This is a genomic window from Enterococcus salsurae, from assembly GCF_054784955.1.
Genome location: NZ_BAAHWY010000002.1, coordinates 748,947 through 806,617 on the forward strand (window position 1 = coordinate 748,947; position 57,671 = coordinate 806,617).

Genomic DNA, 57,671 nt, shown 5'->3' on the forward strand with positions numbered 1-57,671 from the left:
ATGGTCCTTCATTAATTCTCGCCATATCTAATTCCCAGGGCTGGGAAGGCACTAAGATTTCGGTAAGCGACTGCTCATCGATTGTGATCATATCATCATTTAATTTCGCGCCCCAAATCACATTTCCCTCATCAAAACGAACCATATACAGATAATATTGATCGTCCTCATCTTTGAAAACATGGGCATCGATTTCATTGATGTCTTCATGTATAGGGCCAAATTCTATTTGTTCGAAGGGGCCCAATGGAGAATCAGCTACTGCAACACATAGATGCTCATTTGCTGTGTAATACATATAGTATTTGCCGTCTCGTTCAATTAAATCTGGCGCCCAAAATCCATTAGTGCCCCAATTTTCTTCTCCCATAAGCAAAGCCAATCCTTTATCTGTCCAATTGACCATATCAGTGGAAGTGTATACTTTTATCCCCCCAACATTCCTTCCAGCAGTCGTTGGGTATAAATAATATGTTCCATCTACAAATAAAATATCCGGATCAGCTGCTTCGGGCAGAAGCGCATTTGTATATGTCACGTTATTTGTTGCTTGCTCTTTATAAGAAGAAATGTTGAACTGATCAAAAGCCGCATGAGCGTGACGATTACGAACACCGATTTGACCATTGCTGAATTCATCGTCAATAATATCTACTACTGGATAACTATTCTCTGTTTCATTAATAAACCCTTGTATATGATCACCATACACTTTTAACGATAATTTATACGGTGTGTCATAAGCTAAATATCTTTTTTTTGTAGCAATCTCCGTCCAGCCTTCGCCATCACCATTCGCTTTACCAATGATTATTTGTTGTTGTTCAACATCAATCCCAAAGTAATAGCCGTCGTATCCATCAAGGCCATCCTCTGGATTTTGAACGCGAAACAGGATACCCGCTTCTGAATTAAGATTTTCGTTCTCATTTTCCTCTTTACTGATCTGCACTTGCGCCTCCATGCTAAAATCGTCATATTCTTTTTTTCTTAAAATTGCTTTATACCCATCTCCACCTGCCAATATCACCCCTCCTCCTTTCACATCCGACACATTGTCACCTTCGCCACGATAAAATTCCCATGATTTCTCATTACTGAAATCAATCTCTTTTTCCGATATTGTCCATAAAGCTATCCCCACAACCGAACAAAGAATAAGTCCAACCACACTACCTTTAACTATTGTTTTTTTCATTACAAGCGCCTTTCATAAAAAAATTTTGAATAATTTATAGAATAAATGTTCAATGTTTTTTATATTAAAGTTAATTTGTTGCTTTGTTCGCTTAAAAAAGAATCAGCTACAAATATCCTTAAATCTAATGATTTAAAAATAAGGCCAATCATTATTCAAATTCATTTTAACTCTTTAGTTCATTCATAAAAAACGATTCCTGAAACCAGATATGTAAATTCATTTTTCCAAAACTTACATACACTAAATTACCATTAGATGTAAACGATATCAACGCTATGTTATAAACATTTGTCAAAAACAACTTTAAAGTTAACAGCTATGATTTGATTCCTCGAATCACACTTAAGGATGAACTGAATAGTTAAGATATGCTATTTATTGTAAACAAAAAACACTCCTTGAAGAAAGGAGTGTGACCGATTCTTTAATCCCATTTCAAATCCAAATGTGTCAACATCTCTTGATAAGCTGTCGAAATACGTTGCTGTGTGTCTTCGTTTACTTTATCGACGTTTTTTCCACCTACAATATAATCTTCTGCTAAAACAACCTGAAAATCATAGGCTTGCACGGTACCAAATTCCCAATCGTGATAGGTACGACCTTCAATTGGTACCTTTGATACCCACGTTGGATGAAGTGTGATATTGCTTAAAAATGTACGTCCTGCTTCTTTGGTGACTTCAACTTCAGGAATCACGCCCCGTTCGGTCCAATAATTGCCATTGATCGTTTCATACCGTTGATTGGACAATAGATTGCCCATTGAATAAATAATAAATTTCTTTTCCCCATCTTTATCGATCACCTCAGTTGGTTGCGCTACATGAGGGTGACCGCCGAAAATAATATCGGCACCAAAATCCACCATTTTTCGATAGATCGTTTGCTGTTCTTCCGATGGTTGCATGGCATACTCCACACCAGCTTGGGGCATAATGATGGTTATATCCGCAATCTGTTCTGCCTCCTTGATATCTGCCTCAAGTTGCTCTAAGGAAAGATCATTCAAATACTGTGCGCGCGCTTCTTGACTCAAGCTGTTTTCTAATCCATTAAATCCATAGGCATAAGCCAGCATTGCGACTTTTATGCCCTTGACGTCCTTCACTAAAATCCCGGAATCGTCTACATTGACCCCTATCGTATCTAAGCCAATATCTCGAAAAGCAGCAGCTGTTGATTTCAGCCCATCGAGTCCTGTGTCTAGAATATGATTGTGTGCCAAATCAATGACATCAAATCCGGCCTCTTTCACACTATCCACAACATTTGGCGGTGCATTGAACAAAGGAAATCCTCCAAGCTCTGCCTCTGGATTGATCGTGCCTTCAAAATCGCCGAGTGCAAGATCGGCACCTGAGATGAGCGGTTTGATTTCCGTATAATCGTTGTCAAAATCATACCTTTCGCCATCAAAGGCACTCAAATACAACGGGCGATGATAGAGCATATCCCCACTAGCTGTGATCGTGATGGTTTGGCTTTCTGATTCTTGTGTTTGACTGGTTTCAGCTGTCGTTGCTTGGCTATTTGATGTTGTGATCGATGATGCTTGTGTATCTCCTTCAGAATAGAAGGTCTCCCATGGAATCAAAACGTACATTGACAGTAAGAGCAACAATGTGATGGATGTCCCAAAAATCAATCGATATATTTTTCTTTTTCGTATGGCTTGTTCCTTTCGCATCAACTCTGCCTCCTTTTTAAACCCCATCATTAAAAAACGTTTCCGATATACTGTATTATACCAAATGATTATTTTTATACCTAGTAAAAACAAAAAAATCTTAATTAACTGATTCTACAAATATTTCTGGTTCCACATCTTTTCCTATTCTTTGTACTTTTTTAGCATGTCAATATGTATTTTTAAAACTTTATTTTCATGTTTAAGCTGCTATTTCATCTTTATAACCACTTCGTTGATTTGAATCGGAGATGTATATGCTTTGACAGTCATCCGGATTCTGAATTTATTTTTGTTCTTTTCTTGATATGAAATAATAAACAACTAAAAAACCTGCAAAAAGGCCTATAGTTATCCACCATTTAAAAGGTCTATTTAATAAACTAGATAGTCCCCAATTCAAAAATAATACAACTAAAAAAGTGACAAAAATAACTTTAAGATCTTTCATACTTCACACACCTTTTCTGAGTCTAGAAATTAATATGTCCATTATTGAAAACTTTGACATGTTTATCCCAAACCCTAGCTAATTGATTCTCAAGAGAAGCTAATTTTACCACATAATCGATAACATTTTCCGCAATTCATTCACCGACGATATCTTCAAGAGCTATAGCAATTGCAGTATCAATTAATTCTCCATTGAATCAACTGTAATTCCTTGCCAGGCAAATCTCATTGTTATGGATAGTTCTTTATAAGCTCTTTAACCAATTGTTCTACTTGTTCCTCACTAATCCTTAAAGATTTTCAATTAAAATTTTCCCGTTAAAGAAAGCGACCTCCTCAAGATGGTGATAGACTAACTTGAGGAAGCCGCTTGATGTTTCTATTTAATTTTAACTCTTTCAATTAAATTCGTTGATTCTTCAAATTGGGGAGTGCGCCTGCAGCGATCTTGTCCTCTCTTGACGCATGCACGATCATAAATTTATTTTTTGCTAACAATAAAGGATTTTGGCTTGCTTGTGTCAACAAATCATTGGTTCCTTTTAATAAAGAAGGTGCTTTAAACAGGGAAATTATGTTCCCTGTAACATTGGTCTTACGAGAATCGACACGATAAAACAACGCAGGAAGGGCTCACACTTTGTGTCCTTCCTGCGTTGTTTTGTTTTTATCTTCTGAAACTGGACAGGCACAATGACAGTCCGAACAGCTATCTTTTCTGAGCATTTTGACAATAACCTTTGCGGTATACCCAAATATCAACAATGCGATGATAATCGTTGCGATCATTTGCTCCCTCCTATGACTTGAATCGTTGGGGTCGTTTGATCGATTGGTTTCTTCACCAGCGCAAAAATCAGCCCGCAGATAAAGAGAACTGCGATACCTGTCCCTAGCGTTAAAGATCCGCCTTCAAATAGGACATGCCCTAACTGATAGACCACGAAGCTGGCACAATAGGCCAATCCAGATTGATAGCTGATAGCCAACCAAGTCCATTTGCTGTCGCCCATTTCACGATGGATCGCACCGATGGCAGCAAAACAAGGCGCGCATAACAAGTTAAAAATCAAAAATGAATAGGCCGCAACTGCTGTATAGTCATTTCTCAACAACTGCCAGATTTCGTTGCCACTTTCTGAGATTTCTCCTGTTTGTCCATAGAGGATCCCAAATGTGCCAATCACATTTTCTTTGGCAATCAGCCCAGTGATCGTTGCCACCGTTCCCCGCCAAGTCCCCCAGCCTAAAGGTGCAAAAATAGGGGCCATCAAGCGACCGGCTGCTGCCAAAATACTTTGATCCTCCGTCACCCTCGCCAGCGAAAAATCATAACTTGAGGCAAACCAGATCAATACACAGGCGGCAAAGATGATCGTTTCTGCTTTCTTGACAAAGGCAATACCGCGATCCCAAGCACTCTTGAAGACGGATGAAACCTGCGGCAAATGGTAAGCGGGCAATTCCATGATGAACGGCGCAGGATCACCAGCAAATAACGCTGTTTTCTTTAAAACGATGCCAGATACGACAATTGCAGCCATGCCAATAAAATAGGCCGATGGCGCAACCCACGTACGATCTGGGAAAAAGGCACCGGAAATCAACGCGATGATCGGTAATTTCGCAGAACAAGGCATAAAGGTCGTCACCATGACTGTCAAGCGCCGGTCTTTTTGGTTCTCGATCGTGCGACTAGCCATAACACCAGGTACGCCACAACCAGTGGCGATCAACATGGGGATAAAGGATTTCCCAGACAAGCCGAATTTACGGAACAGCCGATCCATCACAAATGCGATTCGCGCCATATAGCCGCAATCCTCCAAAATTGCCAAACAGAAGAACAACACGAAAATCTGCGGCAAAAAACCTAATACTGCCCCAACACCAGCAACGATCCCATCTTGGATCAATTCCTGCATCCACTGTGCAACATGCCATTGATTCATCCATTGATCAAGAATGTCCGGGATCCAAGATCCGAATAAAACATCATTGACCCAATCGGTACCAATCGTCCCCACTGTCTGGATCGACAAGTAATAGATCAACCACATAAAAAAAGCGAAAATTGGCAGCGCCAGCACACGATGGGTCAATAGGCGATCAATGTTGTCACTGATCGATAGACGCTGGTCTTCCTGACGGACAACAGCCAATGAAAGCAAGTCTTCAATAAAGCCATAACGTTCATTCACCAGTATCGCATCACTGCTTTCTTTGAATATCATCTCTGCGATGGCGATCGTTTCAGCGATTTCTTTTTGCTGTGGAGGCGTTAAATCGATTTCTTGCGTGACCAACGGGTCTTTCTCAAATAGTTTGATCGCTGTCCATCGCCGTTTTGCTTCAGATAAATCAGCTGGCAATTGATGACCAATTTCAGCTAAAGCCGACTCCAGTCGTGGATCATACCTGAGAATGGCGGCTTGTTTTTTTGCAGACTGTTTGGCCGTGGACATCATTTTTTCCATTCCCTGCTGCTTTAAGGCGCTGATTTTCACGACGGATACGCCTAAGCCATAGGCCAGTTTGTCAATATTCAGCTGAATGCCTTTTTTCTTCAACAAATCACTCATGTTAATGGCGACAACGATGGGCAATCCCATTTCTAGCAATTGCAGCGTAAGATACAAATTTCGTTCTAAGTTTGTCCCATCTACGATATTTAACACCGCATCGATCGATGCTTCTTGCAAGTAATTGCGGGAGATGACTTCTTCTGGTGTATATGGAGACAATGAATAGATGCCTGGCAGATCCTGGATCGTGATCAGCTTATCTTTTTTGTATTTGCCTGACTTGCGTTCAACTGTTACACCAGGCCAATTGCCAACGGTCTGTTTTGCACCAGTCAACTGATTAAAGGTACTTGTTTTGCCGCTATTGGGATTACCGACCAATGCACATTGCAAATGCATCTTACACCTCCTCCTTTTCGACAAGAATGTGCACCGCTTCATCTTTACGCATTGACAACTCGTATCCCCTGATCCGAATCTCAATCGGATCTCCGAGTGGGGCCAACTTGACAACTTTTAGGGGAACTTTTTTCGTCAAGCCCATATCCATGAGTCGGCGTCGCAGTGCGCCCACGGCTGCAATACTGGTTATACGCGCTTCTTCTCCGACGACCAATTGATCTAAAGAAGTGATTGTTTTCTCTTGCAGGATTGGCGTGACATCGATTCTTTCCATCACGGAGGTGTCTAATGCAATCCGGTTGTCTTGATATAAGAGGATTCCCCCTTGATGATTCTTTTGTAAAATGATGACTTCTGATCCCTTACGCAACCCCAAATCATGAAGATGAGCTGTTACGGATGGTTCTGTCCGGATCGATTCAATCAGGTAGGTAGAAGAACCCTGAGTTTGCGCCATTTTCATCTATTTACACACCTCCTGGCAAATTATTGTGTGTTACAGCACAATTAAATGAGAATGATTATCATTATAATAGAGCCGATTCTGCTGAAAGTCAATGGTCTATTCGATTTGGTTTGTCATTCACTTCACAATCAAATTTTTTTTTAATCATTCCGTTTGCATATCACCTTTCTACCATGATGATAAAGCCCGATTCCATCCTATTTTAGCGTAAATGTCCCTTGTATAAAAAACGTGTTAACACTATAAATAGTGTATGCGATTTTCACAAGCACAATATATAGTGTTTTTCCGTTGACTTTCTCCGAGAGTTATTTATACTAATGTCTATAGAGAAATTACGTGGAGGAATGACACATGAATATTAAATTATTTTCTAAAAACAACTGCATGCAATGTAAAATGGCCAAACGCTTTTTAAGCGAAAATCAAATCGCTTTTGAAGAAGTAAATATTGACAATGAACCAGAAGCCTTAGAATTTTTGAAAGAACAAGGGTTCCAAAGTGTACCTGTCATTACATCTGACGCACAAACAATCATTGGTTTCCGTCCAGATCAATTACGTCAATTGGCGAGCTAAGATTTTTTTCAATTCGCTGCTTTTTGAGGGATTTGTCAGTCGCAAGACCGCAAATCCTTTTTTATACGTACAAAATAAGAAAAGAGGTTAGCCCGATATGAGCTTGAAAGAAATCAAAGATGTCAGCTATTTCAAATTAAACAATGAAATCAATCGTCCAGTCGACGGTCAAATTCCATTGAACAAAGACAAAGATGCTTTGGCGGCATTTTTCAAAGAAAATGTTGAACCCAATACACTGACCTTTGCGACTGCAATGGATAAAATCAATTATCTTATTGAACATGACTACTTAGAAGAAGCATTTATCCGAAAATATGACCCAGCTTTTATTGAAAAATTATATCAATTCTTAGACGACCAACACTTCACCTTCAAATCATTTATGGCTGCCTACAAATTTTATTCGCAATATGCCTTAAAGACCAATGATGGGACTGCTTATTTAGAACGTTATGAAGACCGGGTTGCTTTCAATGCACTGTACTTTGCGGATGGCAATGAAGAATTGGCCTTAAGTTTAGCTGATGAAATGATTTATCAACGATACCAGCCAGCAACGCCTTCTTTCTTGAACGCTGGCCGTAAACGCCGGGGCGAATTGGTGTCTTGTTTCTTGATCCAGATCACCGATGACATGAATGCGATTGGGCGCGGGATCAACTCTGCACTGCAATTATCACGGATCGGCGGCGGTGTCGGTATCACCCTTTCTAATTTACGTGAAGCTGGCGCACCAATCAAAGGATACGAGGGTGCAGCAAGCGGCGTGATGCCTGTGATGAAATTATTTGAAGATAGCTTCAGCTATTCGAATCAATTGGGACAACGTCAAGGTGCCGGTGTGGTGTACTTAAATGTCTTCCACCCAGATATCATCAGCTTCTTATCTGCAAAAAAAGAAAATGCTGACGAAAAAATCCGTGTCAAAACGTTGTCACTAGGTGTGATCGTCCCTGATAAGTTTTACGAATTGACCCGCAAAAATGAAGATATGTATTTATTCAGCCCATATAGTGTAGAAAAAGAATATGGTGTACCCTTCTCCTATGTGGATATCACCAAAGAATACGACAATCTGATCGCGAACCCGCGGATTCGCAAAACGAAAATCCGTGCGCGAGATTTAGAAAATGAAATTTCTAAACTGCAACAAGAATCAGGTTATCCTTATATCATCAATATCGATACAGCCAATCGTGCAAATCCAATTGATGGCAAAATCATCATGAGCAACCTATGTTCTGAGATCTTGCAAGTACAAGCACCTTCTGACATCAATGGCAAACAGGAATATGACGTCCTTGGTACGGACATTAGTTGTAACCTGGGTTCAACCAATATTGTCAATTTGATGGACAGCCCTGATTTTGGGCGCTCTGTGAAAGCGATGACCCGGGCCCTTACATTCGTCACAGATGCTTCAGATATCGATGTTGTGCCTTCGATCCAAAATGGCAATGCCTTGAACCATACCATTGGTTTAGGTGCCATGGGCTTGCATACCTATTTCGCCAAAAATCAAATGCATTATGGTTCTCCAGAATCGATTGAATTCACGGATCTTTACTTTATGCTCTTGAACTATTGGACATTGGTTGAAAGCAATGCGATCGCTAAAGAAAAAGGCGAAGTCTTCCACAACTTCGAAAAATCAGCCTATGCAGATGGCAGCTATTTTACACGCTACATCGAAGGTTCATATCAACCTACCTCTGACAAAGTCAAAGCATTGTTTGATGGGATTTTCTTGCCAACTGGCGAAGACTGGGCAGCGCTCGCGCAAGCTGTCAAAGAAACTGGTTTGTACCATCAAAACCGTTTAGCAGTGGCGCCGAACGGATCTATTTCTTATATCAACGATACGAGTGCAAGTATTCATCCTATTACCCGAATGATCGAAGAGCGCCAAGAAAAGAAAATCGGGAAAATCTATTACCCTGCGCCTTACTTAAGCAATGATACGATTGGGTACTACCAGTCCGCCTATGATATGGATATGCGTAAAGTGATCGATGTCTACGCTACTGCCCAAAAACATGTAGATCAAGGAATGAGTATGACTTTATTCATGCGCTCTGATATCCCAGAAGGGCTGTATGAATGGAAAGAAACCACCAAACAAACAACCCGTGATTTGAATATTCTGCGTCACTATGCGTTCCATAAAGGCATCAAATCGATCTATTACGTACGGACCTTTACCGACGATGCAGAAGAAATCGGCAGCAATCAATGTGAAAGCTGCGTGATTTGATCGTCTCTCACGCATCACATGCAGCAGCCAGCCGTTCATGATCAGAGCAGCTGGCTTCATGCGTACAATCAGTATTGGAGGAAATGAGTATGGGTAAAACCTATTATGAAGCAATCAACTGGAATGAGATCGAAGATATTATCGACAAATCAACTTGGGAAAAATTGACCGAACAATTTTGGTTAGATACCCGTATCCCTTTGTCTAATGATTTAGATGACTGGCGAACCCTTTCTGCTTTAGAAAAAACTACTGTCGGTTACGTATTTGGCGGCTTGACTTTATTGGATACCGTCCAATCTGAAAGTGGAATGGATCAACTGCGCAAAGATGTACGTACGCCCCATGAAGAAGCAGTCTTGAACAACATCCAATTCATGGAATCTGTCCATGCCAAAAGCTATTCATCGATTTTCAGCACATTAAATACCAAAGCTGAAATTGCGGATATTTTTGAATGGACCAATACCAATCCATTTTTGCAAAAGAAAGCAGAACGCATCAATGAGATATACAAAAACGGTACGCCTTTAGAGAAAAAAATTGCCAGTGTTTTCTTAGAAACTTTCTTGTTTTATTCCGGTTTTTATACGCCCTTGTATTACTTGGGCAATAACAAACTAGCCAATGTTGCTGAGATCATTAAACTGATCATTCGCGACGAATCTGTCCACGGCACCTACATTGGGTATAAATTCCAATTAGGCTTCAATGAATTGCCTGCAGACGAACAACAAGCCCTCAAAGACTGGATGTATGACTTGTTGTATGAGCTGTATGAAAACGAAGAACGCTATACCGAGGAATTATATGACGAGATTGGCTGGACTGAAGAAGTAAAAACCTTCTTACGCTATAACGCCAATAAAGCGCTGATGAACTTAGGGCAAGATCCATTGTTCCCAGACACAGCCAATGATGTCAATCCAATCGTCATGAACGGTATTTCTACTGGTACAAGCAACCATGATTTCTTCTCGCAAGTCGGTAACGGCTATTTGCTCGGGTCAGTAGAAGCCATGAAAGATGATGACTACTTGATTGGCTTAGACTGATCGCAACCAAAATAGAAGCGCTTGGGATCATTAGTAGGATTGATCCCGGGCGCTTCTTTGCTTTAAGAGTGAGAAAACTACTGACTGCTGCACGGGCAAGAATGCGATGGCTTGTACTAAACAAATTGGAAGGATACCCTCAGGTACCCTTCCAATTTGTTTATAAAGGCAGCATCATGAATAATCCAGCAGCTAACGCAGCGCCAATGAATGGGCCAACTATTGGTACAAGTGCGTAACCCCAATCAGAAGTTCCTTTGTTTTTGATCGGTAAGATCTGATGGGCAATTCGTGGGCCTAAGTCACGGGCTGGATTGATCGCATACCCTGTTGGTCCACCTAGAGAAAGACCAATTGCGAGAATCAAGATCCCAACTACGATAGGATTCAATCCGTCTGTAAAGGTATTGGCACCGAAAGCCAATAAGCCAAAGACCAAAACAAATGTGCCAATCACTTCTGTCATTGTATTAGACACGAGATTTCTTACCGCTGGACCAGTCGCAAAAGTTCCTAAGATCGCACCTTGATCGTCAGTCTCATCCCATAATGGCAAATAGTTCAACCATACAAGCACAGCACCAACAATGGCACCAGCGACTTGCGCCAACATAAATGGTACAGCTAATGCCCATTCAAAGTTTCCTGTCATCGCCATCCCTAAAGTTACTGCCGGATTCAAATGGGCAGGCCCCATAAATCCTGATGCATAGACAGCAATCGTCACGGCCGTAGCCCAGCCCATGGCAATCACGATCCAACCAGATGCCTCAGCTTTGCTTTTTTTCAAGTTAACTGCCGCACACACCCCATCACCCAACAAAACCAAGATCGCTGTACCTAAAAACTCACTAAATATCTGTGTTGCATCGCTCATTTTATTTTCCTCCTTTTAAGGCAGTCAAATCAGACTCGGCAATGACTTGATCCATTTCTTCCACATATGCTGTTTTCTGCGCTTCATCCCAACCAAAGTAATCAGTCATCGCTGCAACGACACCCGCTTTCACTTCATCCAGCGTATCTCTCATAAATAAGATATGGTTTGTCCGACGCAGCAGATAATCTACTGGGGTCAATACCAGTTCTTCATGCAAGGCATAATTCAATGCGGTACTTTCTTTTTCATCTAGTCCTTCAAACGTTGTTTTGTAAGTCAACACTTTCGGCAAGTTAGACCCATAAAGATTTGCTAAATAGGTAGCATCTGCCTCATCAAATCCAGCAGCTTCTGCTTCTGAAGCTAAACGATCCAACTCTTCCTCTACATTTGCCGCATCGATCTCACCGCCAGAAACTGGATACTTGGTTGAATCGACCAAATCAAACGTTCCCCCTTGTTCTTTCAACAAAGTATGGATGCGTTTGACTGCACCTTCTGCCATCAAGCGATAATCCGTGATTTTCCCACCAGCCAAGGTCAATAACCCATCTTGTGACCGCTCTAAACTACTGCCGCGAGACACCTGTGACGGATCTACTTTATTGGCTTCGATCCGTTTTTCTGCATCCTTGACCGCTTTTTCAACTTGTGGTTTTTGCCGGTCGTCCGCTAAATAAAGTTTGACGCTTTCAACGATTTGATCAAAACTTTCATCCGTCAACTCGCTTTTTGATCCGCCGTTATAGTCAGAACCACCATTGGCGGTGATCAAAGGCCGTAAGCCTGCCCAGCTGGCTTCAATATCATCGATCGTCACAGCAGCTTCTGGGAACCGTTCGTTGACAATCCCTAACAGATAATCAACATCTTCTTGTGTCACTGTTGGATGGGCAAAGTCACCTGTATAATCCGTATCTGTCGTCCCAAAGTAGGTCTTGTTCTCTCTCGGAACCACAAAAACCATCCGGCCATCATTCTTGCCTGTATCGAAATACGTCGGTTGCGGCACTTTAAGTTTTTCGCGATCGACGACCAAATGGACCCCTTTTGTTGGGCGCATTTGCGGGGGCAAATCATCATTGCTGTCTAATTTTCGGACGATATCAGACCATGGGCCTGTTGTGTTGATGACAACTTTGGCATGGACTTCAAAAACTTCTTTGGTGAGCTGGTCCTCTGCCTTGACACCATTGATCGTGCCGTTCTCATCATGGAGAATCCCGATGACCTTCGCTTTACTGATCATTGCTCCGCCATCAGCTTGTGCCCGCTTGATATTTTCGATCACCAGACGTGCATCGTTATTGCGAAAATCAAGATAGACACCGCCGCCTACCAAATTTTCAGCTTCCAGTTGTGGTTCTCTTTCTAAAACTTCTTCTGTTGATAAGGTGTAGTTTTCATATTTTGATCCTGTGACATTCGCTAACCGATCATACAGATCCATCGCAACTTTCACAGAAAACATCGAGAAGGTTGCACCAGGTTCATCATAGATTGGCAGCAGCATCGGATCTGGTTTGGGGATATGCGGGGCAATCTGTTGGACGATGGCGCGTTCTCTAACTGTGTCAGCGACCACTTCAACGTCAAACGTTTTTAAGTAGCGGATGCCGCCATGTACCAATTTTGTTGAACGAGAAGATGTCCCTTCAGCAAAATCCTGCATTTCCAATAAAATAGTCTGCATGCCAGCAGCAGCGGTTTGCACCGCTACCCCAGCACCTGTGATCCCGCCGCCGATCACCAGCACATCATAGGTGGTCTCTTTGGCTTTTTCGATGGCTTGTTGACGCTCTTTGTATGAAAAAGTCATGGCTATTCGCCTTCTTTCTTCGCTTTAAATTTAAAGACTTGAGTTGCAGCGACCGCTTGTTTCCATCCTTCATATAGATTTTCTCGCTCGTCGTTGTCCATTTCCGGTGTGAAGGTTTGTCCTTCTTCGGCCATCGCTTTCAAATCATCTAAATCTTTCCAAAAACCAACAGCTAACCCAGCTAGATATGCCGCACCTAGCGCTGTGGTTTCAAGATTCGCTGCCCGTTGGACATCAATATCTAAAATGTCCGCTTGGAATTGCATCAATAAGTCATTCTTCGCTGCACCGCCATCGACTTTTAACAGTGGAATATCGATGCCAGAGTCTTTTTTCATCGTATCGATAACATCTTTTGATTGATACGCGACTGCCTGCAATGTTGCCCGTACAAAATCTTCTTTGGTTGTGCCTCGGGTCAGTCCAAAGACAGCGCCTCGTGCATCTGAATCCCAGTATGGTGCGCCTAATCCTGTAAAGGCTGGCACGACATACACTTCATTGTCGCCTTTGGCATTGGCAGCCAATTCTTCAGATTGCGGTGAAGTTTCGATCATTTTCAAGCCATCTCGCAACCATTGGATGGCAGATCCTGCAACAAAGATACTTCCTTCTAATGCATAATAGACTTTGCCATTGATCCCATAGCCAATCGTCGTCAAAAGGTCATTGTCTGACAGTTGCGGTTCTTCGCCAGTATTCATGACAATAAAGGCACCGGTACCATACGTGTTTTTGATCATCCCTTTTTCAAACGCCATTTGCCCGAACAAAGCAGCTTGTTGGTCCCCTGCCATCCCAGCAATAGGCACTTCACTGCCATAAAAATGATAGCTTCGGGTGTGTCCGTAAACTTCTGAATTGCTTTTGACTTCTGGCAGCATTGAACTTGGAATATTTAAAATATCTAAAATTTCTTGATCCCACTCTAGTTTGTGGATGTTGTAAAGCATGGTTCGGCTGGCATTGGAATAATCTGTCACATGGACTTGTCCATCGGTTAATTTCCAGACGAGCCAAGAATCGATCGTGCCAAACAGCAAGTCACCCTTGTCCGCTTTTTCTTGTGCACCTTCCACATTGTCTAACAACCAGCGGATTTTTGTTGCAGAGAAATAGGCATCGATCACTAAACCAGTTTTTTCATGGATCATATCTTTATGGCCATCTTCTTTTAATTGATCCGCGATAGGCGAAGATTGGCGTGACTGCCAAACAATCGCATTGGCGATGGGCTGGCCAGTGTTTTTGTCCCAGACAACAGTTGTTTCACGTTGATTGGTGATCCCAATACTTGCGATTGCTTCAGGACGAATCCCTGATTCAATAAAGGCACCTGCAATAACAGATTGAACGGAGTTCCAAATCTCATTGGCGTTATGTTCTACCCAACCCGATTTAGGAAAATATTGTGGAAATTCTTTTTGAGAACTGCCGACATTTTTCCCATTGCGGTCAAAAATAATTGCTCTTGAACTTGTCGTCCCTTGATCGATTGCCATAACATAATTTTTTTCTACCATTTTATTCGCTCCCTTTAATTTAATACGTTATTGATAACGTTTTCTTTCATGTCTTTACTATAACGGAAATTCACACATACAACTCGTCAACTTTTTTTGAATTTTTGAAGAAAGTGACGAAATCTAGGAATCAAAACGTTCTCGAACGATTTTTTTGATTTGCTCGATGTCGTAATTCGTTCCCAGCTCACTGATACGATACGTAGGTGTGTCTGTTTTTAAAGGATGATTCGTCAGAATCAAATCATAGGTTTTGTCGGCCGCATAGGTTTCTACCACTACTCCGTTTACATTTTTTAAATACAGCAGCCACATATAATAAACTGCTTCTTTAAACAACTCATCCATCTTCAAGGCAATCCCTACGCGAAACGCGCGATTGATTTGATAATCGATGATGGCAATGACACTGAGGTACTTGACCTTTGTCATTGCAAGCAAACTATTCTGCGGATTTTCTTTGATCTGCATGTCCGTCGTCGCCGCATGCAATAATTTATCACTGACTTGCTGGATGTTGCGGCTTGATAGTTTGGCTTCGAGCTGCCAAATATTATGCCGATCAAATACTTCAATGTCCCCCTGAAAAAAATAGATGCGACTGTGGATCTGAGACAAATGAAAGTAACAAGCTGCCTCGATTTCCCGCGGCACAGGTTTGGGCCGATATAGATGTAAAATGTGTTCCAAAATCAAGGTGTCCGTCAACGCTGTCGGCGTGAAACGCGAGCGCTGCAGCATGTATGTCCGAAAATCCTGCTCCGAGAAAATGGAGAAAGACAGCAGGAACACGAAGTGAAGCATCGCCTCCTCTTCACGTACTTCAAAAGCAAAGTGACCAAAGCTCCGAAAAACCAATTCCCGCAATTGCTGATACAACGAATCCTTCAAATAAGGGGCCATTTTATGCCGCAATTCCTGATACGATTGACCGCCCGTTTTTAAACGTGCTTTCATAATATACAGCCACAAGGACAAGCGCTGTTGGGCTTCTTCAGAAAAAGTAAACTGAAGTCCTCTGGCAATCAGCCCGATAAATTTATCGTCGATCGCCATTGGCTGATTGCGTAAAGCAGAGACATGCCAAAACAGTTCAAAATAGAAGTAGCGAATCTGCGGCTCCTCTCCCGTGATCTTGCCTTGCCAAATTTCTAGCCCAAATTCTTTCAACAGTCCATTCAGCTCTTTGATTTTTCTAAATAGCGAAGATTCACTGACTGCTAACTTTTGTGCCAAAGGAACCATTGCAGTCTCTTGATGTTCTAACAAGTGGATCAAAATTTGAACTTTGATCGCCTCTTGATAAAAATCTCCCTCGATTTGACTTAAGGAAAAAGAAGGGACCATTTCATAGACCAAGTAGTTGTCTTCGTAGGATAGTTGACATTGACCTTGATACTTTTGCAGCACTTCCATGAGTTCTTCAGCATACTTTTCTAAAGACGGTTTACTGATGTTGAGATACGCGGCCATTTCCGAAAGGGACAATTTGCCGCCAACCAGCAACAGTTTTTTTAGCAATTGTAATTGTTTGGCTTCTTTTTTTTCTAATAATTGATCAAGTTTCATTGGCGTCCCCCCTTGACCAACTGAATTTTTCATCAGTGACAGCCGAAAATTTAGGCTGATAGAAAAAGTCTTTCTGCGCCAACTCAGCAAGGGTTGCCTCCTTTTCGATCGCAAATGCGAGTAGATTGATTTTCTCTAGGATGTTGGCTTTTGATAACAATTGCGCCCCCAATAATCGTTGACTCTTGGCATCAATAATAAATTTCCCGTAAATCACGGTTGATTCAAAGAGAGACACTTGTGATTCAACATGATGACAGGCTATATCTTCTTCATAGAAGAAGCGATCTGATTCTGTCAATCCGGTACTCGCTAAGTACCAGTCAAAAAGTTGTGTGCCTACTGTCCGCAAGCCACCTCTAAAGGGGGTCTTTTTTTCTCTTAAATTGCGGGCGGCTGCTACACCTGATCGGATCGCATTGTTCACCAATGGCATATAGGTTCTATCTTGGGTGACACCATGCGGGATTTGGATCAAGTCTCCCACTGCAAACACACCTTGATGGGAGGTTTCCAAATAGTCGTCTGTCCAGATCGTTTGATCGCTGTGGCGACGAAAGGCTGTAAAGGCTGGTTGCGTACTAGGATGGACATTGACCGTTGTCAGGACTAAATCACTGTCGATGACCTGTTTCGCCGTTTCGACTTGAAAACCAGTATCTGTTTGTCTGATGGCTAATGTTGGCTCAGACCAATAAAAGTTCAACTTAGGTATTGTTGCTAACGTTTCCAAGAATGGCGCCAAAAACGTTTGATCAAAATATTTGAACAAGGGGTAATCCATCGATTCGATCACCGACACTGATTTCCCAATCGACACCATAGTATTGGCTGCCTCCATACCCGCTTGGCCGGCGCCAACGATGCTCACAGAATCAGCGTGAGCCAAGCGATCAACAAATTGCGCAGCACCAGCAAATTCTTTGTATGTTAAATGGGATTCATCTGGTTGCGGCAAAATCTGTGAATCTTGGCTCGATCCCGCAGCTAAAACCAAGCGATCATAGCTGACACTGCGTTGATCCGTTTGTACTACATGTTTTTCCGGTATAATGTCAACAACCGATTCTTTCAGGGCCACGTCAATTCCTTCTGCCCGCAGTTGTGTTGCAGTGCAGAAGTAGGCATCCTGTAAAGAGGGCATCCGTCCTTCGATATACAGCAGCATACCGCTAGGAATAAAGCCTATCTCGTCTTTCTTTTCAATCAATAAAATGTGCGCTTTTGGGTACAAGCGCCGCGCTTCTCGTGCGCAGCTGATTCCACCAAAAGAGCCACCTATAATCACGATATTCATCTTGATCACCTCATACTATAAGCTTAATTGAAACGCTATCATTTGACGAGTAAAAAGCAACCGAATCTACTATTTTTCACGAAGTGCGCGAAATGTGCTGCTTATGCTACACTATAAAAAAAGGGGGAATTCCATTGTTGCTCTTTTATCGACTGGCTTTAAGTGTACTATTTAGCAGTTTGGTGGCTTTCGCTGCTTTATTTTTGCGTTGGCTCACGCCGTCAGGAACAGCGGCCGCTATTCTTTCAGGTACCTTGATCATGGTTTGCAGGCCTTGGTACAGTATCTTCTTGGTTGGCTTCTTTTTTATGAGTTCTGGGATCATCATCCTCGCCAAACGAGCCATACAATCAACGGAAGTTTCTTATGTAAATAAAGGTAGTCAACGCGACCTGTTCCAAGTGCTGGCCAATATTCTGCCCAGTTTGATTGCCTTGTGTTTATATCAGGTTTTCCAAATAGATGCTTTTTTGCTGGCCTACGTTGCGGGAATCGCTAGTTGTACCGCTGATACATGGGGATCGGATATTGGTGTCTTGAGTCGAAAGCCACCGCGTCATTTGCTTTCAGGGAAACGATTGGCACCTGGTCTCTCCGGTGGCGTCAGCCTGCTGGGTACTTTCGCTTCATTTACCGGCAGCGTCCTGATCACTGCTGTTTACGCTGTCAGTCTATGGCTCAGCGGCAAACCTTTCCTACCCAAACAGCTGCTTCTATTGATTGCTCTGGGCTTTTTTGGTAGTTTGATCGACAGTCTTTTGGGGGCAACGATCCAGGTTCGCTATCAGTGCCCTGTATGCGGCCAATTTACAGAGAAAAAAATCCACCATGATCAGGCAACCAAGCCCGTGAGCGGATGGACATTTATAACCAATGAAGGAGTCAATTTACTGAGTAACCTTCTGATCGTGGTCTTCGCCATCCTGCTGTTCAGCTAAAAAAATACGCCATCGGCGCTTGTCATAAGCCGTGGCGTATTTGTTTTTATGCAATATCCACCAGACGGATTTTGGTGATATTTTTGTAGACCGATAGTTCTTCAATGACCTCAGAAAAACGCAATCCTTTGGGCAAATTGATGGTGTAGATATTCGTATAGACCCGATAATCTTCCATAAATTTGACGTCAAAATTAACATCTTCGATATTGATCTTTTTCTCCTGAAAATATTCAGTCAAAAACTCTTTGGTTTCTGCGCGGTGGAAATACTGAATCTCCAATTTTTTGGCTGTAGGTACTTTGACGATGCGCTTCACAATGGCTAAAGCGAAAAAGATCCCCACAAAACTGCTGATAGCGATGGGATAAAAACCCATACCGATGGCAATCCCCAATCCGGCGATTGCCCATAACGACGCTGCAGTGGTCAAGCCTGTGACCGATCGTTTGGTGACAATGATCGTACCTGCGCCTAGGAAACCGACACCACTGACCACTTGCGCGATCAACCGCGCTTCGTCTGACCGGATGACCCCAGCTAAATTAGGATGATTCAAAGCATCCCGCATCGCACCACTCGCAATTTCAACTTGGATCAAGGCGATCACACAGGCACCCATACAGACTAAGATATGGGTCCGTAATCCGGCCGGTCGGCTCTTGTATTGCCGCTCAAACCCAATCGCACCCCCCATAAACATTGCCAAAATGAGACGCAAAGCAATCTCAGGAATCGTTAAATGGATATCCGCCATTTCAATTCACCTCTTTATATTCTTAGTATTCTTAGTATTCTTTGTATTCACTATAGCACGCCTTTAGGCAAAAGAAAAACCAGACTCTTTAACGTCTGGTTTTTCTTTCGCTTATAATTTGCTGGCTGCTGCTTCATCAATGATCACAATCACATCGTTGTGATTTTGCAAGACTGAAGCAGGTAAATGTGTTGTTACTGGCCCATCGATCATTTGTTTGATTGCATCAGCTTTGACTTCGCCAAATGCCATCAAAATGATTTTTTTGCTGCGCATGATTGATCCGATCCCCATCGAGATCGCTGTTGTAGGGACATCTTCTACTTTGTCAAAATAACGTTTATTGGCATTGATCGTTGACTCAGTCAAGTCAACAACAGATGTCGTCCCTTCAAATGACGCACCAGGTTCATTGAAACCGATGTGTCCATTTTGGCCGATGCCTAAAATTTGGATATCGACTGGATGCGCCGCGATCACATCATCATAACGTTGACATTCTGCGACTAAATCACTCGCTTTGCCATTTGGCACAAAAGTTTCTGAGAATGGTTTTTTGTCAAACAAATGAAGATCCATAAAGTGACGATAACTTTGATCATCTTTGCCGCCTAATCCAACATACTCATCTAAATTCACAGACGTCATCTGTGAAAAATCAACGTCACTGGCTGTCATTTCAGCATATAAGGTTTCTGGCGTGCTGCCTGTTGCAAGTCCTAGTACTTTTGCCCCATTGTTCATACCTTCTTGAATCAATTCAAAAGCTTTCTTTCCGCCTTGTGCAGCATCTTTTACGCGAATAATTTCCATAGTCAAGCGCTCCGTTCTTTTTGGTATAGTCCAATAATACCATACCTTGTTTAGTTTAACAAGAATTTGTCTAGACCAGATGGGCTTTCTTCAGGTACAGAAAAAAAGCAAAAAAAAGACAAAACCGCCGAAGCTGGTTTTGTCTTTAGTTGGTGCGCGTGACTCGTGTTTACCAGTTGGTATAAACATCAATACCACTATGACCAACACCCGTATCGTACACTTTATAAGCACCTAAAGAGGATTGACCGGTTGATCCTTTGGCTTGATTGTCACTTGCTACGACGATATAGCCATCTGCATCGCGAATCGTTCCATCTGACGCAACGTGACGTCCTGGGATCGACAAGCCGCCGCCAGGCAATACTTTTTGAGAATAATAAGACTCTCTCACACCATTATAGTAATTGATCCCGTCTACCGGATTCAACACACCTGATCCGGCACCTGGTGTGCTTGATTGTGTTTGACTGCTGGTTGCAGCTGCTGTATTCTCCTCAGCCGTTTGGCTTTGCGTTTCAGTTGGCTCCGTTGTACTACTTGAAGTCGTTTTACGATCAACGGGTTGTCCATCGCTGAAGATCAGCAATGTTTCTCCATCAAAAATCAAGTTAGGGTCTTCGATCGAGTCATTCAATGATAGAATATCGTCAATCGTCGTTTGGTAAGTTGCTGCCAAGCTGGATAATGTATCACCTGGTTCAACAACGTGGGTTTGTTCGTTTGCAAAGGCAACTGATGTCCCTGCGAATAACCCGAATCCTGCAACAAGTGTAAATGCGAATTTTTTCAAATGAAAAAACCTCTCTTTGAATTATTTGTCCCTATGTCGGGCACAATTAACAGAATAACATGACAATGTTGCACGCATGTTGCAATCCGATTGGACAATATCACAATTGTTTAACAGAAAATTACAGCGATTTTATTCAAAAAAACAGAACTTACAATTTTGTTATCCAATTCGATGCATTTTTTTAGCCCCTGCGTGGTATATTGACTACAGTCAAGAAAGGAACGATCCACATGAAAAAAATCTTAGTAACCCTCGGTATGCTGATTCTAGCAGTAGGAGGATACTTTGGTTATAAGTATTATGCAAATACCTACCAAGCGGTCACGGCTTATGCTCTCACCCCCGAAAAAGTACCGACTGCCCATCAAACAGTCGATCAGTCGGGCAATAAAATCGACGGTTGGACTTCTTATGATTATACATTTGAATTCATTAAACAAAATGGTGAAAAAGAAATCATGACCTATGAACTTTCAGGAGAAAACGTCACGCCATTTGCGCCCAATACATTGATCAAAGCAGAGGTCAGTCACACCCGTATCGTATCTGGACCAAATGAGATCAAACAATCTGAGATCCCCGCGACGATCTTAGCGGAACTTGAATAGATAGTATCCAAGACGTAAGCGGCCTATCTTCTTTAAAAAAACTTTACTTTCTTTAAGCTTGATTTAGCGTCTCACAGCTATACTTGATCCATACCAAATATATTTTTCTCCTCTTGCCAGTCACCGCCGACTGGTTTTTTTGTATCCATATGCCCTTGCGCATATACAAAAACAAGTCAGCTCCTGCATCGGAACCGACTTGTTTTTTGTTTTTATTTTGCTGCATCAAATGCGGCATCTAACGCTTCGATCATAGAAACACTGACCAAATAGATTGATTTGTTGTCTTGTACTTGAATATACGTAGTGGTGTCCTCTTCATCCGTATTCCCGGCATAAAAGACAAATGTTGTTTCTTGGTCATCATCATCTGTATAAGTCAGCGTATAGGTCTTGCGGTTGTCACTGGTCAATCCATCACTTTCTAACTCATCTGCAGTTGGTTGTGCAGTTTGAATACTATAAATCATCGATGACGCAATCGCCGTGATGCCATCCTCAAATGGAGATGTCGTTTCATCCTCCGTGCTTGATTCAGTACTTTCCGCTTCCTCGCTGGAATCAGCAGTCGCATCTTCCGCGGATTCGCTTGCCTCAGTGTCAGCGGTTAAACTGATTGTTTCATCGCCAACGGATCGTGTCAGCTCTATGGTATTGTCCGTCGTCAAGCCTGGAAGCGATGGAATCTCAATCAAATCACTTACGTCAAAGACCAAATTCGTCACCACTGAAGCATCGATCACATAAATCGTATCCTCCGTGGCTGTTTTGGCATAATAGTAGGTATCACTTGAAAATGAGTTGCCGATCAAGATCTCTGTTGTTTCCCCCTCACTGGAGGTGATCGATAATGTATAAGACGGATCATCCAATCCATAATCGGACAAGTCATCTATCCCCTCTGTCAGCGCTCTAGAAGCGGTTAGTTGCGCGAAGGAGGCAGCAACAGATTGGAGGGTGGTCTGATTGATTTTCAGTTCATCATCTTCGGTATACGACCAAGTCGTATTGGCAAAGTCAAAAGACATGGTGTCTGTACCATTCGCGTAACTTAACGCAGACAAGGTATCTTCATTCGTCAGATAAATGACAGCTGATTCTTCCGCTGCTGTTTTGGCAGCGGTGGTTTTGTCATTATACACCTTTAAGCCCCAATAAGCTGCAATCAGGAGAAGGAAGAGACTTGCTAGAAATAAATAGTTTTTTTTCATTTCATGACCTCCTTACGCTCTTCGCCGGCGGAACCAAATCACAAATCCTACGACTAAGACTGCCAATGGAATGATCAGGATGAACAACAGACTGTAGCCGCCAGGATTGGTGACTGTATTCGTATTAGATGACAGCGTTTTGGCTTCAATCGAAATATTTTCAACATCATCAAAGTTGGCCGTGACCATATTCATAAAGACCGTATTGTTTTCTAAGGTCGTAAACGCACTCGTGACGTCTTCCGCTACCAAATTCGTCGAGCTGAGGATCGTTAGTTTCCCTTCACTAGCCGCTGTTTCTTCTTCGCTGGAATCAGTCGTACCACTGTCACTTGTCTCAGTGTCACTTGTCGCCGCTTCTTCTGCTGTCGTTTGCGTAACGACTGCACCTAAAGTATATGTCCCCTGCGTTTGATCATCATCCGTCACATTATAGCCATTTTCACTGGTTTGTAAAAGTGGTGTGACCGTCGTGTTGTCGATGGTTGGATCCACTTGGGTAAAGCCTTTGGTATTGATCAATAAGACGGTTTGACTCGATAGATTATCCAAGTACACATCGGTACCAGTGATATTCGGAATCAAATAGTAGCTTTGTCCTTGATATGAGCGTTCTGCATCGGCAATATACCCGGATGTTTCTGCTAAGCCATAAGCTTTCATAAATGCAGTAAGATTTGGTGTATCCGCATCTTCGGCACTTAACACGACCATGACTTTTCCGCCATCCGCAATATAGCTTTCAAGATTGGTGATTTCATCTTCTGTAAAATCAGTCGTTGGTCCATAGATCAACAAGAGATCCATATCTTCAGGCATCTCTGCAGTGGTGACCGTATTTAATTCTGCAGTTGTATAGTTTGCTTTATCAAATAAAGTGGTGATACTGCTGACCAAGGTTTCTTCACCGTGACCTGTTGACAGATATACTGTGTGTTCGTCTTGATTGGTCAAACGGTTGACAGCACTCGTCAATTGGCCATCGCCATCAAACGTCGTGACCGTATTGTAGGAACTATCATACCCTGTCGACACGATACTGCTGAACGAAACCACTTCAAAATCTTCAGTGGTTTCATTTTCGATCACCACACTATTTTCCTCTGCACTATACTTCGTCAATGCAGAAGGATGCAAGACAGGATCGATCCATTCAATAGACACATTCTTGCTTGAGGCAGCATATTTTTCTAAAAATGATTTAATCGCTGTATCTGTGGTTGTTTGATCACCCAAGACTTTTAAAACGATCGTATCATCTAAGTCTTGCAACAAGTCCTTTGAAGTCTGGGAAACTTCTGTGACTTGCTCTTCACTTAAATCAATCGTGTTCAACGTTTCAGGCAATTGACCCACGATCAAATTGACAACGACCACGATGGCCAACACCAACACTGTGACACCACTGCGGGATGCACCTTGTTTTGCATTGGTCGTTTGCAGCGATTGCCGCAAGTTAGACCAAGAAAAGGTTTGACGCAGGTTGAATTTATGCTTGTATGCTTTTAATTTATCTTTCATTTATCGGTCCTCCTAGCTCCAGCGTCGTTTTTGCATCACTTGCAAAGTCAAAAAATTGAATATGACAATCAATGAGATCAGCAGGACTAAGCTAGAGAGTGTCAGGACATAACTATCAGAAATATTGCTTAAGATTGAAGGAATATCAAAATTTGCGAGTTTGGTTGACAATAGACTTTCAAACGAGGCTGATTTCGCGAAATAAGCAATCACTAGCGCGACAGTTCCTACTCCACCGATTGTCAAGGTGACTGCCCAAGTCTGCATGTAGCCCTGGACGATCAAGCAAACGAGCACCAGCAAAACCAGCAGCATCACGACATTTGCCCCAGCGCCTGAAGGCAGAAAGGAAACCAAGTGACGCCAAAAATAGATCAATAATAATGCCGCCATCGTGCCGATCGCCGCAATGATTTGACTTTCTGTCAGTGCAGAAATAAACATGCCCACGGCGATATACACACACCCAATCAAAAAAAAGACCAAAATAGCCGTATAATCGATTTTCAGATGGGCATCGCCCTGCATTTTGATGATCAAAGGACACAAACAAAAGACCAAACAAGCCATTGCCAAGATACTGATCATTGCCAAATATTTCCCCACGACCACCGCATGCAATTTCAAAGGCGAAGTCAGCAACAGTTGATCCGTTTTGCTTTTTCTTTCTTCAGAAAAAGACCGCATCGTTAAGATCGGCACGGCTAAGATCATCATCAATAAGCCCGAACTCAAGGCATAGGCAAAAAAGTTATAGCCATAATTTAAATTGTATGTGACAAAATACACGCCAACAAAGCCAATCAGAAAGGCCAGAAAAAAACTACCAACCATATTTTGAAAATAGGCCCGGTATTCTCGTTTATAGATTGCGATCATTGCACATCCTCCTTCACTTGTGCCGTTTCGACTGCATCTTGCGGCTGGTTCATCAATTCTAAAAAGACATCTTCCAAGCTATTGCTGACAGCATTCATCTGCAAAATAGCTAAGTCTGCTTGGGCAAATGCTTTGAACAAAGCCCGGCGGAAGTCGGCAGTATAGTCACTTTCAATCGTTACGCGGCAAAAACCATCTTCTTCAAGCGCCAGTTGATACCCGTCGATTGCAGGCATTGTTGCTAAGACAGCCGCGGTTTCTGCTTCAGTCCCTTCAATGATCAACTCTACTGTTTGGGCAGACGCCACCCGTGCCATCATTTGTGTCGTTGATTCACTAGCAATCAATTTGCCTTTCTGGATGATCAAAATATGATCACACACTTCCTGGACTTCTGCTAAAATATGTGAGCTTAATATCACAGTATGCTCTTTCGCCAAATCACGAATCAATTGACGGATCTCAATGATTTGCTGCGGATCTAGCCCCACAGTTGGTTCGTCCAAAATAACGATTGCTGGCCACCCGACCAATGCTTGCGCCAACCCGACCCGTTGCCGATAGCCTTTTGACAGATTTCGAATCAAACGGCGACGCACCTCTTGCAGCTTGACGCGATCCAATAGTTCCTCAATATGTTTCTTCTGGATTTCTTTGGCGATCCGTTTGATTTCCATCACAAAAGAAAGGTATTCTTCCACAGTCATTTCTGTGTATAGCGGTGGGATCTCTGGTAAATAGCCAATCCGTTTCTTTGTTTCTTCTGGTTCGAGCAGTACGTCTTTTCCTTCCACTGAAACAGTGCCTGACGTAGCGCCGATATATCCTGTAATGATATTCATCGTCGTACTTTTCCCAGCACCATTCGCCCCTAATAACCCATAGACTTTCCCTTTTTCAATGGTAAAGTTCAGGTGATCTAAGGCGACATGGTTGCCGTATCTCTTGACCAGATCTTTGACTTCGATCAATTTGCTCACTCCGTTTCTATCAAAAAATACTCAGTTTATCGATACAAGAATAATGGCAGGTATGGAGATAAACGTTGTGATCTACAATAACAAGCGAAGCTTAAATGAAGGTTAAAGCGCACTGGTCAGATGCATGCAGACACAAACAAAAAACACCGTTAGATTGGTTATCTCTAACGGTGTTTTCTATCAATGCGTGGTGCTTAGTATAATTCTAGGTATTGCTCTCTTTCCCATTCTGATACAGTTTGTCTGAATGAAGCCCACTCTAAACGTTTTGCTTCAACAAAATTGGCATAGATGTGTTTGCCTAAGGCATCGATCATCACTGGATCTTTGCGCAATTCTTTGATGGCGTTATGAATAGTAGATGGCAGATCATCAATTTGTGCTTCTGCACGTTCTTCTTCGTTCATGATGTAGATATTGCGGTCAACAGCTGGTGGTGGTGTCAATTCGCGTTTGATCCCATCAAGACCAGCTTGCAGCAAGACAGCCATCGCTAGGTATGGATTTGCCGATGGATCAACTGACCGTAATTCCAGACGTGTGGACAATCCCCGTGATTCAGGAACCCGAATCAATGGTGAACGATTGCGTCCTGACCATGCAACGTATACCGGTGCTTCATATCCTGGAACCAAACGTTTGTATGAATTGACCGTTGGGTTGCAGACAGCGGTATATGCCCGGGCATGTTCGATCAATCCTGCCAAGAAATGGTAGGCTGTTTCACTTAATTGCATTGGCCCTTCTTCATCAAAGAAGACATTTTCACTGTCTTTAAATAACGACATGTTGCAGTGCATCCCTGAACCGTTGATCCCAAACAATGGTTTTGGCATAAACGTCGCGTGTAGGCCATGTTTGCGGGCGATGGTTTTGACAACCAATTTAAATGTTTGGATGTTGTCGCAAGCTTCTACAGCATCAGCATATTTAAAGTCGATCTCATGTTGTCCTGGCGCTACTTCATGGTGAGAAGCTTCCACTTCAAAGCCCAAACTTTCTAATTCCAAGACGATATCGCGACGGCAGTTTTCACCTAAGTCCGTTGGGGCAAAATCGAAATAACCACCTTTATCATTTAGCTCAGTGGTGATTTCACCATTGTCATCTAATTTGAATAAGAAAAACTCAGGTTCTGGTCCAAGGTTGAAAGAAGTGAATCCTAAAGATTGCATATCTGATAAAGCACGTTTCAAATTACCACGAGGATCTCCTGCGAATGGTGTACCGTCTGGATTATAAATATCACAAATCAAACGGGCTACTTTTCCGTGTTCGCTTTCCCAAGGGAAAACCATCCAGGTAGATAAATCAGGATATAAGTACATATCACTTTCTTCGATCCGTACAAAGCCTTCAATGGAAGAGCCATCAAACATCATTTTGTTTTCTAGCACTTTATCCAATTGGCTGACTGGTACTTCTACGTTCTTGTTGCTTCCTAGAATATCCGTGAACATCAAACGTAAGAAACGCACGTTTTCGTCTTTCACGATTTGTTTGATATCTTCAGCAGTTCTTTCAATTTTTGGCATAGTATCCCTTCCTTTTTCCCATTCTTGAATTTATTTTTATCAACATTGATCTACATACGTGGACCTTTTTGTTGGTAGGGCTGTTGCTGATGCAAACCACCTTGTGCCAGCAATTCATCATAGAAAATACGACGAACATCTTCATCCGTTAGTGGCGGCTTGTTTTTTGCTTCTTTTTCTTTGGCAACCTTCATTTCATACACACGCTTGATCCCAGCCATGTTCAATCCATCGGAAAGATAGTCTTTGATTTCCAATAAGGTATCAATGTCATTCAATGAATACATGCGGCGATTACCATCGCTGCGTTCTGGATGAATCAATTCTTGTTCTTCATAATAGCGAATCTGACGTGCGGTTAAATCAGTCAACTTCATGACCGTTCCGATTGGAAAGACAGACATCGACCGCCGCAATTCTTTTTCCCGCATAGCTTGGCTCCTCTCAGGTACAAATGGTGTTGCTTTACTTCATGGAAACTATACCAATTCTAAAAACGTCTGTCAACCCCTCATGTTAGAAAAAGTGACATATAAATAAATGTTTTTTTCTGAATATTCAATTAAAGCCTTTTCATCGACGATTTGTCCGTATGAACCTGCTATTTTCCCCATTCTATCATGATACCTTTCTGCCCATAAACGGATTAAGCTGAGGTCGTTTGGCGTCCTCTAGAGGGAAATTTACCGAAGAACAGCAAAAAGCTGTACATGCCATGCACAGCTTCGTCTCACTTGCTATCATTCTTCTTTTTCCATTCGACGGATCGGTGAAGAATCCGCCAACGCAAAACCTTTGATATGGTAAGTTTGTGTTTCTTCGTCAAAGGTATTTGTCAATACCAGCGATTCTCTTTTGAGCCGATTCAATTCTTTGCCTTCATCTGCCGCCAAGACCAAATGATAGGGTTGCAATAGTTGCATCAATTCCCGTTTGATTGCCTGACTCAAGCGTTCTTTGCCTTTGGTGCTTTTGGCAGAAATCAAGACATGGGGAAATAGGGTTGGTACAAATTGATCTTCATCGATTTGATCCGCTTTGTTGTAAACAGTCAAAATCGGCATACTGGCAAGATCCAGCTCCTCCATCAGACGCAGCACAGTTTGTTCTTGCTGGATCCGTTCTGGCGAACTGGCATCAACGACGTGCAGCAACATGTCCATATTGCGGCTTTCTTCTAGCGTTGAATGGAACGCATCGATCAATTGTGTCGGCAAGTCTTGGATAAACCCAACGGTATCCGTCATGGTCACTTCCAAGCCCTCTGGCAGCCGCCAGCGCTTGGTCAATGGATCTAACGTGGCGAATAACTGGTCTTGCTCATAGGTAGCCGCACTGGTCAGCATATTTAAGATCGTCGATTTGCCCGCATTGGTGTAGCCAATCAAACCGATTTGAAAAATCTGGCTGTCTTTCCGCTTTTGTCTCGTACGATCACGATGTGCCGCCACTTCTTTCAAGTCTCGTTTGATATTGGTGATTCGATTACGGATGTGCCGTCGATCTGTTTCCAACTTGGTTTCACCAGGTCCACGGGTCCCGATCCCACCGCCTAAACGTGACATATTCTTCCCTTGACCGATCAATCGAGGCAAAAGATAATTCAATTGCGCCAACTCGACCTGCATTTTCCCTTCACTGGAACGCGCCCGCATCGCAAAAATATCTAAAATCAACTGGACACGATCAATGACCGGGATCTCTAGCACTTCACCTAACATTTGGCTTTGACGAGGGGTCAGCTCATGGTTAAAAATGACCAGGTCTGCTTCGTGGGCTTCTGCCAATTGTTGTAATTCAGTCACTTTGCCTTTACCGATCACCGTTTGACGATCCGGTTGCGGCCGCTTTTGGACCATTGAAAAGACGACTTCCCCATTCGCCGTTTTGGTCAGATTCTTCAATTCTTTCATTGAGGACTCAAATTGTTGATAGTTTTTTTCGGTTTCTACACCGACTAAAATCACGCGTTCACTCATTTCTTCTCCTCCAACCATTGATCGATTTCTAACATGATTTGTTTTTGCCTATCGGGCGCTTGAACGAGATCGACCCACCGCGGTGTCATCCGATTCGAAAACCAAGTCAGCTGGCGTTTGGCATAGCGCCGAGAGTTTTGTTTGATTTGTTCAACGGCATCGGTTAACGACTGATAGCCTTCGATATAAGGCAAAAATTCTTTATAGCCGATCCCTCTGGCAGCTTGTGCCTCTGGGTAGCGCAGCACCTGTTGTGCTTCCTTGAGCAGTCCTAATGCCATCATTTGATCCACTCGTTGATTGATCCGTTGGTATAACAAGCCGCGATCAGTGGTCAGACCCAGCATAAAATAGTCGTACAATGCTTTAGGTGTCTGTTGCGGTGCAGTGATACTTCTGCCGGTTGTTTCAAAAACTTCTAACGCCCGAATGACCTTACGTACATTGTTGTAGTGGATTTTTTCAGCGGCGGCCGGATCGATCTTTTGCAATTTCTGCCACATCGCTTCCTTGCCTAGCTGCTCTGCTAACGCTTGGTAATGCAGACGAACTTGACTGTCGCCTTCTTCGGCAGCACCCAGCTGATAGTCATACAGCAACGCCTGAATATACAAACCAGTCCCGCCTACCACGATTGGCAGATGGCCGCGGTCGCTGATCTCAGCAATTTTCTTGCGGGCCATTTCTTGAAACATCGCCACAGAATAATTTTCGGTCATGTCACGGATATCGATCAAATGATGCGGGGCTTGTGCCAATTCTTCTGTGGTGGCTTTGGCGGTCCCTATATCCAAATGGCGATAGATCTGCATGGAATCACCACTGATGATTTCTCCTTGATATTGCTTGGCTAACGCAAGGCTGAGGGCTGTTTTGCCAACTGCAGTAGGACCAACGATCACTAGCACTTTATTCATTTGCTTTGTTCCTCGCGAAATGCTTGCACGACACTTCGAGCTCTTTCTGGAAAGTCAGTAATGATCCCCGTCACGCCTAAGCGCAAACACGTGCGCATCAACGCCTCTTCATTGATTGTCCATGGACGCAGGGAGATGGGAAATGCTGCAGCTGTTTCAGGATTGGCTTCGATCCAACCATACGCAGGATGCAGCCCTTCGATATACGGTCTGTGCAACGCGAGTGCGGGTTTATCAGCAGCTTTGCCCATAATAAAATTTAGTTGCGCTTCTGGATCGATGGCCTGGATACGATCCAAAGAATCTATGTTGAATGAACAGTACCAATGCGTAAATGGCCACGACTGACTGTTCAATAATGCCGCCGTTTTTTCTTCGATACCTGGATACGTGTAATGATCCGTTTTCAACTCAACGGTCAGGATCCCTCGATAATTTTTTGCTGCCAAAAGATCTAGGACCTCTTTAAGGGTGGGAATCTTGGCCGCTTTGAATTCATCAGAAAACCAGCTGCCCGCATTCAATTCCTTCAGTTGCGCCACCGTCAAATCACAGATGTGGCCTTTGCCATTCGTTGTGCGATCCACGGTTTCATCATGCATGACGATCAGTTGTTCATCTTTTGACAGATGGACATCTAATTCAATGATATCCGCTTTGACACGGACAGCTTCGGCGAAAGCTGGCAAGGTGTTTTCCGGACGATTGCCACTGCTTCCTCGATGCGCCACGATTTGTACCATAAACGTTTCACTCCATTCTTTGTTCCTATTCTAACACGTCACACGCCAGAACCAAATATCCACTTGCACTCTCTCGTACCCAATCAAAGACCCTAATGCCATTTTTACCGACATTAGGGTCTTCCAGCGTTTTTTTGAAAGAAAACTGACGCGCTTCATGAAGCGTTGATCAAAGACTTTTTGAAAAATAAGTCAACGGTTCATTGGTAAGATTCTTGATTTGACTTTTGCGTTCATTGACCATTTCCACTAATGTGTCTAAGAAATTCTCCATGATCACTCGTCCACCCTTGTAGGTATACCCACCAATTTTCACCGTTTCGTCTGGCGACAAAATCACACGACGGGTGCCAATTTTTTTGAAAAATTCTTCCAAAAAATAATTGGGCAGATAAAAACTATTTTGTGCAGCAAATGATTGCAGATACGCAAAATCATCAATCGTGATATAACAATCGTCGAATGCATCGAAGCTCACATACGCATCCATCAAAATCACCCGCTTTTGTAAAATTTCGCTGATTTTTTGATTGAGTAAAACCAGTGTTTCGATTTCTTTGACTTTATGTTCCAGCAAACGCCGTTTTTTTTCTTTGCGTTCCTCATACCGTATTCTCAAATTAAAAATGATGGTGACTAAAATAGCGCCTACTATGACACCAATGAATCCTGATATTGCAACTGCCATTCTCTTCGTTCCTTCCTTTACTGCTTTCATTTATTGTATCATAATTAAAAGAAGCACTAAAAAGATAACGAACTTTTTATTTGACCTTTCTTGACCTAATGGGTATACTATCTCTTAGATATTGCGAAAACTTTATGCTAAACTATATCTATATCGATTTTTAGGAGGACGACGAACATGAATTTAATTCCTACAGTCATTGAACAATCATCTCGTGGTGAAAGAGCGTACGACATCTACTCTCGTCTATTGAAAGACCGCATCATTATGCTAAGTGGCCAAGTCACAGACGATTTAGCAAACTCGATCATTGCCCAACTACTTTTCTTGGATGCACAAGATTCTGAGAAAGATATCTACTTGTACATCAACTCCCCTGGCGGCAGCGTAACTGCTGGCTTGGCGATCTTTGATACCATGAACTTCATCAAAGCGGATGTCCAAACGATCGTGATGGGGATGGCTGCTTCAATGGGTTCATTCTTATTGACTGCTGGTGAAAAAGGCAAACGGTTTGCCTTGCCAAATGCAGAAATCATGATTCACCAACCATTAGGTGGCGCGCAAGGTCAAGCAACTGAAATTGAGATTGCAGCGAAACACATCTTATTGACCCGTGAACGCTTGAATAAAATCTTGTCTGAACGTACAGGTCAACCAATTGAAGTCATCGAAAAAGATACCGACCGCGACAATTTCATGACTGCACAAGAAGCCAAAGATTATGGTTTAATCGATGAGATCATGGAATCTAACAAATTGAAATAGACTGAGGATATCGCCAGTTAACTGGGGGATATTCCCAAGCAAAAACACCGTTGTCCAGTGAACAACGGTGTTTTTTTATTCCTTTGCCAATGGCTGTTAAGCGCTACTTGCTTCATCTTTCGAAAACTACAATCCCGTGCCATATAATCCTTCTTGATATTGGGCACCCAATGCCACATAGTGGGCGATATTGGCTTTGTTTTTGGCTATTTCTTCTTCCGTCAGTGGTCTGATCACTTTGGCTGGGCGGCCAAAGGCCAAGACGTTTGGTGGAATGATCGTGCCTTGTGTCACCAAAGATCCCGCTCCAATCAAACTATTTTCACCGATCACTGCATGATTCAAGACGATCGAGCTCATACCGATCAAAGCCCCTTGCTCGATGGTACAGCCATGCAGCATACACTGATGACCAACTGTCACAGCATCCCCGATGATCGTTGGAGCATCATGATCAACATGAATGATCGTACCATCTTGGATGTTGGTTCGGTCGCCGATCTTGATCCAATTGGCATCACCGCGGATCACCGCTTGAAACCACACGGTACTTTCTGCACCCAATGACACGTCACCAACCACTGTCGCATTTTTTGCGACAAAATTGGGCATCGCTTCTGTTTCTCGTTCTTGTCGTTTGTTTCCGTCCTCATTTGACTGTTTGTCTTTCATCACTATACACGTCCATCCTTTCTGTACAATATCCTCTATCTATACTATACCATTACGGATGGCGAAGCCAGATACGGTTGCTTGACCTATTCTGGTATCCACGATCAACTAAAAAAAAAGCGCCCTCAGGCACTCTTTTATTCGGCTTCTTCTGAAAATTGACTTTGATACAGTTGACTGTAGAAGCCGCCAGCTGCCAATAATGTCTCATGATTGCCTTTTTCAATGATCGATCCTTGATCCATCACCAAAATCAAATCGGCTTCTCGAATCGTAGACAGTCGATGGGCAATGACGAAACTCGTTCGCCCTTCCATGACTTTATCCATTGCTTTTTGGATCAGGGCTTCTAGCCGAGTATCCACAGAACTGGTTGCTTCGTCTAGGATCAAGATCTTCGGATCTGAGATCACTGCACGCGCAATCGTCAACAGCTGTTTCTGTCCTAAGGAAACATTGTCCCCTTCAGAATTGATGAACATCTCATAGCCATCTGGCATCGTGCGGATAAAGTGGTCAACGTTCGCCGTTTTGGCTGCATCTACTACCTCGTAATCCGTGGCATCAAGCTTTCCAAAACGAATATTGTCACCAATCGTGCCTTCGTATAACCAAGCATCTTGCAAAACCATCCCAAAAAGCGAACGGACATCTTGCCGCGCCATTTTCTTGGTATCAATACCGTCGATTTTGATTGCTCCTTCATTGACATCATAAAATCGCATCAACAAATTGATCAAGGTCGTTTTGCCTGCACCGGTTGGGCCAACGATGGCTACCATTTGACCTGCTTTGACTTCAAAATTCAGGTCTTTGATCAAAGGTTTCTTCGGATCATACGCAAAGCCAACGTGTTCGAAAGTCACATCACCATTGATCGTTTCTGGTAAAGCAATGTCTGTTTGATTGACTGGTTCTTCCGCTTCGTCCAAAATCTCAAACACTCGGGTTGCCGCAGCTGAAGCACTTTGTAACACCGACGACAATTGCGTGATATTCCCCATAGGTTGACTGACTTGCCAAATATACTGAATGAAGGCTTGCAGTTGCCCGACCACGATCACACCGCCGATCACATAAAAACTTCCCATGACGGCCATCGCTATATAGGTAAAGTACGCTGTCATTTGCACAAGCGGCATCATCAAGCCCGAAACAAAGGCCGAACGAAAACCATAATACCGCAGCTGATGATTGACATTCTTGAATCCTTCCAAGGTTTGCTGTTCCCGTCCATAGACTTTGAGAACACTGAACCCAGTCATGTTTTCTTGGACATAACCATTCATTTCACCTAACGCATTTTGCATCCCTTGGAAATCTTTCTGGGATTTTTTGACGATCGTTCTAGAAATGATCAATGCCAATGGAATCATAATCAATGAGATCAATGCCATCAATGAATTGATATAGAACATCATCGATACGGCCATAATAATACTCAAGAAGGCATTCACGATACCGATCATCGCTTGTTGCATCGCGCCGCTGACAGCATCGACGTCATTGGTGACGCGGGATAAGATATTCCCTTGTTGATTTTTGTCAAAATACGACACTGGCAACCGATTGATTTTTTCATCAATATCTTGACGCAGATCTTTCATAGCAGATTGGACGACATTTGTGATCAATAATCCTGACATCAATTGTGAGACACAATACCCAAGTCCCACCACGCCGATCCATATCAAACAGACAATGATATAATCGAAATTGACCCCTTCACCAGCTGCTATATTGCGGCTGATCTCAGTCGTAGGCAAACCAGATACATACGGCATGGCCGCATTGAATCCGACGGTTGCTACTGTGAAGACCAGGACCAATGTAAACGTTGCTTTGTACGGTCTCAAGTACTGCCATAACCGTTTTAATGAAGAGAATGCTTTCATATCGCCAACTCCTCCTCTGATAACTGAGATGCTGCAATATCATAATAGACAGAGCAAGTCTGCAGTAATTCTTTATGCGTGCCCATACCGACAACATCCCCTTCATTCAAAACGATGATTTTATCCGCATGCATAATCGTGCCAACACGTTGGGCAACGATCAACACTGTTGATTCCGTTGTTTCTTTCTTGAGACGCGCCCGCAGTTTGGCATCTGTTTGATAATCCAATGCCGAAAAACTATCATCAAAAATATAAATGTCTGGGCGACGTATCACTGCTCTGGCAATTGCGAGCCGTTGTTTCTGTCCACCAGAGAAATTGGACCCGCCTTCGGCTAATTCAGCGTTGAACCCATCTGGTGTTCTCGCGATGAAATCAGCTGCTTGGGCAATTTCTGCCGCTCGATCTAGATCCTCTTGGGTCGCATCTTCTTTGCCATACCGCAAGTTATCCGCGATCGTCCCAGTAAAGAGCAAGGCTTTTTGTGGAATATAACCGATTTTGTTTCTCAAAGCTGACAAAGAATAGTCCCGAACATCCACGCCGTCAACGAGCACTTCTCCTTGACTAACATCATAAAAACGGGGAATCAATTGAATCAACGTTGACTTCCCAGATCCGGTACTGCCTATAAAGGCGACCGTTTCCCCTGGCGATGCTGTAAAACTTACATCGCGGATCACTGGGCTTTGCGCATGACCAGGATAGGCAAAAGTCACCTGTTTGAATTCAAGATAGCCTTTTGTCTTGGTTTCTGTCACAGGTTGTGCAGGTTCTTTGATTTCAGAAGTCGCATCTAACGCTTCTTGGATCCGCCGCGCAGAAACCGCTGCTCTAGGATACATGGTAAAGACCGTCGCAAACAACATGAATGAGAACAAGGCGTGGAAAATATATTCGATAAAGGCAATCAAATCACCAACTTGCAATTGACCTTGATCGATCTGGATACTTCCCGTCCAAATGATCAAAATCATCACGATATTGAACAAAAAGAAAAAGCCTGGCTGTGCACTTGCCATCAAACGAAACAAGCTGCGAGAACTTGATGCATAGGCTTGATTGACTTTACTGAAACGAGATTCTTCAAATTTTTCATTGACGAAAGCCCGAATCACTCTCAGCCCAGAAAGGTTCTCACGTAAGATACCATTGATTTTATCTAAGTTGGCTTGCTGCTTGGTAGATAACGGTTCTGACAGTTTGGCAATCGCCACGACTGCAATCAACAAGATCGGCAAGGCCCCCAAAACATAAAGACCCAATCTTGTGCTCGTCCGCATGACCATATACAAACTGACGATAAACATCATCGGTGTCATCAATCCGGTCCGCAAAATACTTTGCATAAACAACATGATTTGATAGGCATCGTTGGTCACCCGCGTGATCAATGATGAGACCCCGATTTTTTCATACTCCGTGTGGGAATACCCTTGCACTTTCTCAAAAAGATCATCTCGAATATCCGCTACAATGTTCGTTGTGATCCGTGAGGTGAAATAGCCCAGCATGATATTCATCACGATCCCAATCAGTGTGATCGCCACCATTGCCGCGCCCATCTTCCAAATATAGTCGCGATCCCCATTTGCCATACCAACATCGATCATGCGCGCCAATAGCGTAGGCAGCCCTAGTTCGATCAAAATAAACCCAAAGACACAGATGAAATTCAACATAAGGAGTTTCTTATTTCTCATCGTGTAATGCCACATTAATTTCAAAAAATTCCCTCCTTTTTTTATCCATTGATTTTACTATAGCATAGGAATATTTCGAATGTAACGCGAATCGTTGCAAAAAAGAGCAACTTCTCATTTTAAGTCTTTCATTTTGTTTCAGTAAGCCTTTTCACACTGACGTGATTCTATACTTATTCCTTTTTCTGTGCTACACTAGGGATACTTGTAGTGGAACGATTACAAACCCGGTGAATTTATGCGACAACATTCGGAAAGCAAAGACGAGGCTTTCTCTTTTTTCTCACAATCACTGTCTGAAAAAAGCATGCAGCAGCTCTATGAGCTTTCATTAGGTCACTTTCTTTGGACCTCGATTTTGTGATGCCGCGAATACATCAAGCCAATAAACTACTGCCTAGACGCAGATAAAGGAGAAAATATATGATTTACAAAATTTATTACCAAGAAACAAAAGACCGCAACCCAAAAAGAGAACAAACCCAATCTTTATACATTGAAGCAGACGATGCAGTGATTGCACGTCGCCAAGTAGAACAAAACACCCCATACAACATCGAATTCGTTCAAGAATTAGATGAAAAACATTTAGCTTACGAAAAAGAAAACGCTGATTTCAAATTAGCGGAGTTTTAAGATGAAAGTGTCTCTTAAAAACAATGAAACCGGCGTTTTTGGTGTCGGTGGACTTGGCGAAATCGGAAAAAACTGTTATGGGGTTCAATTTCAAGATGAAATCATTTTAATTGATGCGGGAATCAAGTTCCCCGAAGATGAATTACTTGGAATCGACTATGTGATTTCTGATTACAGCTATATCGTCCAAAACTTACCAAAAGTCAAAGGCTTGATCGTCACCCATGGTCACGAAGACCATATTGGCGGCATCCCTTATTTACTTCGAGAAGCCAATATTCCAATCTATGCTGGTCCTTTGGCGTTAGCCTTGATCACCAACAAATTGGATGAACATGGTTTGTTGCGAGATGCAGAATTACACGAAATCAATGAAGATACCGTGATTCGTTTCCGCAAAACATCGATCAGCTTTTTCCGTACGACCCACAGTATCCCTGATGCGTTAGGTGTCGTTGTGAAAACACCTTCTGGAAATATAGTCGCCACTGGTGACTTCAAGTTTGATTTCACACCAGTGGGCGAACCAGCAAATCTGCACAAAATGGCTCGCATCGGCGAAGAAGGCGTCCTTTGTCTGCTGTCAGATAGTACCAATGCGGAAATCCCAACATTTACCAAGTCGGAGAAAACGATTGGCAGCTCGATTTTGAAAATTTTCGAAAAAATCGATGGCCGTATTATTTTCGCCAGCTTTGCTTCAAACATATTCCGTCTGCAACAAGCTGCTGATGCTGCTGTTGCCACTGGCCGCAAAATCGCTGTTTTCGGACGCAGTATGGAAAATGCGATTGTCAATGGTCAGCGTTTAGGTTACATCAAAGTACCTGACGGGACATTTGTTGAATCACACGAGATCAATCGCTTACCAGCAAATGAAACCATGATCCTTTGTACCGGTTCTCAAGGGGAACCTATGGCAGCCTTAAGCCGGATCGCCAACGGAACCCATCGTCAGATCCAAGTGCATCCTGATGATACAGTGATCTTCTCAAGTTCACCCATTCCAGGGAATACAACAAGCGTCAATCAATTGATCAATTTGCTGTTAGAAGCAGGCGCCAATGTGATCCATGGCAAACTAAACAATATCCATACTTCTGGTCACGGTGGCCAAGAAGAACAAAAATTGATGTTGCGTTTAATGAAACCGAAATACTTTATGCCTGTCCATGGTGAGTTTCGGATGTTGAATATCCATACCCAATTGGCGCAAGATACAGGGGTACCAAAAGAAAACTGCTTTATTATGGAAAATGGCGATATGCTGGCTTTAACTGCAGATAGCGCCAGACCTGCTGGGCACTTCAATGCGAGTGATGTCTATGTAGACGGCAGCGGTATTGGTGACATCGGCAATGTGGTCTTAAGAGACCGCCGCATCCTGTCTGAAGAAGGTCTAGTCTTGGCGGTTGCCACTGTAGATATTGCTAAGAAAGAAGTATCGGCTGGTCCAGATATTTTATCCCGCGGGTTCGTTTATATGCGTGAATCTGGTGAAATGATCAACGAGGCGCAGCAAATTCTCTTCCGCGCTTTACGAGAAGTGTTGAACCAAGCAGATCCAACAGAGCACAAACTTCGAGAAGCGATGTCAGCTGCCCTGCAACCATTCCTTTTTGAAAAAACCGAGCGTCACCCAATGATTCTATCTATGATCATGACGCCAGACGAATAATCAAACATACAAAAGCACTTGCCTGTGGAAGAAGGCAAGTGCTTTTTTGGGACTTATGCGTCGTTAGTGCGCGTGGTCAACAACTTTGATTTTGATTGTCTTTACTTCGTAAGGGGTCAAATGAAGGACAAGCGAACCGCTTTGCAGTGCTTCGAGGGGTATCTCCATCATATCTGTCTCTTGCCAAAGGATTTGTCCTTCTCCCGTGTACGTCAATTCAAATTGCCTATCTGCACCGATATGGTCATAACAGCGTAAAATCCACCCATCTTTGTCTTCTGCTTGTTTGAAGGCATCCACTACGACCGCATCCTCAGATGTCAACGTAAAGGGGACTCTGTCACCACTACCTTGCAATGGGGATAAAGGCGCATTGATTTCCCATGCTTCTTCCACCACTTTTCCCGTCACAAAATCTCCATTGTGCGGGAACAAACTGTACGTAAATTGATGCAACCCAAGATCTGCTCCAGGATCTGGATAGATTGCACCTTTCAATAAAGAAAGACGCATCTGATTGCCTTTGATATCATACCCGTATTTACAGTTGTTCAACAATGCCACACCGTAATTGGTTTGCGAGAGATCCGCCCACTGATGACCTACCGTTTCAAATTTCGCCATATCCCAACTCGTGTTCCAATGCGTTGGGCGTTTGACATTCCCATGCTGCACATCAAAAACTGCTTCAGTTGCACGGATATTGACATCAAATTTGACTTTCAACAATTGTTGCCTTTCCTGCCAGTCGACTTCAGTCACATAATCGATACGTTTGGTATGTGTATATAAAAAGATGTCTTGCGATATCTTTGATTGACCAAAAGATGCTGTAAAAGTTAGGACAGCAAACAACGGGTTATTCTCTTTAAGCTGTAACGATCCTCCGCTGATTTCTGTCATTTTTTCTTGATAAAATAGATCAATATCCCATGCGTCAAAATTGATCGGCTTGTCTTCAAACAATTGGAAGACATTTCCTTTCCCTTTAAATACCTCTTTTTGACCTTCTTTATCAAATAGACGGATTAATTGTCCTTGATCGTTCCATTCCAACACGTAAAACGTCGTTACAACTGTATTGCCTTTGATACTAGCTGTCATTTCTTTTGGCAATATACAGCTGCTGTCAGTGTAAGCAGCTCTTTCCAACGGAGCCAATTGATGCAAACTATAGCACGAATCCCCCATACACAAATGATTCTGCGGACGAGAATTGGCGCTATTGGATTTGACTAGACTCTGTCTCGGCCACCCCGCGGTATTCACCAGGCTGAGTGGTGTCTCTGAGCTGTTTAATTGCTCTTGCAAGCGCGTGATTTCTGCTAAACAAGTCGCTGCATCCTCTCGGTAATCCTCATACACTTCTGCAATCGAAGAACCAGGAATGATATCATGAAATTGATTCTTCAAGACATTCTTCCATAAAGCCTCAAGCCTATCGTGGGGATAGTCAGTTCCCTGATTGATCGATTGAAAACTATACAAGACTTCAAGCTCCCGCAAACGGATCTCAAAGTAACGATTCATTCGTTTGATGTAAGCTTGAGAGGTATACGTACCGCGATGATACTCTAAATACAATTCACCATCCCAAAGAGGTAAATCACTCGGCTTTTCTTTGACGGTCTGATGCAACTCCGCAAAAAAATCACCCGCTCTTCCCGTAGTGATCTGCGGCAATCCTGGAATCTCTGCCATATGGCGTCGGTTATCTAGCATTTCTCTTGTCACGCCACCGCCGCCATCGCCATGTCCATACGAGACCAGCAACCGCTGATTCAGCGCTTTGTTTTGATAGGCGCGATATACCCCCAGAACTGTTTCCGGCGTTAATGTGCCATTATAGGTATAGAACCAATTTGACTTTTCAGTCCAACTTCTTCCGCCTGGGACAGGCGTTGTAATGAAATGTGTCAATACTTCTGATCCATCCATCCCTTTCCACATAAACGTATCATGGGGCATGCGATTGTATTGATTCCAACTGATCTTTGTTGTCATAAAGGTTTTGATACCACTCTTTTTGAGGATTTGCGGTAAGGCCCAGGCATAACCAAAAACATCTGGCAACCACAAATAGGTACTTTCATGCCCAAATTCTTCACGAATAAATTTTTTCCCATACAAAATTTGTCTGATCAATGATTCGCCATTTGGAATATTACAATCTGCTTCCACCCACATAGCACCTTCTACTTCCCACCGATCTTCCTTTACCCTTGACTGTATCTGACGATAGAGTGATGGCGCTTCTTCTTTGATCCATTGATATAATTGGGGCTGTGATTGTAAAAAGACATATTCTGGATATTCTTCCATCAGTTTTAAGACCGTCGAAAAGCTTCGGATAGCTTTCTCTTGCGTATGCTTGATTCTCCATAACCAAGCCAGATCAATATGGGTATGGCCAATCGCAGTCACATGGATCACATCATTTTTTGGCATTATGTGCAGCTGCTCTGTCACATATTGATGCGCCAGCGTAATGCTTTCATAGAAAGCATCACTTCCTTTCATTCGCCAATCCACCAATCTCCATGCTTCAGTCAGTACACCTAATAGTTGGTGTTTCACCTCATGATCTTCTGCAAGTTGCTGATAGGTTTCAAGCATCATTTTAGACACCGTATAAAATGCAATGGTGTCATGATCCAGCTCGCCAAAGAAGGCTTGATTTAAGGTATGGGTCAACACCCGTGGTTCGCCGCCCCCTTCTAAACCAGACCATAGTTTCAAAGAAAGGGTTACTTTTCTGCCAACTTCTGATGGTCGTAAGATATATTCTTTGTGGTTAGAATCTATCCCTTGTACTGGCAGGCCGTCAATATAGAGGAGTGCTTCAAACCCAGAGTTCCCACCTCCACCGGTTTTCCCAAAGTCAAAGAAACAAACATTACATTCTTTAGGCAACATCACTTCTGCTTGCAACCACAAGTAGTGGTCACGTCCTTGCCAAATATCACCTATGCGCATGTCTGTTTTGTCCGAACAATGTTGTGGCGGTATCTTTTCGCTTTTTGACACATCTTCTTGAACCTGCCACGTTGAAATATTGCGTTTATTTTTATAGCGTAAGTGGGCTAATTCAGCGATCCGCCTCTGCAGTTTTTCTTCTTGCAAGAACATCTTCATAGTTTTTTCTCCTTATGTGGGTTTCTTCCGAATCCTTCATCCGAATGCTTCACACACGCTAGACCTGTGGTCACTCTGCCATGAAGCGGTCGAATTGTTGGCGTCTGATTTCTAACAAACGTTGTGCACCTACACGATCAAGTTGCGCGACATAATTATCCCAATCTTGCGCCAAATCCCATTCTCCCGTCACAAATTTCACCCGAGACTGTTCCACAAAAGTTGAAATATCCGTGGAGATCGTTGACATTTCTGCTGCTTCCTCTTCCGTTGCCATAAAATGAGGCAGCATATACTTAGGCATATATTCCTCTTTGACATCATCATAGATGACTGGCTCTTTTCCAAAAGCAACATCCCGGATTTCTTGATCCAATTCAGCATAAGGGAAATAGCCGCCGTAGACATTGTCGACCCATTGAAAGGCGCCTAATTGCGGTCCATTTTGATAGGTAAGAATCTCTTCAACATAGACCATTCGTCCTTCTTCGTCCAATTCATATGTCACACCTTCTTCACCAAGATAAGCAAAAATCTGCCCTTCTGGACTATAGAAAAAGTCAGCCCATTCTAGTAGCAATGCAGGATCGGGTGCATCTTTTGTGATGATAAAAGAGGCTCCTCCAGCCACAGCTGGCTCTGTAAATAACGTTTTGTCTCCATATGGACCTTCAAGCACATTGATCGGCGTGTAGGTTTCAGGACCAAAAGGACCAATGAAATCGGGATCTACCCATTGAAATAAACCAACCTTGTCTTGCGCTGCATCTGCACGCCACTTGTCGTCATCGACCCCGGCAAAAGACTGCTGTGATACTAAACCTTCCGCATACAATTCTCGCATATACTGCCAAACTTCTTTCATCCGCTCATGATTGATCGTTAATTGCAGCGCATCATTGTCATCCACAAAAATCATATTCCCCATTGCTTGACGGCCACCGGTTCCCAAACCATAAGCGGCCATAATCATCCGTTCTAAACCACTAGCGATTTGTCCACTCGGCATATAATAGCCTTCCCGACTCTCATCACTCGCCACAAAGGCAGCCAAAACGGTCTTCAATTCTTCTGTAGTCCGTGGTACATCTAACGACAATTCGTCTAGCCAAGGCTGATTGATATATAGGCGCACTGTCCGTCCACCACTCATCGGGTCCAATGCCATATAGGGCAGGGAATATATATGACCATCTGGCGCAGTTAATGTCTTTTTGACATCAGGGTGTTCCTCAAAAATCTTCTGCAGGTTCGGTGCATGTTCCGCAATCAAATCTTCCAATGGAATAAAGAGTCCTTGCTTTCCATACTTCACGATTTCATCATTGCTCCATCCAGTTTGGTAGAATGCATCAGGTAAATCCCCTGACAAGATCAAGTTTTTCTTTTCACCAAATTCCTTGACTTCCTCCCATTCCACTTTGATGCCAGACATCTTCTCATATTCTTGCCACATCCATAAATCTTCACTTTTTGGGCGAACATCGGTAAAGTCGCTTCTCATTAAACGAATCGTCTTTGTTTCCTCACCCGTCACATCTGCAGTTTCTTCCCCTGATTGACAAGCTGCAAGGACGAATAAGATTGGCAATACAAAAAGTAAACATTTTTTCATTGTTTCATCTCCTTTATGTGGTATAAATTCTGAACAATAGATTAAAAAAATCTTTCTTGCATGTCGATGAACTTTTTAAAAAACAGGCGACTAATCCCATAAGCCGGCAACGCGATCCCCAGACAGATACCCATTAACGGAAACAACTGATAGACCGTCAACGTTAACCCAATGATCAGCACACTGCCTATCGTTTGGATGGGACAAATAAAGATAAACGCTAAAGGTTGTAAAAACATTTTGGCAGCCGATAATCTGAAGTAGGCATGAACAGGAAAGAAAACGATCGACAGCAACAGCCATAGAAATAAATGACTCCTTAGAGTAAATTCAAATAAGAAAGGCGGCGATGGATACGTACCCAAAAATTTAAACATAAATAGTATGACCACGATCATGAGAAAAACGTATATGCTCGTCTGCTTATATCTAGGTCTGTTGCATCGATAATAGGTTCGATACATGATGGATACTTGAGATGCGTTTTGTTCAACCATTAGCTTGCGCAGACAATCATAGACAGTGACGGTTGCTGGTATCAAGCTGAAAAACACACCGCCGAATAGACTATACCGTAGCCACAAAACATTTAATCGCATCAAATAAAAGAGCCAGTCACACCCCTCTGCAAATTTATTCACTACCATAGCATCACCTCCTTAAGCAGCATTCATCCTTTGATTGAACCAACTAGGATCCCCTTTTCAAAATATTTCGCTACGACTGGATAAAATAAGAGCACCAGTAAACTGGATACGATGACCACACTATACTTAAGTGTCATCTTTAACATCAGCAGTTCAGATTCTGCACTGCCCGCAATCACTTGATTCATATCTTGTCCAAACTGACCTTGAACCAAAATTTCCCGCAAAATGATTTGCAACGGGTATTTTGCTCGATCTTGTAAATAAATCAGGGCATCAAAATAAGCGTTCCAACGCCCTACCCCATAAAACATCGCCATGACTGCAATGATCGGGGTAGCTAACGGCAACACTACTTTCCAAAGCAGCCATAAATCATTGGCACCATCTATATAAGCGCTTTCAATTAAATCGTTGGGAATGTTTTGGCTAAAGAAGGTACGCATCAGAATCATGTTGTAGACACCTAACGCCCCTGGTAAAATCATCACCCATATCGTATTCACGAGTCCTAACTGCTGATTGACGAGATAAGTTGGGATCAGGCCGCCGCTAAAGAACATCGTCACCGTAAAGAACAGTGTGATATACTTTTTTCCCCTCAAGCCCGGACGAGACAATGGATACGCCGCAATCGTCGTAACCACGAGGTTAATAACCGTTCCTAACACGGTATAGATGACGGCATTCTTAAAACCGGTCCATATATCAGAACTTTTGAGTACCTCTTTATATCCTTCGATATTGAATCCTCTGGGATAAAGCAGTAGGGGCACTTCATAAATACGTGTCGGATCGCTAAAGGAGGCATTGACCACAAAGATAAGCGGATATAAGATAATCAGTGAGATTATCACCACTAACGTAATGTTCAATACATCAAATACTTTATCCCCTTTTGATGTCGCATACTTCATTGAATCTCCTCCTACCACAAACTAGATTCACTGGTTTTTTGTGCAATTTTATTGACGGTAAATAAAACAATGAAGTTGATCACATTGTTAAATAAACCCACAGCTGCAGAAAAACTATATTCTCCATTAATGATACCCATTTTGTAGGTATAGGTAGAAAGAACCTCGGAAGTCTCGAGATTGGCAGCATTCTGCAATAAAAAAGTTTTTTCAAATCCAACAGACAAGAGACTCCCTGTGGCCAGAATCGTTGAAATCACAATGGTTGGCATAATCGAAGGAATCGTGATGTGACGGATACAGTGAAAACGAGAAGCGCCATCTAAGTAAGCGGCTTCATATTGATCGGGTGATATACCCGACATGGCAGCTGTATAAATGAGCGTTCCCCATCCGACACCTTGCCACACACCGGACCAAACATATATGTGCGGAAACCAGCTCGGACTCCCCAGAAAATCAATCGCGTCAAATCCCATTATTTGTAATAGCATATTGATCATTCCATCTTGCGTAGAGAAAAAGAATTGAACCATCCCTATCACGACTACAACTGAAATAAAGTTAGGAATATAAGAGATCGTTTGGACACTGCTCTTGAACCATTTGCGGTTCAACTCATGAAACAAAAGAGCGAGGATAATCGGTAAAGGAACACCTACCAATAAACTATATAAGCTTAACCTTAAGGTATTCAAGATGATATCAACAAAAAAATAGGAAGCAAAGAAACGCTCGAAATGTTTCAAGCCAACCCATGGACTACCTAAAATCCCAAATGCCGGCGAATAATCTTTAAAAGCAATGACCACACCGTACATCGGCCAATAATTCCAAATCAATACAAATACAATGGGAATAATCAACATGACATAAAGCCATTTGTGTTTTTTTACATCCTTCCAGAGCAAAGATATATTGTTCTGGATGTTTTGCTTATGGGGTGGCATGTGTTCGTTCTTTCTCCTTGCAGCAGGTAGTGCCATCTAATTCTCCTCTCTTCCATTCGATTTATCGGTTACATGAACGTGTCTTTCCGTTACATCATCTTCAAAAAAATAAGTCCAATCAAAGTGCAATGCAAAACCGATTTTTTGCGCAACTTCTACACTAGGTCTTCGTTTTCCCCGTTCGATCATATTATAGTATGATCGTTCGATATCAGATTTATTGGCCGCCTCTTCTTGCGTAAGTCCCCTTTCCTCTCTTATTTCAACCAACCATTTTCTCATACTATAACTCCTCCCTAGAATTGTAACGATATGACACACTTCACATTATATGTAACCAATCGTTACTTGTCAACATCATCAATGTAACAAAAAGCAACTAGTAATAATCTTTTTTTAATCGTAACATTATGTTACTATCACTGTGAAAGAAGGTGTCGTTATGTTTCCATATATCATTAAAGAATTACGCCTTAAAAATAATTTTACACAGCAAGAAGTAGCAGAACGAATCGGCATTACTCGCCCTGCCTATACAGCCTACGAACTAGGCAAAAGAGAACCTGACTTTAATACCTTGCGTATCTTAGCCGATTTATTCGGGGTTTCCACCGATTTTCTTTTAGGCAGAAGTCCCCAGAAATCCTATTCGAAAAATGGGACACTGGTCGCTGAAGTCATTGATGATACATTTGCTGATGAGGATGTCAAAGAGATTTTATCTTTTATTGATTATCTAAAAAATAAATCCGACAAAAAAAAGACCATCGACTAGATGGTCTTTTGGGCTTTTGATATCGATCGTACACAAAAGCAGGGATAAACAAGTCTTATGCTTTGTTTACGTTTACTGCTTGTGGTCCGCGATCTGAATCTTCAACGTCGAAAGTCACTGCTTGACCTTCTTCTAAAGTTTTGAATCCTTCACCTTGGATAGCTGAGAAATGTACAAATACATCTGTACCGTCTTCGCGAGAGATAAAACCAAACCCTTTTTCAGCATTGAACCATTTAACTGTACCTTGTTCCATTAAAAAAAACCTCCTCGTGCATCAGCACTTAATTGTGTGTAACGTTGCTTTTGTGCGATAGAGGTGTCCCTTACGTTTCAACATCTATACTGCAAACAAAATTACAATAATATTTTACACTTGAAGATATTTTTTTGCAAGACAGAAGATTAATTCTTTCTCGCTGATTTTTAATCTTTTTTCTTTTTTGAGCTATCTGAACAGTATTGCAAGAAGAAATCGTTGTTTTTATAGGATTAGCCAAAGAGATTCCCCATTGTAAAGAACCGTTGTCTGAACATAGACATTAATCGGTACTTGCTTCACTTGTCCTTCTGTTCCTTGCTGCGGACAGTCAGTTGATCTAGTTCTACCATTTTCTCAAAATCCACACGACCCTTTATTCCTCCCACAGTCCTTCTTCCCGCAAGCTTACATAAGCATTGTCACCAATGATCAGGTGATCCAGCAAATCGATCCCCATGATCTCACCGCATTTCATCAAACGCCGGGTAAAAGCCAAATCAGCCTCACTCGGTTGTGGACTGCCGCTTGGATGATTGTGGACCGCGATAACTCGGGCAGCACTGCAGCGGACCGCGCCATGAAAGATCTCTCTGGGATGCGCAATCGATTGATTCAGCGACCCGATGAACAAGGTCTTTTTTTGAATGATCTCGTTTTTGGTATTCAGATACAGACAAAGCAAATGTTCTTGGCGATAATCTTTCAACTCTTGCATCATGTGTTTCGCGATATCCATGCTGGAGTTGACTTTGCCATATTTCGGCTGCCCAGCTCGTTGGATGCGACCGCCCAATTCGATCATCGCCTTGATCTCGATGGCTTTGATCTGTCCAACACCCCGAATTTCTTGTAATTCATCAAGGGTCACCTGCTTGAGCTCATAGATATCCTCAAAGCGGTTCAAAATCGTACCGGCTAGTTCAAGTACATTCAGCGGATGGGCACCTGTACGCAGCAAGATTGCCAATAGTTCTTGGTTGGAAAGGGCATCCACCCCATATTGCAGCATCCGCTCACGGGGATAAGAACTTTGCGGAATAATGGTTTTATTCATAAAAAAACTCCTTTGCGGTTTTCTAAAATAGAAATACGCAAAGGAGGAGAGAATAGTCGTTGCTGTCAGGTTTATACTGTGTAAGCTTTTGTCAGAAACTCAGGAACCTCCGTCAAAGAAGTCAAAATCGTCAATACTTTTTCTTCAATGATCGTTGTTGGCGCGATCAAATCAGGAATCATAATGACGGAGATCCCGGCACGATGCGCGGCATGGATTCCATTGGCTGAATCTTCTAAGATAACCAAGGACTCTTTCGGCACATCAAGGATCTGTTGGGCTTTTTCAAAAATTTCAGGATCTGGTTTGGCTTTCGTCACATCATCAAAACAGACGATTGCTGGAAATTCAGCTGTTAAATCAGCAGCCTCTAGTAAGGTGTCGATAACTGCCCGCTGATTGCTGGACGCCAAAACCCTGGGAATCTGCTGCTCATCTAAGAAACGCAATATCTCATGCACCCCTGGTTTCAATTCTGCTGTCCCTTGTCTGAACATAGTCACCGTTCGATCAAACGCCGATTGAATGAAACGATCCACCGTATCCTGCCCAAATTCCGGGTCAAAACGTGTGTGATAGGCCGCCCAAACTTCTTCATCAGATACACCGACATAGGCCAGATAAAGATCTTTGCTATATGGGATCCCCATCTCATCTGCCACCACTTGCGTTGCCTGATAATAAAGCCATTCTGTATCAAACAACAAGCCATCCATATCGAAAATCACACCTTGCAGTTTAGTCATTGCTTCCTCCTATTGATCGTAATAATTCTCTTACTTCTGAAACAAAATATAACGAACCTGTGACTAACAATAAGTCTTCATTGGTCATTTTTTCTAATAACTCTGCTAATCCAAATTGCCATAATGACACCGTTGAGATTCTTTTTGAATCGATTTCTTGATACCCAGCAGCTAAGTTCACTGCTTTGGGAAAATCAAAGGTGGTCATATAAATATCTGCCTGGGGGATTTGCAATAGTTGTTCTAGCATTTCTGAGATATTCTTGGTTTCTAAAGCAGAAAAAAGGATATGGATCCGATAGTCACCGAACTCTTCCTTCATCGTATCCACCAATCGTGTCATTGCATGGGTGTTATGGGCCCCATCCAAAATCACCAATGGTTCCTGACTTAGTTTCTCCATCCGTGCAGGCCAGTGGGCTTTTTTTAAGCCATTGCGGACATTTTTGGCTGTAAATGGCACCTGTTGCTGCGCACAATATAGTGCATACAATTGAATCGCCACACCCGCATTTTCTGGTTGATGGCGCCCCAACATCGGCGTGATCAAGTGTTTGATCTTGCCTTGCTCATTTTCAAAATTAAATACTTCCCCCCATGATGAATCGGGGTGACGGTACTTGACTTGATAGCCTTCGCCCAAATGATAGGTCGCGGCATTGTTTTCTTTGGCTTTGGCATCGATCACGGATAATGCTGGCTCTGAGATGTTCCCTGTCACCAACGGGATGCCTGGTTTGACGATCCCCGCTTTATGGGCAGCAATTGCTTCAACTGTATCCCCTAGAACATCCATGTGATCCATCCCAATCGTCGTAATCGCCGTCAGAATCGGTGTGATCACATTGGTACTATCCAACAGGCCTCCAAGACCGACTTCAATCAAAGCAACATCGACTTTCTGTTCAGCAAAGTACCCCAACGCGATCGCCGTAATGATTTCAAATTGCGTGATACCAGTCACATCTTCTTCTGCATCCATTTCCACGACGATGGGTTGTACCCGTTCCACCCAGACAACCAAATCTTCATCTGAAATAAAGGTGCCATTGATTTCGATCCGTTCATTGAAAGACTCGATATGCGGAGACGTAAATGTCCCAACATGCAGACCGTTTTCTTCTAATAAACTGCGCAAATAACTAATGGTTGATCCTTTCCCATTGGTTCCAGCGATATGGATCATGGTTACTTCTTTCTCAGGATTGCCTAGTCGCTTCAATAACGCCTCAACACGGCGTAATCCTGGCCTGATACCAAATGTTAAACGTCCATGGATCCATGCAATTGCTTCTTCGCTTGTCATCTCATTCACCTCATGTTTATTTTAACAAAAAATGAAGGGCATGCCTAATCTCTCTCCTCATCTTTGTTATTTAGCTTAAAAAAAAGAACAGCTCAAATTTCTAGCTGTTCTCTTCTTTACATCATGATCATCCATGCTGCCAATACTTGGTCTTGCTTATTGAATCGTCCGTAATTGTTCGATCCGTTCTTGTACTTGTTGTTTCTTCTCAAGGTAATCCGCTTCTTTGCTGCGTTCTTGCGCAACCACTTCTTCAGGAGCATTGGCCACAAAGCGCTCATTCGATAATTTGCCTTGAACACGTTTGACTTCTTGGTTATATTTATCTAATTCTTTGACCAATCGGCTGATTTCTTCTTCGATATTGATCAAGCCTGCCAGCGGCAAGTAAATCGTCGCCCCGGTCAAAATCGCGGACATTGCAAGCTCTGGCGCATCCAGTTCATTGGAAATCACCAATTCTTCCGGATTACAGAAGCGCTCGATATAATTTTTGTTGTTGATCAAAAACTCTTCTACTGTTTGATCGTTGGTTTGGATCAATAGCGTGATTGGTTTGGACAATGGCGTGTTGACTTCCGCACGAATGTTGCGGACTGAACGAATCAACTCTTTCAAGACTTCCATCCCATGTGCCGCTTTGTCATCGGACCATTCTGGTGCCACTACTGGATAATCCGCTACGACGAGGGATTCACCGGTATGCGGTAATTTGCTCCAAATTTCTTCCGTCACAAATGGCATGATTGGATGCAGCAAGCGAAGAATTTGGTCAAGCACATGGACCAAAATACTCTTATTGACTTGTTTGGCTACTTCATTATCGCCATACAATGTTTCTTTGGACATTTCGATATACCAATCACAGAAATCATCCCAGATAAAGTTATATAATTGACGACCAGCTTCACCAAACTCAAACCGTTCAAATAATTCAGTGACTTTTTCGATGGTTTCATTTAGACGGGTCAAGATCCAACGATCAGCGACAGATTTTTCACCAGAAAAATCGATATCTGTTCCTGTCATCCCTTCCACATTCATCAAGACAAACCGAGAAGCATTCCAGATTTTGTTGATGAAGTTCCAAGCGGCATCCATTTTTTCATAACTGAAACGAACATCTTGCCCAGGAGCAGAGCCATTCGATAAGAACCAACGTAAGGCATCGGCACCATATTTTTCAATGACTTCTATCGGATCGATCCCGTTGCCCAATGATTTGCTCATTTTGCGGCCTTGTTCATCACGAATCAACCCATGGATCAAGACATTCTCAAAAGGCCGTTTGCCTGTGAATTCCAAACTTTGGAATATCATGCGGCTAACCCAGAAGAAAATAATATCATAGCCTGTAACCAACGTATTGGTTGGGAAGTAGCGTTGATAATCTGCGCTTTGTTCATCTGGCCAACCCATGGTTGAAAATGGCCACAATGCTGAACTGAACCAAGTATCTAAGACGTCAGGATCTTGTTGCCAATTCTCTGCATCTTCTGGCGCTTCTAAACCAACATACATCTCGCCTGTTTCTTTATGATACCAAGCTGGAATTTGGTGGCCCCACCATAGTTGGCGAGAAATGACCCAATCGTGGACATTATCCATCCAACGTAAAAACGTTTGATTGAAACGTGGCGGATAGAATTCCACTGCTTCTTCCGTGCCTTGATTGTCGATCGCTTGTTTGGCAAGAGGCGCCATTTTCACAAACCATTGCGTGGATAGTCTAGGCTCTACGACAACCCCAGTACGCTCTGAATGACCCACACTGTGAACCATTTTTTCGATTTTGATCAAACGACCTAGTACATCTAAGTCTTTGACGATTTGTTTTCTAGCGGCAAAACGATCCATGCCCGCATAAGCACCCGCTAAATCGTTCATTGAGCCGTCTTCATTCATCACATTGACTCTTGGCAAGTCATGGCGGTTACCTACCTCAAAGTCATTTGGATCATGTGCTGGGGTGATTTTCACCACACCTGTTCCAAATTCTTGATCCACATACGTATCGGCAATGATTGGAATTTCTTTGTTGACCAATGGCAAAATCACCATCTTACCGATCAAATCTTGGTAACGCACATCATCTGGATGTACAGCAATCGCGGTATCTCCTAACATCGTTTCTGGTCGGGTCGTAGCGATCTCAACAACACCACTACCGTCTGCCAATTCATAAGACATATGATAAAAGGCGCCTTCGATGTCTTTATGGATCACTTCAATATCAGATAAAGCTGTCCGTGCTTGGGGATCCCAGTTGATGATATACTCCCCACGATAGATCAATTCTTTCTCATATAAAGTCACAAAGACTTTGCGGACTGCTTCTGACAAACCGTCATCTAGCGTGAACCGTTCACGACTGTAATCCAATGACAAGCCCATTTTGGCCCATTGCTCGCGAATATGGCCTGCATATTCTTCTTTCCAGTCCCAGACTTGCTCAATAAATTTTTCCCGACCTAGATCATAACGAGAAATCCCTTGTTCTCTTAATTTTTCTTCGACTTTGGCTTGGGTTGCGATCCCTGCATGATCCATTCCTGGCAGCCATAAGGTGTCAAAGCCTTGCATCCGTTTTTGACGAATGATGATATCTTGCAGTGTTGTATCCCAGGCATGGCCTAAATGTAATTTTCCTGTTACGTTTGGTGGCGGGATCACGATCGAGTATGGTTTGGCTTCTGGATTGCCGCTTGGTTTAAAGCGATCATGATCAAGCCAGTTTTGATAGCGTCCGGCTTCAACTTCTTGGGGATTGTATTTGGTTGATAATTCCTCTGTCATTGAGATTCCTCCTGTTTGGCTTACTTGATGCTGCAAGTTGTGCTGTTGTTCAAAGGCTGTTGTTTTCAGAGGCGTTCTTCCTCTTGCCACTACAGATCATCGCCGTACCGTCTACAGCAAAAAGCACCCTAAATGCCGAGGCATTTAGGGCGCTGATACGCGGTACCACCTAAATTGCAGATTTCTCTGCCACTTTGACGTGAGTTAACGGTCACGACGCGTTTGTCCTTGGATCAACCTGATCTTCAGATCAAAGACCTTCAAGCTACCTTCTTTGTTTCTGGCAAAGTCTTGCACCAACCGACTTTTCTCTACACACCAGGGCAACAAATACTCCTCTTGAACCTTGTCTTGTTATGTCATTCTTGTTTCATCTTGACTCATTCTACAATGAAGCTTGTGAAAAGTCAATCAGCGGTTTGCTTTGGCTGCTTCAATTGCTGCGTTGTAGTCCGGTTCTTGGGCAATTTCTGGGACAATCTCAACGTGACGGATAACACCATCTGCGTCCAAGACAAAGATCGCACGGGCGAAATGGCCAAAGGTTGGAATCATGATGTGGTATGCTTCACCGAACGTATTCGCTGGATCGTGTAAAACGATCATATCGACGCCTTCTTTGCCGCACCAATTCTCTTGTTCTTCTTTGGTATTATTTGAAATCGTTACGAAATGGATATCATCTATTTGGCTGGCTTCTTGATTAAAGCGCTTGGTTTGCAGGGCACACACCCGCGTATCGATATCAGGAACCACACTGATGATGGTTGCTTTTCCTAAAAAACTAGCCAGCGTGTATTCTGTATCATCTAAACTCTTCAAACGAAAATCATGGGCGATATCTCCCACTCGTGGTTGATCACCTGGCACCTCATAGACAGTTCCTTTACGTGTCACTTGCATATCATCTCTCCTATTGCGTTTTCTCCCAGTATAAGGAAGAATCAGCGAAAACGAAAAGGATTTGCTCAAACCTTCGTTTTTTGTGAATAGGTCGTGTCAAAAAAGATCAATGTCTGTAATTCAGTGGTTAAATCAATATATTGGATATTCACGGCTTTCGGTACGACGACCGGATCTGGTGCAAAGTTTAATATTGCTGTGATGCCGGCATCGACGATGGCATCGATCGCGTGTTGCGAATAGCGGCTAGGAACTGTCGAAATAGCGACTGTGATGCCTTTTTCTTGCACGATTGCTGCCAATTGGTCCATGCCGTATACATACTGATCGCCGATCATTTGGCCTACGATAGATGGGTCATTGTCAAAGACCGCGGATACGGACAAATTTTCGTTGCGGCGGAAATTGTTATTGGCCAAAGCTTTGCCTAAATTTCCGAATCCAATCAAGGCAATTTTCTTTTCTTCGTTGGTTTCAAGAATATGACTCAATACCTCGATCAAGTAAGGAACATCATAGCCATATCCGCTGCGGCCTAATTCACCTAAGTGAGAAAAGTCGCGACGAATCGTTGCAGATGGAACTTGTGTAATCTCCGCAAATTCTTTTGATTTGATTCGTTGGACACCAGTAGCATCCAGAAGTTTTAAGTGCCTTAAATACGCTGGCAATCGTTTGGCCGTTGCTTTGGGCAATTTCTTTTCTCTTAAGAACTCCATCATCCTACCTCCTTGTTAAATCATTCACATATCGAGTGTAGCACGTTGAAATTTGAATAGCAAGAAATTGTTCACAAACTTTCCCGCTAAAAAGCCTGCATGTCCGATATACGGCGTGCAGGCTTCCAGCATTTTGCTGTTTTTATTTTCTGGTTCTTATAAAAAATCAGCAAACTCTTCGTTCTTGGTTTGATTGGCAGTGATTTGCTCGATTTTCAACCCCGCCATGGCACGGCTGATCATTCCCTCAATATCTAAACGTGCCTCATACAAATGAACTTTTTCCAATTTTGGCCGTGTCTTTGGTTGTGGCGGCGCAAAAATTGTACAACAGTCTTCAAAAGGTTGGATCGCAAGGTCAAAGGTGTCGATTTCTTGGGCAACATCAATGATCTCTAGTTTATCCATCGTTGCCACTGGGCGGATGATGGGTGTGGTCGTCACTTCATTGATTGCAACCATCGATTGTAAAGTTTGTGAAGCCACTTGACCTAATGATTCACCATTCAAAATGATTAGTCCATGGCGTTGTTCCCGAATCGCATCTGTGATTCTGAGCATCATCCGTCGGGTCAATGTCATCCAATAGCCTTGCGGCACACGGTTTTTGATTTCTTCTTGCACTTCGGTAAAGGGCACTTCGATAAATTGGATACTGCCGACATAGGGCACCAATTTTTCAGTCAAGTCTTTGGCTTTTTGCAACGCTTGTTCACTTGTGTATGGTGGGCTTGCAAAATGGACGGCTTCGATCTCGACCCCACGCTTCATGGCATAATAGCCAGCAACTGGTGAATCGATCCCGCCAGACAGCATCAGCATCCCTTTCCCGCTAGTCCCCACTGGCAAACCGCCAGCACCTTGGATCGTTTCATAAGACAAATAAGCGCCATCCATCCGAATCTCTACCCGCAGATTGATATCTGGTTTCTTCATTTGCACGCGGATATCTGGGAAAATATCAAACACGGCATTCCCTAAAGTCAGATTCAGTTCATTACTGTCTTGGATGAAAGAATGATCGCTGCGTTTGGCAGTGATCTTAAAGGTTTCTTCCCCAGTATAAATTTCTTTCATCAATGTGCGAACGGATTCTTTTAAGACATCGATATCTTTTTCGACACGAATACTTGGTGAGAAATTTTGAATACCAAAGACTTTCTGCAGCTTCGGTATGATCAGTTGACCTTCAGCGCCATTCAACAATAAGTGCATCCGATCTCTTTCGGCATGAATCTTCACATCAGGAAAATCTGCCAGCGTCCGTTTCACATTTTCTGCCAGTTGCATAATAAAGCTGCGACGGTTTTTCCCTTTGGTAGATAGTTCGCCATAACGAACCATGATTTCTGTATAATTCACGAATAAACTCCTTTTTCTGTCGATTGATTAGTTGATTTTAGAAAACTTCTGATACAGTTGATGAAAGACGATCAAGAATTGCTCGACCTCTGCCATTGTATTGCTCTCATCTAGACTGATACGCACCGCTGATGTCGCTAAGTCATTGGCGACCTGCATGGCATGCAACGTGCTGCTGGCCATTTTTTTGCGGGAAGAACAGGCACTGGTAGTAGAAATATAAATTTGCTTTTCTTCAAATGCATGGACCAATACTTCACCACGGATCCCTTTTAATGAAAAGCAGAGGATGTGCGGGGCAAAGCCTTCAGTACTAGAAAATAAGGTGACTTTCTCATAGCTGGCCAAAGCCTCCAGTAAGTATTGTTTTAATTGTTGCACATGTTTTGGTCTTTCAGCTTTTTGTTCTACGGCTAAGCGCAAGGCTTTGGCCATGGAAGCAATCGCTGGTACATTTTCAGTACCGCTGCGCTGGTTGTTTTCTTGCCCGCCGCCTGTCATCAGAGGCGCTAGTTTTCGGCCTTCTTTCCAGTATATGAACCCAACACCTCGTGGTCCATGAAATTTGTGGGCAGAAAATGTTGCAAAATCGACGCGGGCTGGCAGCCATTCCTCTTGGGCTACTTTAGTGATGGCTTGGACAGCATCCACATGAAAGTGAATTGTCGGATAGGCTTCAAGGACAGCCGCAATTTCTTTGATGGGCTGAATACTGCCAATTTCATTGTTGACTGCCATGACCGATACCACAATCGTTTCCTTGCGGATCATATCGGCAAGTGCGGCGACGTTGACAAAGCCTTGTCCATCAACTGGTGCAATACTGACGTCAAAGCCCAATTCTGTTAATTGCGCTGCAGTTTCACTTACAGCTGGATGTTCAATACTTGATATGATCAAATGATTGCCGTAGGCTTTCTTGGCTAATGCAGCTCCTTTCAACACCCAGTTGTCCCCTTCTGTTCCACCACTTGTAAAGGCGATCTCAGATGATTTGACAGATAGCATGTCTGCAATTTGCTGTCTTGATTGCTGCAGCAACCGATTG

At 42.9% G+C, this 57,671-nt stretch carries 52 protein-coding genes and 1 other annotated feature (2 of these 53 cut by a window edge); of the genes, 9 read left to right on the forward strand and 43 right to left on the reverse strand.

Annotation, left to right across the window (positions count from 1 at the left end):
* From ACYVRS_RS07800 to ACYVRS_RS07830, 7 genes are all read right to left on the reverse strand, one after another.
* Positions 1-1,198, reverse strand: the 5' portion of a protein-coding gene (locus ACYVRS_RS07800; protein ID WP_461203094.1) for a family 43 glycosylhydrolase. 641 nt of this gene lie to the left of the window's left edge; only the first 1,198 of its 1,839 coding nucleotides appear in the window; the start codon lies at positions 1,196-1,198; its stop codon lies beyond the left edge, outside the window.
* Positions 1,199-1,625: 427 nt separating this feature from the next.
* Positions 1,626-2,891 (reverse strand): CapA family protein, encoded by a 1,266-nt coding sequence (locus ACYVRS_RS07805; RefSeq protein ID WP_461203095.1) that lies wholly within the window; start codon positions 2,889-2,891, stop codon positions 1,626-1,628.
* Positions 2,892-3,177: 286 nt separating this feature from the next.
* Positions 3,178-3,342 carry a hypothetical protein gene (locus ACYVRS_RS07810; protein WP_313537033.1) on the reverse strand — a complete coding sequence of 55 codons (165 nt, stop codon included), beginning with the start codon at positions 3,340-3,342 and terminating at the stop codon, positions 3,178-3,180.
* Positions 3,343-3,746: 404 nt separating this feature from the next.
* Positions 3,747-3,872: a hypothetical protein gene (locus ACYVRS_RS07815; RefSeq protein ID WP_313511157.1), complete on the reverse strand. Its 126-nt coding sequence runs from the start codon at positions 3,870-3,872 to the stop codon at positions 3,747-3,749.
* Positions 3,873-3,977: 105 nt separating this feature from the next.
* Positions 3,978-4,133, reverse strand: a complete 156-nt coding sequence (locus ACYVRS_RS07820) for a FeoB-associated Cys-rich membrane protein (RefSeq protein ID WP_152911930.1) — start codon at positions 4,131-4,133, stop codon at positions 3,978-3,980.
* Positions 4,130-6,268, reverse strand: coding sequence for a ferrous iron transport protein B (gene feoB, locus ACYVRS_RS07825; protein WP_313537035.1), 2,139 nt, complete (start codon positions 6,266-6,268; stop codon positions 4,130-4,132). The genes ACYVRS_RS07820 and feoB overlap by 4 nt, the downstream gene beginning before the upstream one ends.
* Position 6,269: 1 nt before the next feature.
* Entirely contained in the window at positions 6,270-6,734 is a 465-nt protein-coding gene (locus tag ACYVRS_RS07830) for a ferrous iron transport protein A (RefSeq protein WP_313537037.1), read from the reverse strand.
* 357 nt (positions 6,735-7,091) lie between these two features.
* Here ACYVRS_RS07830 and nrdH point away from each other — a divergent pair, with 357 nt between their 5' ends.
* The 3 genes from nrdH to nrdF all read left to right on the forward strand — a co-directional run bounded on the left by nrdH (position 7,092) and on the right by nrdF (position 10,628).
* Positions 7,092-7,316, forward strand: coding sequence for a glutaredoxin-like protein NrdH (gene nrdH / locus ACYVRS_RS07835; RefSeq protein WP_054117135.1), 225 nt, complete (start codon positions 7,092-7,094; stop codon positions 7,314-7,316).
* Between the two features lie 97 nt (positions 7,317-7,413).
* Positions 7,414-9,573, forward strand: coding sequence for a class 1b ribonucleoside-diphosphate reductase subunit alpha (nrdE, locus tag ACYVRS_RS07840; protein ID WP_054117136.1), 2,160 nt, complete (start codon positions 7,414-7,416; stop codon positions 9,571-9,573).
* Positions 9,574-9,662: 89 nt separating this feature from the next.
* The gene (gene nrdF / locus ACYVRS_RS07845) at positions 9,663-10,628 is read left to right on the forward strand and encodes a class 1b ribonucleoside-diphosphate reductase subunit beta (protein ID WP_054117137.1); all 966 of its coding nucleotides are present in this window, start codon (positions 9,663-9,665) and stop codon (positions 10,626-10,628) included.
* A 160-nt stretch (positions 10,629-10,788) separates the two neighbouring features.
* Here nrdF and ACYVRS_RS07850 read toward each other — a convergent pair whose 3' ends face one another.
* The 5 genes from ACYVRS_RS07850 to ACYVRS_RS07870 form a co-directional block, all read right to left on the reverse strand.
* Entirely contained in the window at positions 10,789-11,505 is a 717-nt protein-coding gene (locus tag ACYVRS_RS07850) for an MIP/aquaporin family protein (RefSeq protein WP_054117139.1), read from the reverse strand.
* Between the two features lies 1 nt (position 11,506).
* Positions 11,507-13,327: a type 1 glycerol-3-phosphate oxidase gene (gene glpO / locus ACYVRS_RS07855; RefSeq protein WP_461203096.1), complete on the reverse strand. Its 1,821-nt coding sequence runs from the start codon at positions 13,325-13,327 to the stop codon at positions 11,507-11,509.
* Between the two features lie 2 nt (positions 13,328-13,329).
* The gene (glpK, locus tag ACYVRS_RS07860; protein WP_054117141.1) at positions 13,330-14,850 is read right to left on the reverse strand and encodes a glycerol kinase GlpK; all 1,521 of its coding nucleotides are present in this window, start codon (positions 14,848-14,850) and stop codon (positions 13,330-13,332) included.
* Positions 14,851-14,973: 123 nt separating this feature from the next.
* The gene (locus ACYVRS_RS07865; RefSeq protein ID WP_313537042.1) at positions 14,974-16,419 is read right to left on the reverse strand and encodes an AcpB/EbpR/MafR family transcriptional regulator; all 1,446 of its coding nucleotides are present in this window, start codon (positions 16,417-16,419) and stop codon (positions 14,974-14,976) included.
* Positions 16,409-17,716, reverse strand: coding sequence for an FAD-dependent oxidoreductase (locus ACYVRS_RS07870; protein ID WP_461203097.1), 1,308 nt, complete (start codon positions 17,714-17,716; stop codon positions 16,409-16,411). The genes ACYVRS_RS07865 and ACYVRS_RS07870 overlap by 11 nt, the downstream gene beginning before the upstream one ends.
* A gap of 134 nt (positions 17,717-17,850) precedes the next feature.
* Between ACYVRS_RS07870 and ACYVRS_RS07875 the strand changes: the two genes are divergently transcribed.
* Positions 17,851-18,654 carry a DUF92 domain-containing protein gene (locus ACYVRS_RS07875; RefSeq protein ID WP_461203098.1) on the forward strand — a complete coding sequence of 268 codons (804 nt, stop codon included), beginning with the start codon at positions 17,851-17,853 and terminating at the stop codon, positions 18,652-18,654.
* A 46-nt stretch (positions 18,655-18,700) separates the two neighbouring features.
* On the opposite strand, the gene ACYVRS_RS07880 is transcribed toward ACYVRS_RS07875, so the two are convergent.
* From ACYVRS_RS07880 to ACYVRS_RS07890, 3 genes are all read right to left on the reverse strand, one after another.
* A complete protein-coding gene (locus ACYVRS_RS07880; protein WP_313537046.1) occupies positions 18,701-19,411 on the reverse strand; it encodes an MgtC/SapB family protein in 711 nt (236 codons plus the stop codon).
* A gap of 111 nt (positions 19,412-19,522) precedes the next feature.
* Entirely contained in the window at positions 19,523-20,224 is a 702-nt protein-coding gene (nagB, locus tag ACYVRS_RS07885; RefSeq protein WP_461197898.1) for a glucosamine-6-phosphate deaminase, read from the reverse strand.
* A gap of 169 nt (positions 20,225-20,393) precedes the next feature.
* A complete protein-coding gene (locus tag ACYVRS_RS07890; protein ID WP_461203099.1) occupies positions 20,394-21,017 on the reverse strand; it encodes a LysM peptidoglycan-binding domain-containing protein in 624 nt (207 codons plus the stop codon).
* Between the two features lie 233 nt (positions 21,018-21,250).
* Here ACYVRS_RS07890 and ACYVRS_RS07895 point away from each other — a divergent pair, with 233 nt between their 5' ends.
* Positions 21,251-21,628 carry a DUF1093 domain-containing protein gene (locus ACYVRS_RS07895; RefSeq protein WP_313537050.1) on the forward strand — a complete coding sequence of 126 codons (378 nt, stop codon included), beginning with the start codon at positions 21,251-21,253 and terminating at the stop codon, positions 21,626-21,628.
* Positions 21,629-21,840: 212 nt separating this feature from the next.
* On the opposite strand, the gene ACYVRS_RS07900 is transcribed toward ACYVRS_RS07895, so the two are convergent.
* The 10 genes from ACYVRS_RS07900 to ACYVRS_RS07945 form a co-directional block, all read right to left on the reverse strand.
* The gene (locus ACYVRS_RS07900) at positions 21,841-22,839 is read right to left on the reverse strand and encodes a DUF4340 domain-containing protein (RefSeq protein WP_461203100.1); all 999 of its coding nucleotides are present in this window, start codon (positions 22,837-22,839) and stop codon (positions 21,841-21,843) included.
* Between the two features lie 12 nt (positions 22,840-22,851).
* A complete protein-coding gene (locus tag ACYVRS_RS07905; RefSeq protein ID WP_313537053.1) occupies positions 22,852-24,360 on the reverse strand; it encodes a Gldg family protein in 1,509 nt (502 codons plus the stop codon).
* A gap of 12 nt (positions 24,361-24,372) precedes the next feature.
* The gene (locus tag ACYVRS_RS07910) at positions 24,373-25,239 is read right to left on the reverse strand and encodes an ABC transporter permease (RefSeq protein WP_461203101.1); all 867 of its coding nucleotides are present in this window, start codon (positions 25,237-25,239) and stop codon (positions 24,373-24,375) included.
* The gene (locus ACYVRS_RS07915; RefSeq protein WP_461203102.1) at positions 25,236-26,210 is read right to left on the reverse strand and encodes an ABC transporter ATP-binding protein; all 975 of its coding nucleotides are present in this window, start codon (positions 26,208-26,210) and stop codon (positions 25,236-25,238) included. Before ACYVRS_RS07915 ends, ACYVRS_RS07910 begins: the two co-directional genes overlap by 4 nt.
* Before the next feature lie 203 nt (positions 26,211-26,413).
* Entirely contained in the window at positions 26,414-27,754 is a 1,341-nt protein-coding gene (glnA, locus tag ACYVRS_RS07920; RefSeq protein WP_054117153.1) for a type I glutamate--ammonia ligase, read from the reverse strand.
* 50 nt (positions 27,755-27,804) lie between these two features.
* Entirely contained in the window at positions 27,805-28,185 is a 381-nt protein-coding gene (locus ACYVRS_RS07925) for a MerR family transcriptional regulator (protein ID WP_054117154.1), read from the reverse strand.
* 309 nt (positions 28,186-28,494) lie between these two features.
* Positions 28,495-29,733, reverse strand: coding sequence for a GTPase HflX (gene hflX / locus ACYVRS_RS07930; RefSeq protein ID WP_312497575.1), 1,239 nt, complete (start codon positions 29,731-29,733; stop codon positions 28,495-28,497).
* A complete protein-coding gene (gene miaA / locus ACYVRS_RS07935) occupies positions 29,730-30,650 on the reverse strand; it encodes a tRNA (adenosine(37)-N6)-dimethylallyltransferase MiaA (RefSeq protein WP_461203103.1) in 921 nt (306 codons plus the stop codon). The genes hflX and miaA overlap by 4 nt, the downstream gene beginning before the upstream one ends.
* Complete coding sequence (locus tag ACYVRS_RS07940) at positions 30,647-31,393, reverse strand: glycerophosphodiester phosphodiesterase (RefSeq protein WP_461203104.1); 747 nt, start codon at positions 31,391-31,393, stop codon at positions 30,647-30,649. The genes miaA and ACYVRS_RS07940 overlap by 4 nt, the downstream gene beginning before the upstream one ends.
* Positions 31,394-31,562: 169 nt before the next feature.
* Entirely contained in the window at positions 31,563-32,081 is a 519-nt protein-coding gene (locus tag ACYVRS_RS07945; RefSeq protein WP_054117158.1) for a hypothetical protein, read from the reverse strand.
* A gap of 177 nt (positions 32,082-32,258) precedes the next feature.
* Between ACYVRS_RS07945 and clpP the strand changes: the two genes are divergently transcribed.
* Positions 32,259-32,849, forward strand: a complete 591-nt coding sequence (gene clpP / locus ACYVRS_RS07950; protein WP_054117159.1) for an ATP-dependent Clp endopeptidase proteolytic subunit ClpP — start codon at positions 32,259-32,261, stop codon at positions 32,847-32,849.
* Positions 32,850-32,975: 126 nt separating this feature from the next.
* On the opposite strand, the gene ACYVRS_RS07955 is transcribed toward clpP, so the two are convergent.
* The 3 genes from ACYVRS_RS07955 to ACYVRS_RS07965 all read right to left on the reverse strand — a co-directional run bounded on the left by ACYVRS_RS07955 (position 32,976) and on the right by ACYVRS_RS07965 (position 37,146).
* Positions 32,976-33,461, reverse strand: a complete 486-nt coding sequence (locus tag ACYVRS_RS07955) for a gamma carbonic anhydrase family protein (RefSeq protein ID WP_461203135.1) — start codon at positions 33,459-33,461, stop codon at positions 32,976-32,978.
* 197 nt (positions 33,462-33,658) lie between these two features.
* Complete coding sequence (locus ACYVRS_RS07960) at positions 33,659-35,416, reverse strand: ABC transporter ATP-binding protein (RefSeq protein ID WP_461203105.1); 1,758 nt, start codon at positions 35,414-35,416, stop codon at positions 33,659-33,661.
* Entirely contained in the window at positions 35,413-37,146 is a 1,734-nt protein-coding gene (locus tag ACYVRS_RS07965) for an ABC transporter ATP-binding protein (protein ID WP_054117163.1), read from the reverse strand. The genes ACYVRS_RS07960 and ACYVRS_RS07965 overlap by 4 nt, the downstream gene beginning before the upstream one ends.
* 399 nt (positions 37,147-37,545) lie before the next feature.
* On the opposite strand from ACYVRS_RS07965, the gene ACYVRS_RS07970 reads away from it, so the two are divergent.
* Together ACYVRS_RS07970 and rnjA are read left to right on the forward strand one after the other, a co-directional pair.
* Complete coding sequence (locus tag ACYVRS_RS07970; RefSeq protein ID WP_054117164.1) at positions 37,546-37,758, forward strand: DNA-directed RNA polymerase subunit epsilon; 213 nt, start codon at positions 37,546-37,548, stop codon at positions 37,756-37,758.
* A 1-nt stretch (position 37,759) separates the two neighbouring features.
* On the forward strand, positions 37,760-39,436 hold the full coding sequence (gene rnjA, locus ACYVRS_RS07975; RefSeq protein WP_054117165.1) for a ribonuclease J1: 1,677 nt from the start codon (positions 37,760-37,762) through the stop codon (positions 39,434-39,436).
* A gap of 63 nt (positions 39,437-39,499) precedes the next feature.
* On the opposite strand, the gene ACYVRS_RS07980 is transcribed toward rnjA, so the two are convergent.
* From ACYVRS_RS07980 to ACYVRS_RS08005, 6 genes are all read right to left on the reverse strand, one after another.
* A complete protein-coding gene (locus ACYVRS_RS07980) occupies positions 39,500-42,571 on the reverse strand; it encodes an alpha-mannosidase (RefSeq protein ID WP_461203106.1) in 3,072 nt (1,023 codons plus the stop codon).
* A 70-nt stretch (positions 42,572-42,641) separates the two neighbouring features.
* Positions 42,642-44,186, reverse strand: a complete 1,545-nt coding sequence (locus ACYVRS_RS07985) for an extracellular solute-binding protein (protein ID WP_461203107.1) — start codon at positions 44,184-44,186, stop codon at positions 42,642-42,644.
* 41 nt (positions 44,187-44,227) lie between these two features.
* Positions 44,228-44,833, reverse strand: a complete 606-nt coding sequence (locus ACYVRS_RS07990; protein WP_312497581.1) for a DUF624 domain-containing protein — start codon at positions 44,831-44,833, stop codon at positions 44,228-44,230.
* A gap of 23 nt (positions 44,834-44,856) precedes the next feature.
* Positions 44,857-45,750, reverse strand: a complete 894-nt coding sequence (locus ACYVRS_RS07995) for a carbohydrate ABC transporter permease (protein WP_461203108.1) — start codon at positions 45,748-45,750, stop codon at positions 44,857-44,859.
* Between the two features lie 11 nt (positions 45,751-45,761).
* Entirely contained in the window at positions 45,762-46,700 is a 939-nt protein-coding gene (locus ACYVRS_RS08000) for an ABC transporter permease (RefSeq protein WP_396170271.1), read from the reverse strand.
* A 36-nt stretch (positions 46,701-46,736) separates the two neighbouring features.
* A complete protein-coding gene (locus ACYVRS_RS08005; RefSeq protein WP_312497584.1) occupies positions 46,737-46,982 on the reverse strand; it encodes a helix-turn-helix transcriptional regulator in 246 nt (81 codons plus the stop codon).
* A gap of 160 nt (positions 46,983-47,142) precedes the next feature.
* On the opposite strand from ACYVRS_RS08005, the gene ACYVRS_RS08010 reads away from it, so the two are divergent.
* Positions 47,143-47,475: a helix-turn-helix domain-containing protein gene (locus ACYVRS_RS08010; RefSeq protein WP_312497585.1), complete on the forward strand. Its 333-nt coding sequence runs from the start codon at positions 47,143-47,145 to the stop codon at positions 47,473-47,475.
* A gap of 55 nt (positions 47,476-47,530) precedes the next feature.
* Here the strand turns inward: ACYVRS_RS08010 and ACYVRS_RS08015 are convergent, their stop codons facing one another.
* From ACYVRS_RS08015 to ACYVRS_RS08055, 9 genes are all read right to left on the reverse strand, one after another.
* Positions 47,531-47,731 carry a cold-shock protein gene (locus ACYVRS_RS08015; RefSeq protein ID WP_005225155.1) on the reverse strand — a complete coding sequence of 67 codons (201 nt, stop codon included), beginning with the start codon at positions 47,729-47,731 and terminating at the stop codon, positions 47,531-47,533.
* 379 nt (positions 47,732-48,110) lie between these two features.
* Positions 48,111-48,791, reverse strand: coding sequence for a RadC family protein (gene radC, locus ACYVRS_RS08020; RefSeq protein ID WP_312497586.1), 681 nt, complete (start codon positions 48,789-48,791; stop codon positions 48,111-48,113).
* A gap of 71 nt (positions 48,792-48,862) precedes the next feature.
* A complete protein-coding gene (locus ACYVRS_RS08025) occupies positions 48,863-49,537 on the reverse strand; it encodes an HAD family hydrolase (RefSeq protein WP_461203109.1) in 675 nt (224 codons plus the stop codon).
* The gene (locus ACYVRS_RS08030) at positions 49,530-50,843 is read right to left on the reverse strand and encodes a bifunctional folylpolyglutamate synthase/dihydrofolate synthase (RefSeq protein WP_461203110.1); all 1,314 of its coding nucleotides are present in this window, start codon (positions 50,841-50,843) and stop codon (positions 49,530-49,532) included. Before ACYVRS_RS08030 ends, ACYVRS_RS08025 begins: the two co-directional genes overlap by 8 nt.
* Before the next feature lie 156 nt (positions 50,844-50,999).
* Positions 51,000-53,639 (reverse strand): valine--tRNA ligase, encoded by a 2,640-nt coding sequence (locus tag ACYVRS_RS08035; RefSeq protein WP_461203111.1) that lies wholly within the window; start codon positions 53,637-53,639, stop codon positions 51,000-51,002.
* Positions 53,640-53,781: 142 nt separating this feature from the next.
* Positions 53,782-53,995 (reverse strand) — a binding site (T-box leader).
* A 55-nt stretch (positions 53,996-54,050) separates the two neighbouring features.
* Positions 54,051-54,542 (reverse strand): thiol peroxidase, encoded by a 492-nt coding sequence (gene tpx / locus ACYVRS_RS08040; RefSeq protein ID WP_313510858.1) that lies wholly within the window; start codon positions 54,540-54,542, stop codon positions 54,051-54,053.
* Between the two features lie 65 nt (positions 54,543-54,607).
* Complete coding sequence (locus tag ACYVRS_RS08045) at positions 54,608-55,261, reverse strand: redox-sensing transcriptional repressor Rex (protein WP_312497591.1); 654 nt, start codon at positions 55,259-55,261, stop codon at positions 54,608-54,610.
* A gap of 156 nt (positions 55,262-55,417) precedes the next feature.
* Positions 55,418-56,623: a tRNA uracil 4-sulfurtransferase ThiI gene (gene thiI, locus ACYVRS_RS08050; protein ID WP_312543001.1), complete on the reverse strand. Its 1,206-nt coding sequence runs from the start codon at positions 56,621-56,623 to the stop codon at positions 55,418-55,420.
* A 27-nt stretch (positions 56,624-56,650) separates the two neighbouring features.
* Positions 56,651-57,671, reverse strand: partial view of a cysteine desulfurase family protein gene (locus tag ACYVRS_RS08055; RefSeq protein ID WP_461203112.1) — the 3' portion only. The gene runs 122 nt beyond the window's last position; the window shows 1,021 of its 1,143 coding nt (coding positions 123-1,143); the start codon falls outside the window, past its right edge; the stop codon is at positions 56,651-56,653.

Bases quoted from the DNA above. Each gene is read 5' to 3' on its own strand.
- tpx (WP_313510858.1), bottom strand. From the start codon at position 54,542: ATGCAAGTGACACGTAAAGGAACTGTCTATGAGGTGCCAGGTGATCAA.
- rnjA (WP_054117165.1), top strand. From the start codon at position 37,760: ATGAAAGTGTCTCTTAAAAACAATGAAACCGGCGTTTTTGGTGTCGGT.
- ACYVRS_RS07880 (WP_313537046.1), bottom strand. From the start codon at position 19,411: ATGGCGGATATCCATTTAACGATTCCTGAGATTGCTTTGCGTCTCATT.
- ACYVRS_RS07820 (WP_152911930.1), bottom strand. From the start codon at position 4,133: ATGATCGCAACGATTATCATCGCATTGTTGATATTTGGGTATACCGCA.
- nagB (WP_461197898.1), bottom strand. From the start codon at position 20,224: ATGGAAATTATTCGCGTAAAAGATGCTGCACAAGGCGGAAAGAAAGCT.
- miaA (WP_461203103.1), bottom strand. From the start codon at position 30,650: ATGAATAAAGTGCTAGTGATCGTTGGTCCTACTGCAGTTGGCAAAACA.
- radC (WP_312497586.1), bottom strand. From the start codon at position 48,791: ATGAATAAAACCATTATTCCGCAAAGTTCTTATCCCCGTGAGCGGATG.
- nrdH (WP_054117135.1), top strand. From the start codon at position 7,092: ATGAATATTAAATTATTTTCTAAAAACAACTGCATGCAATGTAAAATG.
- nrdE (WP_054117136.1), top strand. From the start codon at position 7,414: ATGAGCTTGAAAGAAATCAAAGATGTCAGCTATTTCAAATTAAACAAT.
- ACYVRS_RS07955 (WP_461203135.1), bottom strand. From the start codon at position 33,461: ATGCCCAATTTTGTCGCAAAAAATGCGACAGTGGTTGGTGACGTGTCA.
- feoB (WP_313537035.1), bottom strand. From the start codon at position 6,268: ATGCATTTGCAATGTGCATTGGTCGGTAATCCCAATAGCGGCAAAACA.
- glpK (WP_054117141.1), bottom strand. From the start codon at position 14,850: ATGGTAGAAAAAAATTATGTTATGGCAATCGATCAAGGGACGACAAGT.
- glnA (WP_054117153.1), bottom strand. From the start codon at position 27,754: ATGCCAAAAATTGAAAGAACTGCTGAAGATATCAAACAAATCGTGAAA.
- ACYVRS_RS08005 (WP_312497584.1), bottom strand. From the start codon at position 46,982: ATGAGAAAATGGTTGGTTGAAATAAGAGAGGAAAGGGGACTTACGCAA.
- ACYVRS_RS07990 (WP_312497581.1), bottom strand. From the start codon at position 44,833: ATGGTAGTGAATAAATTTGCAGAGGGGTGTGACTGGCTCTTTTATTTG.
- ACYVRS_RS07940 (WP_461203104.1), bottom strand. From the start codon at position 31,393: ATGGTACAAATCGTGGCGCATCGAGGAAGCAGTGGCAATCGTCCGGAA.
- ACYVRS_RS07805 (WP_461203095.1), bottom strand. From the start codon at position 2,891: ATGCGAAAGGAACAAGCCATACGAAAAAGAAAAATATATCGATTGATT.
- ACYVRS_RS08035 (WP_461203111.1), bottom strand. From the start codon at position 53,639: ATGACAGAGGAATTATCAACCAAATACAATCCCCAAGAAGTTGAAGCC.
- ACYVRS_RS07970 (WP_054117164.1), top strand. From the start codon at position 37,546: ATGATTTACAAAATTTATTACCAAGAAACAAAAGACCGCAACCCAAAA.
- ACYVRS_RS07870 (WP_461203097.1), bottom strand. From the start codon at position 17,716: ATGAATATCGTGATTATAGGTGGCTCTTTTGGTGGAATCAGCTGCGCA.
- ACYVRS_RS08010 (WP_312497585.1), top strand. From the start codon at position 47,143: ATGTTTCCATATATCATTAAAGAATTACGCCTTAAAAATAATTTTACA.
- ACYVRS_RS07900 (WP_461203100.1), bottom strand. From the start codon at position 22,839: ATGAAAAAAAACTATTTATTTCTAGCAAGTCTCTTCCTTCTCCTGATT.
- ACYVRS_RS07810 (WP_313537033.1), bottom strand. From the start codon at position 3,342: ATGAAAGATCTTAAAGTTATTTTTGTCACTTTTTTAGTTGTATTATTT.
- ACYVRS_RS07980 (WP_461203106.1), bottom strand. From the start codon at position 42,571: ATGAAGATGTTCTTGCAAGAAGAAAAACTGCAGAGGCGGATCGCTGAA.
- ACYVRS_RS07865 (WP_313537042.1), bottom strand. From the start codon at position 16,419: ATGAAACTTGATCAATTATTAGAAAAAAAAGAAGCCAAACAATTACAA.
- ACYVRS_RS08030 (WP_461203110.1), bottom strand. From the start codon at position 50,843: ATGACAAGCGAAGAAGCAATTGCATGGATCCATGGACGTTTAACATTT.
- ACYVRS_RS07830 (WP_313537037.1), bottom strand. From the start codon at position 6,734: ATGAAAATGGCGCAAACTCAGGGTTCTTCTACCTACCTGATTGAATCG.
- hflX (WP_312497575.1), bottom strand. From the start codon at position 29,733: ATGAGTGAACGCGTGATTTTAGTCGGTGTAGAAACCGAAAAAAACTAT.
- ACYVRS_RS07995 (WP_461203108.1), bottom strand. From the start codon at position 45,750: ATGAAGTATGCGACATCAAAAGGGGATAAAGTATTTGATGTATTGAAC.
- ACYVRS_RS07910 (WP_461203101.1), bottom strand. From the start codon at position 25,239: ATGATCGCAATCTATAAACGAGAATACCGGGCCTATTTTCAAAATATG.
- ACYVRS_RS08000 (WP_396170271.1), bottom strand. From the start codon at position 46,700: ATGCCACCCCATAAGCAAAACATCCAGAACAATATATCTTTGCTCTGG.
- ACYVRS_RS07905 (WP_313537053.1), bottom strand. From the start codon at position 24,360: ATGAAAGATAAATTAAAAGCATACAAGCATAAATTCAACCTGCGTCAA.
- ACYVRS_RS07985 (WP_461203107.1), bottom strand. From the start codon at position 44,186: ATGAAAAAATGTTTACTTTTTGTATTGCCAATCTTATTCGTCCTTGCA.
- ACYVRS_RS08045 (WP_312497591.1), bottom strand. From the start codon at position 55,261: ATGGAGTTCTTAAGAGAAAAGAAATTGCCCAAAGCAACGGCCAAACGA.
- ACYVRS_RS07895 (WP_313537050.1), top strand. From the start codon at position 21,251: ATGAAAAAAATCTTAGTAACCCTCGGTATGCTGATTCTAGCAGTAGGA.
- clpP (WP_054117159.1), top strand. From the start codon at position 32,259: ATGAATTTAATTCCTACAGTCATTGAACAATCATCTCGTGGTGAAAGA.
- ACYVRS_RS07960 (WP_461203105.1), bottom strand. From the start codon at position 35,416: ATGAAAGCATTCTCTTCATTAAAACGGTTATGGCAGTACTTGAGACCG.
- nrdF (WP_054117137.1), top strand. From the start codon at position 9,663: ATGGGTAAAACCTATTATGAAGCAATCAACTGGAATGAGATCGAAGAT.
- glpO (WP_461203096.1), bottom strand. From the start codon at position 13,327: ATGACTTTTTCATACAAAGAGCGTCAACAAGCCATCGAAAAAGCCAAA.
- ACYVRS_RS07850 (WP_054117139.1), bottom strand. From the start codon at position 11,505: ATGAGCGATGCAACACAGATATTTAGTGAGTTTTTAGGTACAGCGATC.
- ACYVRS_RS07945 (WP_054117158.1), bottom strand. From the start codon at position 32,081: ATGGCAGTTGCAATATCAGGATTCATTGGTGTCATAGTAGGCGCTATT.
- ACYVRS_RS07925 (WP_054117154.1), bottom strand. From the start codon at position 28,185: ATGCGGGAAAAAGAATTGCGGCGGTCGATGTCTGTCTTTCCAATCGGA.
- ACYVRS_RS08015 (WP_005225155.1), bottom strand. From the start codon at position 47,731: ATGGAACAAGGTACAGTTAAATGGTTCAATGCTGAAAAAGGGTTTGGT.
- ACYVRS_RS08025 (WP_461203109.1), bottom strand. From the start codon at position 49,537: ATGACTAAACTGCAAGGTGTGATTTTCGATATGGATGGCTTGTTGTTT.